A 57,671-nucleotide genomic window follows, 5' to 3' on the forward strand; every position below is an offset into this window, starting at 1 on the left:
TAGTAGTTGATCAAGACGAAAACATATACTTTGTTTCAGATTACAATTCTCCTTCAGACATGGACACAAATGACTGGCGAGTATTTAAAACAACACCGAGTGGTGTAACAACACTATATTCAAATGACTATGTAACTGCAAGCTATCTAGAAATTGATAACCAAGGCGTTTTATACGCCATGGAACCAAATTCACATTACGTCAGTAGAATTGATACTAGTGGCAACGTAACACGTTTAGGTTTTAATGGCTATGATGGCGACGGGTCATTATTCTTGTCAGATAATGAACATACTTTATATTCAATAGGTGGCCACAACACTATACATAAAACAGACACCAAAGGTAACACTACTAATCTAGTATCAGGGCTTTCAGTTGGTTTTGAAAATATAGCATTAGATAAGTATGGAAATGTTTATACAGTAGCACCAAGCACTCACATAGTATCAAAAACTTCCCCCGATGGAATCACAAGCCCTTTAGCAACGGTCAACTATTTAGGTGATAGTCGTCAACTTATGCGAGTCGATAATGCTGGCAACCTTATAACTTCTTTAACAGGAAATTATCTAGCAATGGTTACACCAGAAGGTGTAGTTACTCATAGCCCAATAGCTACACAAATATCAGAAGCATTAGAGCTTGATTCTTCAGGTAATGCTTATAGTATTGAATTGGACATGAGCATTTATAGCTATAAATTAGCAAAATATACTAGAAATGATATAGGAATAACATATAGCGATGGTGGCGTAAACCTTGGGTCAACGTCAAGTGATAATTCAATAAACATATTAGACCACCCTGCAAGTGCATTTATAACAACATGGTCTGTATCAGGCTCGAATTCAAATACGATTACTATTCCAACTACTGGTGGTGGCTATAACTACGATGTTGATTGGGGTGACGGTGTAACTACTGTTGGTGAAACGGGCGATGCTATACACGTATATTCAACATCTGGAACTTATAGTATTAGTATCTCAGGGTCATTTCCAAGAATCTATATTAATAATGCGAGTATGCGAGATGACATTTTAAGTGTTGAACAATGGGGTGAAGGCCAATGGTCTTCAATGGATAGTGCATTTTTGGGGGCTAGTAATTTAACAATACTGGCAAGCGATGCTCCTGATCTTTCAAGTACAACAGATTTATCGCACATGTTCGAAGAAGCTCCTTTGGCTAACCCTAAAGTAAGTAATTGGGATGTAAGTAATATCACTGACATGTCTTCAATGTTTTATGGCAGCACCGGCTTTAATAAATCTTTAGCAAATTGGGATGTTAGCAATGTTATCGATATGAATGATATGTTTGGTAGTTCGTCAGGAATGACTACTAGTAATTATGACAATACACTTATTGCTTGGGATTCACTCAATCTAGAGAACGGAATTACATTCGATGCTGGCAGTAGTACATACTGCGATGGTCTACTAGTGCGTGAAAATATCATCTCAAATGATGGTTGGACAATTAATGATGGTGGCGAAGATTGCACACCAGACGCTATAACAACAGATGGCGATGGTACTGTTGGTGATCCATATCAGATAACATCATGTTATGAGCTACAAGAAATGATTTTAGATACCGATGCGTCTTACATATTATCTCATGATATCGATTGCTCTTCATCAACGAATTGGAATTCTGGCTCAGGATTTCAACCTATTAATTTTGAAGGCGTATATTTTGATGGACAAAATCATATAATTTTAGGGTTAAATATCAATCGCACAGACACAGAAGTAGCGCTTTTTTCTAATATTTCACTCAATTCAATTATAAGAAATCTTTCCATAGAGGTTGCATCTATTACTAATAACTCTATTGATGTCTTACCAGGCAGAACAGGAATATTAGCAAGTACTAATGACGGTACAATTTCTAATGTTGATGTCAGCGGTTCTGTATCTCATAATGCTAGCGCAGGAGGCTACTCAGGAGGATTGGTCGGATTTAATACAGGAACAATAACAAAGAGTTCTTCTTCAGCTCTTGTGTATGTCCAATTTTCTGATAACAGTGAGAGCATTATTGGTGGACTGATTGGTTACTCTAATGGAATTGTAAACAACAGTTACTCATCTGGAAATCTGACAGATTCCTCTACTCCGCCGGTTCAAACTACATGTGGTGGACTTATAGGAGTTTTAGATTACAACAGTCTTCCGACCTCAGCTACTTACGCTACTGGAAATATAGAATGTGATTTTCCATCTACTAATTCAGGTGGCTTAATTGGAAAAGTTATTAACTCTGCCTCAGTTGCAGATAGTTTTGCTACTGGTCACGTAAATGGTACAGGGGCATCTATTGGTGGATTAGTTGGTTCCTTAAACGGAACAATACTGAATTCATCATATGATGTTTTCGGCACTAATCAAACTGAATGTAATTCTTCGATACCAACTGGTTGTTCAAAAGTTAATTTTGGAAACCTAACCCCAAACATTTTTAAAAATAATATAAATACTGTTCCTTTAAATAGTTGGGATTTCGAAAATACTTGGTCGCAAAATGCAAGCTATCCACTTTTACAAGTGGGTATAACTTCCCCAGGATCTCCACAAAATCTTGTTGCCACACCAGACTATTCATCGGCATTGCTTTCGTGGAATACTCCAAGTAGTGATGGTGGTTCTCAAATTACTGACTATATACCATATTGGAAATAATCTACATCAAATATTTGGTTACCGTATTACTATAAGCTACCAGCTGGTCAAAGATCTGTACTTATTACGAATTTAACTCCAGGATTAACATATGATTTCCGATTACAGGCAAAGAATGATATTGGTTATGGAACATTTGCATACGATACAAAAACTATAGTTTTAGATGCAAGTATACTTTTTGATGGTGATGGAACGCCTGATGATCCATATCAAATCTCAACTTGTGAAAATCTACAGGATATAAAATATGTGCCTGCAAATTCATTTGCATTAACAAATGATATCGACTGCTCAACTACAAATCCTAATAACCCAGACTTTGACGTCAATGGGATATGGGGCGACAGTAAAGGATTTGATCCTATAGGTATTTTCACTGGAGAATATCTAGATGGATATAATTTTACAATTAATAATATATATATAAATAGATCAAATATTTTTGTCGGTGGATTAATACAAATGGTAAATTACAACTCTACAATAAAGAATTTCTCACTAAAAGGTGGTGAAATGAATTTTAATAAGGACAATACTACGACATTGGGTGGAGTAGGTACTATAGCCGGTGGTTTCTTAGGCACCTTAGACAATGTCCACTCTAGTGTAAATATATATACAAATAATATCGATGGTGTCGGTGGACTAGTTTCATCTATTGGCGATCCAGCGCTTATAAACCAAAGTTCATATAGTGGAAATATTTTTGCTAGCGGCGAGATACTTACTTATGTTGGAGGTCTAGTTGGATCTATGTCTTATGGTAATATTGCTAACTCATATTCAATTGGTGATATAACAATTGATCCATCAATATCGTCTCAGTATTTTTGTGGTGGATTTACTGGTGTTGCATATTTTGAACAAATTTCAAAATCATATTCTGCTGGCAACATTTCTTGTCCACAAGGATACGCTACTGGTGGTTTCGCAGGTTTTTCATCAAATGGAAATATATCCGATAGTTTTTCCGCTACTGCTTTAATTGATACACCATCAATATATAAATCTAGTTTTATAGGTTCATCAAATGTAGACACTTTAAATTCTGACTATTTCGATGCAAGTCTATCTCAAAGTGAAGATTGCTCATATTCTCAACCTGATATTTGTATAGGTGTAAATAGATATCTTTCTCAACCTACATATTTCAAAAATAATATAGTTAGCGCGCCACTAAGTAGTTGGAATTTTACAAATATATGGATAAGAGATATATCATATCCAAAACTAAAATTCTCTCCTACGGCTCCAGGAGCACCTTCGAACCTAAGAGGTACAAACTCTCCAGGTTCAATTGACTTAACATGGGATTCACCAACTATCGATGGTGGGTCTGGTATAACCGATTATGAAATTCAATTTAAGCAAAGTGCCAGTGACGTGTGGAATACATTCGATGATGGAATTAGACCTGAAACTGGTGCAACAGTGACCGGATTAGATACTGGAGAAAGTTACGAACTTAGAGTGCGTGCCTTAAACATTATAGGTAATGGTTTATGGTCTCCAACACAACTTCAATTGCCCATAGTTGCGACAATAGAAGAACCTAATACAACACAATTTGATGTTGATCAAAGCATAAACTATAAAGTCATTGTCGACAATCAATCATCTGAATCAATAGATAACTTCGATACAGAATTTGTTGCTAATGGTTTTGTTGTTGATGATATTACAGTTGAGGTTCCAGAAACCGGTACAGCACCAAGCAACTTAGGTTATTTAACCAACAATGAAGAATGGTCAGGATTACTTGAACCGAATCAGAAAGTTGTATTCTCTGTTCAAGGCACCGTTGACGGTTCACCAGGAGAACAGGGTGGTTTATCCTTTGTTGCTTCAAGTTTTTCAAACCAAGGTAATGATGTTTCTTTAAGGGATGGTTCGAAAAATATTAGAACAGCCTCACCAAGATTTGAAATATTAAATAGCCAAACTGACTTTAGCCTTGTTACTACAATGTCAGAACAAGGTATTATAAGTACAGGCGATATTGTACATTTAAAATACACTATCTCAAATTTAGGACCTAAGACTGGTTTCTTTAATAATTCAGCAGCCTATATATTCTTCCCGCCTCAATTAAATATTTTATCAATCGAAAATGATTTACTTTTTTGTTCTGCTCCTGTCAGTATCACTAATAACACTAACGCTGGTATTTATTCTAATTTGAGTGGCGATAGTGTTTCATTATGCTCAGCTGGAAATTCGGCTCTATTACAAAACGGCGATTCATTCGATATTGATGTTGTGGCTACAGCATCTACTAATTTTATAAAAAATGACATCATCTCTAAAGGTATTTTAATTGCTGAACAAGACATAGATAATGTAGCATTAAATGCTGCACTTAGTGCACAAGAATCTAATTCAAATTCGATCTTTGAATCATCAATCAATAATATTTCAATATTAAAATATACTGCTAGCAATAATACGACACAACCGGTTACAACAATTCCACAAATCCCGACAACTAGAGTGTCTGAAACTCCAAGTAGTAATGAAAAAACAACAGGATCTAAAGCATCATCAACTACACCGAAGACAAAAATTGTAAATAAAGGACAAATAGTAGGTGTAAATAAAGCAAAAAATAGCACTATTTCAGATTCTGGTTCTTATGAAGGCTTACATGATGTTAAAGCTTTAATGAAAAGTTTGGGTGATATAGATAAAGAAAATAGAAAAGCTTTAGCACTTAGCGACTTTAAGACTAAAGAAGATAGTTCATTTTCATTATTATGGCTGATGATATTGGTAACTGTCATATTAATAGCTATTACCATCCGTCAAGCACAACAAAATTCTAAAAGTAAAAAAATGTTGTCACCTGAAAGTTCCAATTTTAAAGATTATAATATTTAAGTGTCCAAATCTAAGAAAAATAAGAATGTTGAAAATTTCGGTGAAGAACCTTTTTCAGAAACATTAAACAAATGGCTAAAAAGCGAACATGTAAATAATGTTGCAAGTCTTAACGATGTATTTGGTGAGAAAACATTTGCTATAACTTTTCTTCTACTTATGTCATTTCCAGCACTACCAATTCCGACGGGTGGACTTTCACATGTATTTGAAGTAATAGTGATGTTGCTTTCACTTCAACTTATAATTGGCCGGAAAGTTCTATGGCTTCCAAATAAATGGAAGAATAAGCATCTAGGTAAGAACATGGAAGAAAAAGCTATACCAATATTAATTAAATATATTACAAAACTTGAAAAAATTAGTAAACCTAGAATGTCTATATTCCTCGACGGCAAAGTTGGTACAAGCCTTTTTGGAATCATAATATTTTCTTTTACATTAGTAGCACTTCTAGCCCCACCATTTTCTGGCTTAGACACACTGCCCTCAATCGGAGTAATTGTGATAGCGCTAGGAATAATTTTAGGAGATATTCTTTTTGTTATAGTTGGGATGATTATTGGAACATCTGGTGTAGCTGTAACCTATTTCATTGGAGAAATAGTAATCAATTTTATCAAAGGACTATTTTGATGGAGATGAATAAAAAATATTTAGAATTGTTAAGCCGGCCAGTAAGGTCAGTCGTACACTTTAACGATGTATTTTTTGAACATGATGTAGATCTTGATGCTGAATTAACTGTAATGTTTCGCAATTTAACTAACTTTTCTAATCTAATGTTTCCTATTGGCAATAATCCAAAAATTGCAGATTATGGAATTGTATTACTTGATGATCTTATAGACGAGGAAAGGAGAATAATTGAGAAAATTAGAGGATTTGGTACCGAAGCAGCAAAAGATATATTTGCAAGTCGTCTAAAAAAACAAGTTTTATCAATTGTTAATTGTGCTCCTCGTAATGACGAAACAACACAGAATGGTATGAACGGCGAAGATTTCCATTTAGCAATTACAGATAACGGCTTAGAAATCTATGTTGTTCCTATAGAGAGATTACGTGGATTAGAAACTAGAAATCGCATACTAGCTTTATATAAAATACCAAATGAAGCTTTGCTTTCGACAGATGGACGTCGAGAACAATTTAGATCATCAATAATCACAACATCAAGATACTTTCCAAAAACGTTGGAGAAAATTTTCGAATATGAAAATGTAGATGAACTATTTTCTGCCAAAGAAAATGGTACCCACCCAGATATTATACCCACCCAAGTACAACTTGCGGAACTGGCTTTTATTGATAAGTTTGGTAACGTAAGAATATCTGTAAAAAATAAAACGGAATTTTTAAGCCAAATTCATAATACAAAAATAGGGGATAAAATAAAACTGAGTATTGGAAATAGTAAAAAGATTGCTATAAATTATGTTTCGAGTCTTAGGGAAATTCCTACAAGTGAACTAGGTATTTATCAGAATATAGCCGACCTAACAAATCCTTGGTCTAATGCTGGCTATTTTGAAATCGTTAAAAAAAGTATTAATCCAAATAAAGATGAAAGCTCCGCATCAAAAATATTAGAGGAACTTAATAAAGACTTTATGCATGAAGAATATTTTATTTCCGAATAGTTAGAACTTTTATCTATAGTATTTCTTCACCCATATTCCACAATATTTTGAAAATTTGTTTTTCTTGATCTGCTAATTCTTGATTATATATTTCAACAGCAAAAGGTTCATCTCTGTTATATCCACAATAGGCTATAACGTTATTATAGATATATGTCTCTACTCGGATTTTGAAGATAGATTCATCTATGTAACATGCTTTTTGCATTCTTCCGTTTAGGCCTAACGGCGAAATCACTTTTTGCCATTTTTCATTATTTGTTAGATCAAAACATATTAGTTGTTTCTCGCAATAAAGTTTCCGCATCCGGTCAGCAAAGCTCTGTGGAATTGTTTCATGTTCGTCTAGATGCGCTAATTCGTAAACGTAAAATTCTTTGTCTGCTTTTGTTAAATTAAAATTAACTTGCTTTAGACCCGCTAATCCCCTATATTCGATAACTTTCGAGTCACTTTTATTTATATCGCTAAGTGATAGGAGTTGTTCAGTTGCATCAAATAGACCATCTCTTAATTTCTTGGTTTCTGTTTCTTTCTTAGTTACTAAATATTCAAGAGATTGTAAACTTAAAGCCTCGTAGGTTGTACCATAATGTTTTTGGTCTACCTTGACAAGCTCTAGATCAACAAGTGATTCCAGTATTGGATAAAGCCTTGTCCTTCCACTACCTTGAGCTTTAGATAGCGATAAGACACTTGAGCTACCTATTTGCAATAAATAGAGATATGTAGTGATTTGGTCATCATTTAATCCCAATTCGGACAGGAATAATTTAGTGTTGTCATTAATTTGTGACGATATTGAAATACTCCCTTTTACCATGACTACATTATATTATAAAGTAATAGAATTGTAAATGTCTGATATATCAGACATCATTTTGAAAATAAATATTTTTGATGCTTTAATAGTTCTATGAATGTTTTATTTGCCGTACTTTCAGCTCTGATAGTTATAATTGCTTCTATACCATACATAATTGACATTTTCACAGGCAGAGCACAACCAGCCAGATCTACAAGAATAATGTATATGCTCCTTGTAATATTAGGGTTATTACAATCCAAAGAACTAGGTTCTGGGTGGTCATTAGCACTTATATATGGCGAGATAGCTCAAGGTTCAGCAGTATTCTTCATGTCACTGAAATATGGGTTGGGTGGATTCTCAAGATTGGATAAAATTTGCTATATTTTTTTAACTTTAGATTTAAGCGTATGGCTATTAACCAAAAATCCTCTTATTGGCATATTACTAACTCTATTTGCAGACCTAATAGCTACTCTACCTACTATTGTAAAGACTATTAAAATACCAGAAAGCGAGACGCCAATTTATTGGTTTCTTGGCTCAATTGCAGCTATTTTTGCGATTTTTAGTGAAACAAATTATTCATTAATTAAAATAATATTTCCAATTTACATATTCGTCATAAACGCCTTTGTATTTTCACTAACACTGAAGAGGAGTAAAAGAAACATCTTATCTCATTAGATAACAAACAAGACCTAATAATATGTGGTATTAAACATAATATATCGTAGATTTGGAAATAATATAGAGATTTTGATCATTCAATGTTAATTCTACTTACAAGCTCAAATATACTAGTTGAGTGTTAAATTACTATGAAATAGTTGAGGATAAACTTAATAGTCTCAAGGAATCTGGTAATTATCGCATATTCTTAGATGTTGAGAAAAATACACAAACATTTCCACATTTTCAATTTACATTAGATGAAAAACGTTATAAAGCAACCAATTGGTGTTCAAATGATTATTTGGGTATGAGCACAAACCCTGATGTTATAGAGACTGCTAAAGATGTCATCAGTATTAGTGGTTCTGGTAGTGGTGGTACTAGAAATATTTCTGGAACTACAACACATCATAAAAATTTAGAAAATTCATTGGCCGAGCTACACAATAAAGATTCAGCACTTATTTTCGGTGGTGCTTATCTTGCAAATCTGACTACATTGACTACTCTTGGAAAAATTTATGATGATTTAATATATTTTTCAGACGAACAAAATCATGCATCACTCATAGAAGGTATGCGAGCATCGCGTTGTGAAAAGAAAATATTTGATCATAACGATTTAGTTCAATTAGAAGAATTACTAAAAGAACAAGATATAGATCGACCGAAGATAATTGTTTTTGAATCTGTCTACTCAATGACCGGTACTACAGCAAACATCAAAGAGATCGTAGCTTTGGCAAAAAAATACAATGCTTTAACCTATATAGATGAGGTACATGGTGTTGGGCTTTATAATCATGATGGTGCAGGCTTAGCAGCACAACTTGGTATTTCTGATGAAATAGATATAATCAATGGTACATTAGCAAAAGCATTCGGTGTCATTGGTGGATATATTGCTAGTTCAAGAAATATGGTTGACGCAATAAGAAGCTTTGGAAGTGGTTTTATTTTCACTACTTCCCTACCACCATCAGTTTGTGCAAGTGCAAATAAGAGTATCGAGATAGTTAGCGAAGAAAACTCGATGAGAATAGATTTGCATAATAACGTACAAATGCTCCGGTCGATACTTCGTGAATATAATATAGAGTTTGAAGATAACGATTCACATATTACGCCTATACCCGTCTGTGATTCGTTCCTTTGTAAAAAATATGGTGACGAGCTTCTATTTGAACACGGCATATATATTCAACCCGTAAATTACCCAACAGTGCCTAGAGGCTTTGAAAGATTAAGGGTGGTAGTTACGCCTAAACACTCAGTAAACGATATGATTTCATTAGCAGCAAGTCTTTCTAAAGTTATGTCGAATTCAAAAAATAGTCAGCTGGACATTAGCAGTATTGAAAATGATGAAAAAGAAGATCAGTTAATAAAGTAAGCAGCAATCAGTCCGTTATTACTTACTAGTGGTTCACCAAATTTATCTTTAAGACTCTTTTCAAATACAACACCATTATCAGAATAGCCACTTCGGTATACTTCAATTACAGAAAATTTATTTGACTTTAATTTTGAAATATCGTTATCGTTCAAAACAGTTCTAGTCGATAAAGACTTCTGTAATTGATCGTCTCTACCTACCATCGCACCAAAGCTAAAATTTAAGTTGGTATCACAAAGTATTTGCATTGCTTGGTCATAATGTTTTAGATCAAATAAGTCTTCGCCTTCAGGATAAGCAATATATGGAAATTGGAAAACATTTGGTGTTTTTGGTTTTTTCTCATCAATCATTTTTATTATGTCGCAATCATTTTTTATTTTAAGTGCATTCCCTTTAGTATAAAATAAATCTGCATTCGATGTTAGATCTAAGAACCCTAATAACAAGACTATGAGTACACCAGTTGTGTATATATATTTTATTACATCGCTTGATATTCTATTTCTAAATTTATCGATATAGTAACCAAAACACAATAATCCTATAAATGCAATTATTACAACAACCCTATTCCAAGAACGAATTTGTGTGAAACCTAAAATTCCAACTATTAATGTTGGACCACTAGAAACAGTAAACAACATGATCGCGGTTACATAGAGTGCAAAGAATTTAGATTCCGATGGAAGAGGTTTAGATTGAATCACAGATTTTATAGTAAATAGTAATAAGAATATTATTCCAAGCGAAGCAATCATACCAATACTTTGGCCAGCTTCTGAAGATATTCCCGTCGAATATATAGTTTTTGCGATACGTGCAAAAAATGGAATCCTATGATCTGTTCTTGGGGTAAACATATCTGTGATTTGAAGACCATAAGATTCCGCATCAGCAATACTTCTTACTGCAGCTTTTGAATTGCTTCCATTTTTTAGAACAAATATGATAGTGGGGATTTGGTTAAAGATAAATACACCAGTAGATATGAAAATAAAGAAGAGTTGTTGTTTTAACATAGCTTTATTTTTGTTTAATAAATTAATAACAAAGGCGAATCCTACAAGCATTAAAGTAAATATAAAATAGTAAGCGCCTGTTGAAGCCACAACAGCTGCGAATAGCCCAATAAGCCATCTATTGTACCTTGAATTTACTGTGCATGTTTTGTATGCAAAAACCACAGCAATAGGTATAACAAAGTACATACTTAAAAGTAAATGGTTTTCTCCTCGATAAAAATGATATGGCAGGAATGCATATAAAATTGAGATAAAATAAGAGGATAATCTCGATAACCCATACCAACGAGCTGATCCATAAGCTGCAATTGACACAATCGCAAAACTCAAAACGAAATATAAATTCACAGTTACCACAGCTGAAGCAAAATATGAGATTGCTTTCATCATCAACCAATGGAGATTATCTCCTCCCTGTGGAACATCATATATTCTTGATGTCTTTGGAGATCCAAGTTGTGGATTTTCAAAAATCCAACCAGTTTTTTGAATGGTGCGAACCATAATAAAATGAAAGTCTGCATCTCCACCTTTGGTAAAAGGAGCACTCCAAGTTTCACCATATAACCGGAGTTGTAAAATTAGAAATACAATACTTGAGACACCTACTGATAAGTATTCGATCGGTTTTTTTAATAATTTATATGTAGTTTCCACGAATTTATAGTTTAACCTTTTTCATCGAGTATCCCCCTGTGGAAAAGATGCTTTCTAAGGGCCTTCTGTCAAGGTTTAGCCATTAAACTTGTGGATAAGTCAGTTGAAAATACTAAGCCCTAACAAGACTTAACAAACACGGATTAAACAAGCTTTGCTAATCGGTCTACTCCTAAAACATCTGTAATTTCTACTTTGATAACATCACCTTTAGAAACTTCTATGTTTTCAACATAAATGACACCATCAATTTCAGGAGCAGAGTCGAAACCACGGACAGTAGCCTTAGCATCAGGAGATATCTCATCTACCAATACGCTTCTGATTTCTCCAACACTTTCTAATAATATTCCTTGCGTTATAGAATCTTGAATTCGATTCAATTCGCGGACTCGCTCTAGCGCTAATTCATGTTCGATCTGATCAGTATAGGTAAATGCTGTAGTGTCTTCCTCATGTGAATAAGGGAAAAAACCTGTCCACAATAAATTAGCATCTTTTATAAATTCAACCAATGTATCATGATGTTCTTCAGTTTCTCCAGGAAAACCAACAATAAAGTTTGACCTAAATACAGACTCCGGTTTTGCTTGACTTATTGTCTTAATTAGTTTTAAGAATTTTTCTGAACTACCAGGACGTTTCATATGACGAAGTAGCACAGGATGTGCATGCTGCAATGATAAATCAAAATAAGGAATTGATGTATCAAGTGTTAACATAGTCTCTAGTAGATCACCTTTTAATTCACTTGGATAAATATATACGAGCCTTTGTGTAACTAGACCATGTGATTTAAGTGAATCTATTTTGCGCATGATATCACTCAAAGTTTTATTTTCTTGTATATCTCTTCCATACCAAGCTATGTCTTGGGCTACTAATATTATTTCTTTAACACCATTTTCAACTAACATTTTTGCTTCATCGAAAATTGAGTCCATAGATCGAGAACGTTGCTTACCCCTAAATGTTGGTATTGCGCAAAATGCGCAGTTACGGTTGCAACCTTCAGCAACTTTTAGATATGCCCATGGCGAGTTAGGCTTTGGTCTAGGCATATCAAGTAAGTCGCGAATTCCAACAGGTTTCTTTTTAAAACTGACTGGCATAAAATTAGTGTCGGCAATATCAAGTTGGGTAATAATGTTGCCTTCGTTTTCAAAACCAATTATTGCGTCAACTTCAGGTAATGCAGCAGTTAATTCGTTTTCATAACGTTGCGCCATGCAACCTGTTACAACAAGTTTTGCATCAGTTTTTTTTGCCTCACCCAAAGCTAGGGTTGTGTTGATTGATTCTTCGCGAGCTTGGTCGATAAATGCACATGTATTTACCACGACTACGTCAGCTAAAGTTGGATCCGTGGTTTGTACAAGCCCATCTTCGATCATGCCTGCTATAGCTTTTTCTGAATCTACAGCATTTTTTGCACATCCTAAAGTTTCTATATAGAAGGTTTTTTGTTTATCTTGTATTACATTTTTCATAATTTACAATTCTATTGAGATCAGTTCTAGCGAAAGTCTAGAATCACTATCTAGACCAAAATAATTATAGGCAGGTTGCGCTTGCCTAGATAGTGTCCTAAACAAAGAATAACGAAATTTTTCTAGTCCTTTAGCTTTAGTTCTCACTACAACACGTTCTTTTGCAGCATGAATTATCCATTTAGCAGGATTGTCATCAGCGGAGAGTGCTTTGATACCGGCTAATTCTTTGATCATTCTCTCTGCATTTACATCTTGCATAAAACCAAAATTCGCTTGTATAGATAGGAGTGAACGATTATTTTTATGATCGTTATCAAATTCAATAATATCATATTTATTTTCTGGCTCCACATACGCAGTTCCACGTTTTTGACGAACAGTTAGAAACACTAAATGACGTGGCAAATGTGAATATCGATCCTTAAATAATGTGGCTATAGCTGGAGTCTTATCATCAAGATTAGCTGGATGGTCTGCAACAAGCATAATCATTGTTCGTGGGAAATATTCCGTTTCGTTATTTTTATACAATAATAGTTCTCCAATTGAAATATTTTCATGCTTGGAACTTGTAGCTCTAATCTGATTACGCCCCCAACGCCACGTAAACATTACCATTGCAAGTGTAAGCCCTAATATAACAGGGACATACCCACCCTTGACGAATTTTATACTATTAGAGAAAAGAAATAATGCATCGATAAAAAGAAAAAGAAAAAACAAGGGCAATTTTATAATATTATTAAAACTACGAATTCGGGTATTTAGAAATATTAATGCAATTGAAGTATTAAGCATTACGGCACTTACGGCTAAACCATACGCTGCTGCCAAATTACCACTACTCCTAAAAGTAATTACTAAAAAGATTGTACCTATATATAAAGACCAATTTACAAATGGGATATAAAGCTGGCCCTCGTGCTCTTGGTTTGTATTTACAATTCGCATTTTAGGTACCAAGTTTAAAGCCATTCCTTGATGTGCTAATGAAAATGCACCTGTTATTAAGGCTTGCGATGCTATTACCGTAGCGCATGTTGCCAATATTACGACAGGTATCAGAAACTGTTTAGGAACTGTTGAGAAAAATATATTATGCTCAATTATTTTTTTGCCAGAAAGCAAAAAAGCACCTTGACCAAGATAATTTAATACAAGCATTGGATAGACTATAAGAATCCAAGAAATTCGTATTGGCTTCTTCCCAAAGTGACCTAAGTCAGCATATAGTGCCTCACCGCCAGTTATGACAAGTATCACTGAACCCAATAATAATAGTAAATGTGCAATATTGGAATTCTCAAAAATGTATTTGATATAGACCGGATTTAATGCACCTAATATTTCTGGATTTCTTGATATTTGAATGATTCCAATTGTCCCTATGACTACAAACCAAAGAAGCGTAATTGGACCAAATAGCTTTCCAACTTTATGTGTACCACTTTGTTGTATAAAAAATAGTCCGGTTAAAATTATTAATGTTATTGGAATAACCAAATGCGTAAAAGAGGATGAAACAACTTCTAGTCCTTCTACTGAAGCAAGCACAGAAATAGCAGGAGTAATAATACCTTCACCTAATAGAAACCCCGCAGAGAATACTAATAGGGTCATAATTATCGCGCTTGATTTTGTTTTATACTTTCTAATCAATGAATAAAGTGAAAATACTCCACCCTCGCCTTGTTGGTCTTGTTTTAATACAAATATTATATATTTAATAGTGATAGTTAAAGTTAATACCCAGAAAATTAATGATATGCCACCATATGCCCCGTGATGATTTAATTTAAGTGCATGTGTTTTATCATATATCTCGTTTACGGAGTATAAAGGCGAAGTTCCAATATCCCCAAAAACTACGCCTAATGCCCCCAGGGCTAAGGGTATTGTTTTCTTTTTGCCTACAGACAGCATTCTTTCCTCAGTATTTATTAATTTAATAAAATGAATATTATTATGAACTGAAAGTTATAACCGACAATAAGCTAGAACTAGAGACTATCCACAAAAACACCTGTCTATATTGTACCTTTTATGGAGATTTTAAACAAATTAGGGATCTAAACAGTGCCTTCTTCTTGGGCATTTTCTAGTTCTTCAATGGTCATCATAACTACACGAGCTTTAGAACCTTCACTAGGACCTACGACACCTCGACGTTCGAGAATATCCATCAACCTACCTGCACGAGAAAAACCAATACGGAGTTTACGCTGCAACATCGAAGTTGAGCCTTGACCTGCTTTAACAACTAACTCTATTGCTTCGCTTAACAATTCATCATCATCGTCATCGTGATTAGATCCTGAACCGGAGCCACTTCCCTTGCCGGTTTCTTGAATGTCACCAATATAATCAAGTTCAGTAGTTTGGCGTCTCCAAAAAGCGGCAACTTTGCGTACACAATCTTCACTAACCCAAGAACCCTGAATACGCGAAGCCTTTGATGAACTAGCTGTAACTAACAACATATCGCCTTGTCCTACAAGTTTTTCTGCACCTGGTTGGTCAAGAATAACCCTTGAATCCTGCAAGGAAGAAACAGCGAAAGCTAAACGTGAAGGAACATTAGCTTTAATAACACCAGTAATAACATCAACACTAGGGCGCTGTGTAGCAATAATTAAATGTATACCAACTGCACGAGCCATTTGAGCAATACGAGTAACTGATGCTTCAACATCACGAGCCGCTACCATCATTAGATCATTTAACTCATCTACCACTACAACAATAAAAGGTAAACGATCATATCCTTTACCTGTTATAGGATCCGGATTATCTTTAGTAGGCAACATTCCTTGATCGAATGATTCGTTGTAACTAGTTATATCGCGTACACCTATTTCGGCACACATTTCATAACGCATTTCCATTTCACGAACAGCCCACTCAAGAGCATTCGCAGCTTTTTTTGGATTTGTGACAACTTGAGTTAACAAATGTGGAAGATCGTTATACATTCCTAACTCAACACGCTTAGGGTCAATAAGGATTAAACGAACTTGTTCTGGTGTTGTCCGCATCAATATAGAAGTAATTATTGAATTTATACAAGAAGATTTACCAGCACCAGTTGCACCTGCAATCAAAAGATGGGGCATCTTTGCAAGGTTAAGCATTAAAGATTTTCCAGAAATATCTCGACCCAATCCAACGGCTAAAGGATGTTTATCTTTTGTTGATTCAGGTGCTGCAAGTATATCTCCAAGGGTGACGAGTTGACGATCTTTATTCGGAACTTCAACACCAATTGCACTTCGTCCAGGAATTGGGGCAAGTATTCGCACATCAGCACTGGCCATTGCATATGCAATATCATGATTTAGAGAAGTAATTTTATTTACTTTTACCCCAGCGCCAAGCTCTATCTCATAACGCGTAACAGTCGGACCTGCGGTATAACCAATAACTCGAGCATCAACACCAAATTCATGAAGTGTAGATTCAAGAACTTTTCCACCGTGTTTAATAAGTTCTTTATCAATTGAATGAACAGAACTTCTTTCTAATAAAGTTTTGGGAGGTAACTTCCATGCACGAGGCTTAGGAGCTGTAGAAGCCTTAATCTCTATAATCCCGTCAGCGTCTTCCTCGTCAGCGTCTTCGACTTCTTCATCTTCTTCATCTTCTTCATCTTCTTCATCTTCAGCTTCTTCATCTTCTTCATCTTCAGCTTCTTCATCATCATCGTCTTGGTCATCGTCTTGGTCATCTTGGTCATCTTCGTTTAGGTTTTCGTCATCGTCTTGGACATCATCATCTTCTAAATCAGCCTCATCTGCATAGTCGTATTCATCATCCTCATCTGTTTCGGATTGATAATCATCCATCCCCATTCGACGAGAGCGTGAAACATTTACATCTTCTTGTTCTTCTTCATCAACAAGGTCCAGTAAATCGACTTTGCGTCCATTTTTTATTTCGTCAAGTTTCTGATAAGCAAATTCGCGCAATTGTGTTCCAATTGCAATAAAAATACCGAGAATACCTATAGCGAATAATACAATCGATGCACCAAGACTACGCAATCCGGCAACTAAAGGTTGCGCTAACATAGCCCCAATTAATCCACCAGCATCTTCTAATTCGGAAACAGATTTTCCTATTCGTGGATTTCCCGCTAAGACATGGATCATGCCCAATACACAGAGAAATATTAAAAAGGATCCGAATGCAACTCGCAGAGGTTCTACTTCACGATATTCAGCTTCCTCCACTTCCTCGTCATGATCTTCTTCATCTTTTGAATTACGAGAATTCCAAACAATCAAACCAGCAATTGTAAAAAAGGATATTGGAAATATTATGCGTGCTTGACCGAACATAAAAGCGGCAATATTTCTAAAGATTGAACCAATAACGCCAACTGAGTCTGTAAAAATAGCTAAGGTAGAAATAATACCAATCAAAAAACATAAAACTACAATTACATCATCAACATGACTAGCCATTTGATTGCTAAAAGCTTCTCTAGCTTGCCCACGTAGATTAGGTGCTTCGTGCACTTGCTTCGTATACTTACGAGACGTTGAATTAGTTGATTTTTTTCTGGTCTTCCCTGAACTTGCCATAGGTATATAGGTTAGCCCGAAAATACAGTAATTTGGTGTATATATTACAAGGTCCGTCCCTGCTAATAATTGGCAAAAGGTACAATTTCGACTGTCCTACCCTATCGGTAGTGTATAGGTTATGCCAGCTAAAAATATTGTAAAAAAATATTTCGAAAATCAGTATTACCATGTTTATAATAGAGGTGTTAATAAAGATTTAATATTTCGTGAAAACTCTGATAAAGATTTCTTATTAAAACTTTTCAATCAACGGCTTTCAAAACCAACCAATATTAACAAGACAAGAATTCTGTTAAACCCATTGGGCAAGTCAGAAATTCTGAGTTTCTGTTTATTGGACAATCACTATCATTTGCTTTTTTGGCTCAATAACGACACTAAATCAATAACAAAATTTATGCATAGTATTTTTACTTCATATACAATGTATTTTAATTTAAAATACGACAGAGTGGGGCCTCTATTTCAAAGTCGTTATAAGGCTTCTATAATAAATAATGATCCTTATCTTATCCATATCAGTCGCTATATTCATTTAAATCCAAGTGATTATGAAAATTATAAATATTCTAGCTACCAATCTTATTTAGGTGAAAATACTTATCCTTGGTTAAAAATAAGCAAAATACTAGATCTATTTAAAAATTCAGATTATGAAGAGTTTGTGAAGCTAGGAATAAAAGATCAAGATTTGTTTAAATTTGAATAAAACAAAAATGATTCATTTTGTCCGTTTTGCTAAGAGATTGCAGGGACGGACCTTGCTAAGCCTCAATGACGAGAGGTATGATGGTAGGTTTTCTACCCGTCGAATCGGAGGTTGCACTTCCAACAGCTTTACGTACAATAGCTTTTAGAGATTCAACATTACGCTCACCAGCATCAAGTGCTTTTGTGAGTTCTCTACGTACGATATCACTTGCTTTTGATAAATGTTGCGTTGAATCAGAACGTGGAACCCAGCCTCTCGTCACAACTTCAACTTCGCCCATGATTGAACCATCGCTAGAATCTACAGTAACAACACAAACAATAAGTCCATCTTCACCGAGTTGACGGCGATCACGCAAAAGAGCATTAGTAATACCACCTACATTACCATCAACATAAAGATACGCACCAGATGCACTTTCATGATCGACATGAACCTCATGTTCTTCAAAGATTACACTATCACCGTCATGGCATAATAAAACATGATCTTTATCCATTCCAGTTCGCAAAGCAATATCGCAGTGTGCTTTCATATGACGGTGCTCCCCGTGCACTGGTACAAAATATTCAGGTTGCACTAAAGATATCATTGTTGCTAGTTCATCAGCGCTAGCATGCCCCGAAACATGAATAGGTTCCATTCCATCATGTATTACAGTCGCTCCTCTTCTCATCATGCCGTTTATTATTCGGTTAACACTCATTTCGTTTCCAGGGATGGTATGAGAACTAAAAACAACACAATCAGTTTCACCAATGGTTATAAATCTTGATTGACCACTTGCTACTAGGGACAAAGCACTAAGAGGTTCTCCTTGTGAGCCAGTAGCGATTACGCATACTTTATCAGGAGTAAAATTATCAATTTCTTCTATATCAATAACATGCTTTTTTGCTATCTCATATAGTTTTAATTTTTTTGTAACTTCTAAATTAGTATGAAGAGATCTACCTAAGAATGCGACCTTTCTACCACTTGAAATCGCGCTCTCAACAATTTGGATAATACGGTGAATATGCGAAGCAAATGTAGAAACTATAATTCGTTTATCATGTTGTTCTAAAAATATTCTATCTATTGAAGTTTTTACACTGCTTTCTGAACCAGTGGTACCAGGCTTTTCCGCACCAGTCGAATCGCTAAGTAATAAGACAACATTCTTTGTTTTACCAATCTCTCCAAAACGAGCTAGATCTGTTCTTCTTCCATCGATAGGAGAATGGTCAATTTTAAAATCACCGGTATGAACAATAGTTCCAGCTTTAGTTGTATAACTAGCAGCAAAAGCATGAGGAACTGAATGTGTCACAGGTATGAATTCAACTTCAAATTTACCTATTTTTAAAACATCTCCATCATTAACTGGTTTGAGTTTTGACTTGCTCAACAAATTTGCTTCAAGTAATTTATTGCTTAATAATTCTAAAGAAAGCGGTGAAGAATATATTGGAGCATCAACTTCACGCAATAAAAATTGTAGACCGCCAGCATGGTCTTCATGAGCATGAGTAATTACTATTCCATCAATTTTATCTTTACGTTCGAATAAATAATTTAAATCAGGTAATACATAATCGATGCCCGGCATATCCGCTTCGGGAAACATTATTCCGCAATCGATTACAATGCACGATCCATCATATTCAAGAACCATGCAATTTCTACCAATGCGAGAGAGTCCGCCTAAAAATGTTACAGATAAACTTGTCAATTTATTTCCTTTATTTTCCGTACTTATATTCTGACGAATATTTATCAGCATAATTTATAGAATTTTCACCAGCTGGCATTAAATACGAAGGTTTTGTTGTTGTATACATATATATAGAATTAGGTTCAGGAACAACTCGACTTTTCGAATTTGGACCAAATTCATATGCTGGATATAATCCCTCAAAGCTTAATGTATCAACATTGCTTAAAGCTTTAGTAACACCTTCAGGCGATAGATCACCATTTGCTACAGCTTTTTCTAAAACTTGATCCATTGCCCAAGCCTGAACATAGCCTAAGATAAAATTTTGATTAGAAGTTTGATTAGGTTTAAAAATACCAATATCTTGCATCATCTTCTTCATGCCTGGTACATTTGTATCTCCCCAAGACGCACCAGAAGATACTACATAGAAATGTTCTAAAGCATACTGTCTAGTTGCTTGATCTAAAGTCAAATCAACCTCTGGAATCCAAGAAGGTGATAAACCAATAATATCAATTTTACTTGCTTTAGAGGCAAATACTTTCAATACGCTGTTAATATCATGGAACGAACCAGTAAATAAAACTGAATCACATTTTTCAGCCACCAATTTCTCAACCTTACTAGTGATATTTTCACCACTATTAAACTTTTGTTTCGAAGGATAATTAACATCATATTTCTTAACGACATAATCGATACCTGAATCTGCATCGTTCCCATATGAATCATTTAATGTCAATGAACAAACACGTATAATATTTGTATCTTTTTTAGACAAATAATAACCAACCCCATTTATAGCTTGAGTAGTATACGTATTAGCTACAGGTAGAACCAGAGGATTTCTAACCCAACTATTTGAAAAAGATGTAGGTACAATCAATTGCTTATTTTTCAATTGTTTGTTTTTTAAAGCTAATATTACATCGTCGCCCATAATCTGCTGAAAAGCAACGACCTCTTTTGATAATTCATCATATGCTGATATGGAAAGCTCCTTATCATAGCTAGATTCGTTAGCTGAGTCTTTTGAAATTAATTTGACTTTATATCTACCATCAACTCCGCCACTATAATTTTTCGCATCCCAATAGGTTTGGTTTCCTATTTTAATTACGTTACCCAAGTATCCTGAGTCACCAGACTGGGGTGTTATTACACCTAAAGAAATCATTTCCCCATCAAATCCAATTGTTTTTTTGGGATCTTTACCTTCGTTTGGTCCTAAAGTAGCACGTGTGACTTCATCGTATTTAAGAATTACCTTTTTTTTCTTTTCTTCTTTTGAACATCCCGCTAATACTAAAACACATAATATTAAGATTATTAATATATTACGCTTATACATCAACAATACCTTTCAAATAATTACTTCTTGGGGAGATTTTACTACTAATTGTTAAACAATAGGGGCGCTATTGTGAAAAGTACGTGTTTTTGATTTAAAACTTTTTCGATACTCATAATAACGCCCGGCATGAAACAAGATCTATCATTAGCATCATGTTCAATTCTTAATATTTCACCATGCGAAGATAACATAACTTGTTGATGAGCAACAGCACCAGATAGTCGCAAGGAATGTATTGGTATTTCTTTTGTTTCTATGCCAGCTTCCTCCCTTGCAACCTCTACCATGTTCGCTGTTGTAATTGCTGTACCAGATGGAGCATCTACTTTCCGTGTATGATGAGTCTCAACTATTTCTATTTCTTTAAAAAATGGTGCTGCTTTAGCACTAAACTCCATCATTAAAACTACACCTACTGAAAAATTTGGAGCAATGATTGCTTTTGCACTACTAGAATCAAAATCTTTCACTATTGTGTCTTTCTGACTTTGAGATATCCCTGTAGTACCTGACACAAATGAGATATTATTTTTAGCACAAAATATTGCTGCTTCAAAAGCTACTTGAGCTATCGTGAAATCAACAACTACATTTGGAGCTTCACAGTTAGTCAATAAAGTATCAAGATCTTTTGCAACTTCTAACTTTGAAGATTGTGCTTGTATTATTTGACCTTCGTGTGCTGGAGAAATTACTCCAGTAATTATAATTTGCTTATTGTCTTTTAAGAACGAGACTAGCTCAGTACCCATCTTACCAAAAGCACCATTGATCCAAATATTTATATTCTCTTTACTCATACTATAAGACTATTAAATAAGTAGACGTAAATTCTGTTTTTGGATAAGTTTTTCAAAATTAATCCAACAATCAGACTCTTGGATTATCAAACTTAGATATACCTGAGTTAGCTTTTTGCAATGCTTTAAATACATTTACTCTCGGCACTTTATAACCAGCAGCTTTGTCGTAAATATAGTCCCCACTTGTAACTAATATATTTTTTATTTGAGAAGAAGTTAGACCAGGATTAACTTCTTTTAATAATGCAATAGTTCCAGAGATTATAGGAGTAGCAAATGAAGTTCCATTTGCTGACGAAAAACTTCCAAATTCCGGTCTAACAATCATCAAATCGCTACCAGGAGCAACTACATCTAACTCTTTGGATGTTTGAGAAAAATCAGCTATAGTTTCATTTCCATTAGAGATTTTTGTTGCTCCAACAGAAATAACATTATCTAAACATGCAGGGAATAATATTTCATTTTTAGAAGATGAATTACCACTAGAAGCAACGATTGTAACGCCAAGTTTTACAATCGAATCAATAGTTGATTTAATTTCACTTTCAACATTACAATTCGAGAATTTACCATCACGAGGAAAACCAATTGATATATTAATTATATCTGGTGCATAAGATTTTCCATATTTTATATCAATAAGAAAGCCATTAAGTGCTTGTACTAATAACGACTGATCTAATTCACCAGCACGATTTAAGGTTACTCTTGAAAATGAAATACTGGCACCCGGCGCCACACCACCTGTAGTTATTTTCTTGCCACCAGAAATCGTTTCGCTATATCTATTTCCTGCAGCTAAATCTGTTACTGCATTCCCATGGAAACAGCCGACATCTAATTGACTACATTCAAGAAAAGCAGGTTCATTTGTATTGCACGGAGCGACTTGGGCGATTAGTCCGTAGCAGCGTTGCTCCACTACCCTACTATTTCCGTTTTGATCTAATAAAGTGTTCAAATGCGTATTGATTCCAGAGTCAATGACACCAATAACAACACCCTTCCCTGTCACAGGTTTTTTATTGGCGTTCAAAAACCTCAAACCGTTTATTGTTACTAAATGTTGTGGTTCTATTTTCGTATAATTGCCGCTTGATATCGGTTGGAATTTATTGCTACTAAGAATTGAGTAGTCTAGAGGTGAAAAGCTTGTTGCATTATTTGATTGCGGAACTTTTAGATATACTACATTTTCATTTTGATAATTTGTAGTAGCTACTTGATCAACTGTATTTGCTTTAACATTTTTTTCAGAACTCGCTAGTGTTAGTTTTGCTTTTGAATCTTTTATTGTAGTTTTTTGATTAACAGCAAAAGCTCCCATAGCATTTAAAGCACCAAAAATTAATCCGAGAAATAAGATTATATAAACAAACATTTTCTTAGAAAATGATGTAGAAAAATTTGCATGGGGAGAATGGGTCATTACGGCTATTATTAACCAGAATCACGCGAATAAACAGTCTTGACAATTAACAAAACGAAAGAGGTATCTTTTTTGTACTTATATTATAAGAATATTTAAGAAAAACGTTATATTCTAGATAATTTATTGAATTTTAATATCTCTTTTTGTGTTACATATATAATAAATTCCATATCCAAAAAAAAGAAATCCAGCTGTAATTGCAAGTGAATATTTAAGAACTCCTAAATATCCTCCAACTATATTTGGATCAAGAAAATCATACGGATACCAATTCACTATTGTTCCGCGAATTAAAGAGTACGCAACAAATACTATAGGGAATATAAGCCATAACAAGGTTTTTTTATATTCGAATTTCTTAACAGGTCTATCAATTGCAAAATCTATTATTAAAACCAAGGGCATAATACGGTGCAATATTAAATTTGAGTTGGAAATAGTCAAATATTGATATCCACCACCTCGCTCTATTAAAGCATAATAGACGATTCCTACAATAATTAAATAAGTTGTATTCATGCCACGCAAGTAGTCAATTCGTGAATTTATTTTATCATTATATTTATATGCGCTCAAAATTAGAACAGTACCAGCAAATAGATTGCTTAAAATTGTAAAGAGTGAAAAATAGTCTGTTATTCGAAATCCAAAAGCTCCAATAGAACTTGCCAATTGCCAAATAATTACAACTATGGGTAAAACACCAAAGGGAACTTTATAAAGTGAATTTAGTTTTAAAATATTTGACATAAGGATTTATATCTTATCCTAAATCTAAAATGCGTGGTAATCTAAATATTACGATTTAGGTTCATTCAAGATTGGAGCACAATAACTTCAAACGCTCCAACATCTAGAAAAGATGTTATATCTAGAGCAACAAGTTGCAGAGATGTTGTAGAAAATGCAGCCATGGAAAGAGAGTTTGATACTACTGCCTTTATGGATGATCATGAAGCATTAAAAATACCATCGTTAATATTTTTGAAGTGTTGTACTCTTGAGGTGAACATACGCAACCGCTCGCGGTGAGTACCGAAAGCGGAGCGAGTGTATAGTGATCTCTAGCGACGGTTATTGTTATTATTTCGTCGTTTATTATCGTTTCTAGGACGACGTGGTTCTTCTGGACCAAGATCTCCATATTTTTCTTTCATTTCTACATCTAGAAAATCTGAAAAACTAGCAAAGTCTCTGTCTTCATCATTCGAAGCTTTCGATCGAGAAGATTTAGGTTCGCTATCTGAATCACTTGAAGAATTACCGCGAGTACGTGTGCGTGTTTCTCTATTACCTGGAGCTTTAGACTCTGAATCGCGAGATTCACGTGGTTCACGTGGTTCGCGAGCAGCTTTTGGCTCACCGCTATCTCCTTCATCATTGTTTTCGAATCCGTCACCTACTGGTGTTAGCGAAACTTTACCACGGTCATCCATATCGTCAACGCGAACATCAAAAATATCTCCAACGTTCATCACGTCTTCAACATTATTGATACGTTGTCCATTACCCATTTTTGAAATGTGTACAAGACCATCACGACCAGGAAGTATGTTTACGAAAGCGCCGAACTTAGTTGTACCTACAACAGTACCTTCATAAACTTTTCCAATTTCAGGAATTGGTGGGTTAAGAGCAAGGTCGATCATTTCTTTAGCTTTATTGACCATCTCTGATTCAAGACCACCAATAGTTACGATACCTTTACCATCTTCTCCATCACCAACATTTATGTCACAGCCAGTTTCAGCTTGTACAAGTTGAATGTTCTTACCCTTAGGCCCAATAACTTCGCCGATCTGATCCCCTTCGATTTCAAAAGAAATAATCTTTGGAGCAGTAGTACCAACATCTTGTCGAGGAGCTGCAATAGTTGCATCCATTACATCGAGAATTGCTAAACGAGCAACTTTAGCTTGAGCGAGTGCGTTACCCAAAACTTCCGCAGGAATACCATCAATTTTAGTATCAAGTTGTAGAGCTGTAATACAATCTCGAGAACCTGCAACTTTAAAGTCCATATCGCCAAATGCATCTTCTGCACCAAGGATATCTGTAAGAGTTACATATTTCCCATCTTCGTATATTAGACCCATTGCAATACCAGCAATTGGAGCAGCAATCGGTACACCGGCATCCATTAGCGCGAGAGAAGAACCACAAACACTAGCTTGAGATGTTGAACCGTTTGATGCAAGAACATCAGAAACAACACGCATAGTGTAAGGCCATTCGATTTGATCTGGCAAAACACCAACAAGTGCACGTTCAGCCAAAGCACCATGACCAATTTCACGTCGTTTTGGAGAGCCAACTCGACCAACTTCACCAACAGATGATGGTGGGAAGTTATAGTGATGCATATAGCTCTTAGTTGTTGTTGTCGTAATAGCGTCAATCATCTGTTCCATACGAGGCATGCCCAAAGTAGCTACAGATAGTACTTGAGTTTCTCCACGTTGGAAAAGTCCTGATCCGTGTGCTTGGCCTAGAATTCCAACTTCTGCACTTATTGGACGAAGTTCGTCAAGTTTACGACCATCGATTCTAGTTTCGCTATCAACAATCGATTGGCGAACAATTTGTTTTTGTAATTTACTGAATGCGTTCTTAACAAATTTTGCATCATTAACAAACTCACCTGGAGCTTCAGTAGTTCCACAAAGTTTTTCGACAAGTTCAGCTTTGATTTCATCTAGACGCAAAGTACGATCATGCTTATCTGCAATAACCATTGCTTTATTAGTATCATCACCAACAGCAGCTTTTACTGCTTCCATTATTTCTGGCGTGTAATCAACATTTGGAGTATAAACAATAGCCGCGATTGGGCCATTTTCTGCTTCTACTGCTATTTTTAGATCACGTTGAATTTTTATAGCAGCACTAATCCATTTTTTAGATTCGTCAAGACCTTCTATAAGTACATCTTCAGAAATTTTTGGAGCTCCAGCAGCAATTTTTTTGAAAGCTCCAGGTGTAGCACCAGCTTCAACCATCATGATTGCAACATCGCCATTGTCTAGTTCACGACCGGCAACAACAAGTTCAAAAGTTGATTCAGCACCTTGTTGGTAGGTTGGGTTAGCAATCCATTTACCGTCGAGATGAGCTAAACGTGTAGCACCAATAGGACCTTCAAAAGGCATACCTGAAATATGTAATGCTGCTGATGCAGTATTAATTGAAATGATATCGTGTGGATTGACTAAGTCAACACCAAGAATTGTTGAAACAATTTGTACTTCATTTCTAAAATCTGCAGGAAATGCAGGACGTAAAGGTCGATCTGTTAAACGACATGTAAGAATTGCATCTTCACTTGGGCGACCTTCGCGACGGAAGAATGATCCAGGAATTTTACCTGCAGCATACATACGCTCTTCAACGTCAACTGTTAGTGGAAAGAAATCTGTTCCTTCGCGTGCAGGTGCTGTAGCAGCAGTTGAAAGAAGTTCTGTACCTTCTACTTTTGTGTGCACAGATGCAACTAGATTTGCGAAACGACCAGTTTCCATAGTCATTGTTAGACCGTCGGCGTTAATTACACCAGTGGCTGATATTGGTTTACTCATTTGTTATATCCCTTTCGATATAAAAATAAATGATCGAAACGAGATTTGATTTTCAGTGGTCAACCTAAGAATTTACACTAGGTGATATTTCTAGAGGAAATTTTTGAGATTCACAACTGACAACCGAGTATCTCGCATCGGATTTACTTTAACTCACCTCATGTGAGCTTTTTCTTTGTTTATTTACAAATACCATACTAACAGATCTACTGCCGTTTAACAGTTTTAACCAGTTGAAACAACAAAAAAGTATAGTTTTTGTGATAATACCTTTAGACTTGACATAGATAAAAGATTCAAATTACATTGATTTACAAAATGTAGGAGTTAATATTGTCCCTGGGATCATTTTCCTGTAAGAAATATTCGAAAAATATTATATTGAAATTAAAAAAGTAACATAATTAGGCATCAACCCAAGGTGGCTCAGCACCGATTTGTGAACATGTATGCGTTGCCAGAGAAATTCCAGCATCGAGCATATCTCTTAATTGTTCGAGTGTTAGTTCGCTAATTAGTTTAGTCGTTAAAAGTTCTTCATCCATTAGCCATTTCATTATGCCTGCGTTGAATGTATCTCCAGCGCCCACTGTGTCTGCCCCATCGTTTTTAATGGCAACTTGAGCAGGACGAAAAGCTACATGTTTTGAAGTGTAGGCATAAGCACCAATACTTCCATCGCTTATAGAAACAAGCTTTGCGCCACTATCTAAAAAACGTTTTGCAACTTGTTCGATTGTAGTTTCTGGGTATAACCAAATTATATCTTCTGTACTAGCACGAACAATACTTGACTGGCTTGCCCAACGCTCTATACGCTCAAGAGCTAGTTTTGTGTTATCTCCAATAGCATCAGCACGTACATTAGGATCAAAAACTATTAAATGATCTTCGGAAAATTTTTCAAACAATGCGTCAAATGCAGTAGCCATTGAATCCACGCCAAGAGAAAAAGACCCACAAGTTGAAATGATATCGTTAGGCAATATTCCTTTTACAATCATTTCTGGCGTCCATGTTCCTTGCGAACAACCCTCTATATAAAAACGGTAACGTGCATCACCCTGAGCATCAATAGTTGCCATTGCCAATGTCGATGGTTCTTGGACAACTTTTAATAGTGAAGTATCAACACCGGAAGATTCTAAATGTGCACGAGTTAAATTTCCAAAACCATCACTAGATATTGGAGTTAGACTCGCGACATTACAACCTTGTCGTCCTAAAGCTAGCGCTACAATTATTGAACTTCCGCCAGGAACAGGTCTGTACGATCCGTCCTTTTGAAGAATCATATCGATCGTTGCTTCACCTACTGTGATAACTCTCGGATACGATTTCGATATCATGCTTAACGGCGAAGACCGAGCTTCGCAATAATTTCACGGTAACGTGCAACGTCAACATCTTTTAGGTAATCAAGTAAACGACGACGACGACCAACCATCATAAGCAGACCACGACGAGAGTGGAAATCTTTTTTATGCGATTTAAGGTGACCAGTTAAATGCTCGATACGGCTTGATAAAAGTGCTATTTGTACTTCTGGTGATCCAGTATCAGTTTCATGTAGTTTGTGTTCGTTAACTACGTCTTGTGTTGGTTTTAATGCCATTATATTATTGCTCCTATATTCACCGGTGAGACTGTCTTTACCGAAAATAACGGCGTGTATCAGGCGGTGAAACCTGACAGGAAAATATTATAGTCTAAGAATTTATATTTTCACAATTTGGCGAGTTTTATCGCAATCTAGATCAATCTGGCTAATCAAATCAGTTATAGATGAAAATACTAGCTGGTCTCGCAATTTCTCTTGAAATATCACAGAAATAGTCTCAAAATAAATGTCTTGATTGAAATCTAAAATATGTGCTTCGATCACTCTCACATTATCATCATGGAAAGTAGGTCTCACTCCAACAGAAATAGCACTTTTATACAATTCCCCTTTTACAATAACGGAACCTGCGTAGACACCGTCACTAGGAATTGCAATATTGGAATCGACTTGCATATTTGCAGTTGGATAACCTAATTCTCTACCTTTATGATCTCCGTGAACAACGATTCCCGTTATTTCATGAGGTCGACCTAAATACTTTCTTGCTACAGACACGTCACCAACAGAAATATACTGTCTGATTAGAGTTGACGAAATACATTGTTGACCTACTGTATTTTCCGCTTCTACAAGATTTACTGGAATGACTTCATAGCCATATTGATCTGACATTTCCTCTAGAAGTTGTACATTGCCTTTACGATCGTGGCCAAATGAAAAATTTTCTCCTATACAGATAGCTTTTCCGTTTAATTGATCTACAAAAACATCCTTAATAAAATCATTAGCTTCTAGGTGGGCAACAGCAATATTAAAATCTATTAATAATATATTATCGATCAAGCCGGTTTCTTCTAATAATTCGAGCTTCTTTTTTGTAGAAGTTAACATTTTTGGTGCACGTTGAGGATTCAGAATACTCAATGGATGTTTATTAAATGTAACAACAGTAGTCTGCAAGCCTTTTTCTTTAGCAATATTATTAACAGTTTTTAATAGCGCTCGATGACCAAGATGCACACCATCAAATACACCTAGAGTGATTGCACTATCCGATGTTAATTTTGTCTGATCATATATTATTTCCATTTAATCAATTATAGGTCTAAGAAAATGACACAACGAGACTTAAGTAGCTGAGTTTTATAATCGAATGGTTTGGTTTCTGGAGGTGGTGCGTCTGCGATCTCTTGTTCGACATCATCATTATAAGGATTATCATACATTGCGATTAATTTTCTTGGAAGTTCGCCTAATCCTACAAAGTATTGATCTGATTCGGCTTGAAGTTCATTCGCCTGAGCTTCGTTTAGTCTCAATAATTGACCTTTATAAATATGATCAACTTGATTTTCATCAAAAATTAATGTTTTATAATGAGATAACGCTTTTGCTGGATCACACATAAACTGAAAAGGATCATCAGCTGATGCTAATTCTTCGAGTGTGATCAAATTTTCTTGAGCAATGGTGCCGCTCTTTATTCTTCTAAGGTTCGATAAGTGTGCAACTCCCCCAGCTTCAACAGCAATATCTTCTGCAAGCGTCCTGATATAAGTACCAACAGAACAAATAATTTCAAGTGTTGCATGAGATGAGGCCTCACCCAAGGGATCAGTACTCGGACCGCTTAAAATTTTTATTGAATATATTTCAACCGAACGAACTTTACGCTCGACTTCTTTTCCAGCTCGCGCATATTTATATAAAGCTTTACCATCAACCTTTACAGCACTCGTCATTGGTGGAATTTGATTTATAATGCCAACGAACTCTCTGCATGCTTTTTCCAATACTTCTAAATTTAGTCCAGACATGTCAACTGTTTCGATGATATCGCCTTCAACATCACCAGTAGTAGTTTTTTCACCAAATTTTATCTCTGCAATATATGTTTTTATGCCAGATTGAACGTAATCTAATAGACGAGTTGAAGTACCCACACCCATTGCCAAAACGCCAGTAGCCATAGGGTCAAGCGTACCGGCATGACCTATTTTTTTAGTATTGAGAATTTTACGCATTTTTGATACAACATCATGACTTGTTATCCCATAATCTTTGTCGATAAAAAAGAATCCAGAAGGTAACAGTTTTTCAGTCACAACAACCTTTTATTTACTTCGTGCTAAGACAATTAAATTCTTTAGCTTGATTAAAATGTCATCGATACTGTTGGTTGATGAAAAACCTGCGGCATATCTATGACCGCCACCTCCAAAGCTAGAAGCAATATCACAAACATCAATTTTGCCAATCGATCTCATAGATACTCTATAATCGCCGGGTTCAAATTCTTTTATCATGCATGCTACATCAGCTTCGCGACTACGTCTCACTAATTCTATTAACCCTTCAACTTCATCGTATGAACATCCAAATTCTTCACGCATTTTTACAGTAACAAACGAATAGGCAAAATTAGTATCATTATCGTATTGCATTACATCAAGCACACGTCCCGCTAGTTTCATTAGCGAATATGAATCTTCTTCTGTAAGTGTGCGTGATAGAAAAGCTATATCAACATCAAATTCACTCAATATTTTTGCCTGTTCAAAAACTACTGGTGTTGTACTCGAGAATTGAAATCGTCCTGTGTCGGTAAGTAATGCAATATACAAGCAAGTTGCAATATCATCATTCAACGAGATACTACAAAAATCTAATATTTCTTGAACAACAGAACCAGAACTTGCAGCATTGACATCAATAATATTGACATCACCAAAATTTTCATTTGAGAGATGGTGATCAACATTGATAAATGTTTTAGCACGAGATATTAAATCTTCGAGCCCGTTCAAACGAGATTTAGAACCGCAATCAAAAGTCATAACAATGTCAAAAGTTTTATTTGTATCAATAGTATTTGACGGCACTACCAACTTCTCTAAACCAGGAATTGTTGCATTTAGGGAATAGGACAAAACGAACGGGTCAGGAAAAGTAACAACTACTTTTTTACCGATTGAATTTAAAGCATGAGCCATAGCCATAGTCGAACCAAGCGCATCGCCGTCTGGGTGTATATGACATGTCAATAAAAAAGTATTTGAATTCTCTAAATGTTGTTTCACTTCTTCAAGCAATAAAGCATCTAGCATTACTTGGACTTTCTGATTGGTTGATCATCGGCATCTAAACCATCGTCGCGTACTGCAATCTTGTCAACATGAGAATGTACTTTTTTAATTAGTACCTCTATTTTTTGTCCTTCTTCTATTGAAGGGTCTACTTTGAAATGAATATCAGGCATATATTTTATGCGAATTTCTTGGCCCAATTTCTTCTTTATTTTTCCTTTATATTTATCTAATGCAATTAAAGCTAAATCAGTGCGAGTGTCATCTCCTAATACTGATATATAGATATCGCCATGTCGAAGATCTGGAGAAATACTCACCCCTGTAACCGTACACAGTTCAAGATCATCATCATCTAATTCTTCTAGTTCCTGAGCAATAACTTTATGTACTAATGAATTAACTCGTGACATTCTTGAAAATGGCTTATTTGACATATCTTAATTTTACTTTCCTATAAGTCGCGATTAGGAGTTCAAGTGTATCTCCTGCAATGATATAGTCATAAATTACTCTTGGCAGTTCACTATATTCATTTTTCACTTCAGCATCTGCTGCCTTATCAAATATTGCAAAATTATCTGAACTATATACAAAGAGCTATTTCTCTTCTATAGAATTTACTAATTCAGGCGCAAAATGCGACACCAAACCATCAGGCAAATGAATTACTCTTGTAGGCGCTAATTGCATAACAAAATCACTATCATGTGAAACTAAAATTATTGTTCCCTCATAAGACTGTAAAGCACCTAATAGTGCTTCTATAGAACCTGGATCAAGGTTATTCGTAGGCTCATCAAGTAATAATACGTTTGCATCACTTACCATTAATCGAGCTAATGCAAGTTTTGTTTTTTCTCCACCAGATAAAGTACCAGCAGGTTGATCAGCAATGTCTCCATATAAGCCAAAGTGTGCCAGTACAGAACGTAACTCTGCTGTAGGCATGCGAGGTGACGCTTCCACCATATGTGCTAAAACATTTTTTGTAGCGATAATATCTTCGTGTTCTTGCGCATAAAAACCTAGCTTAGCTTTTGTTCCAGGCTTAACGGTTCCACCTTCACGATCGTACATTCCCATAATCGATCTCAATAATGTAGTCTTACCAGCACCATTTTTACCGTAGATTAAAATGAAATCTCCACGTTCAACAATTAAAGAAACATTACCGAATATTTTCTTATTTTCGAAAGATTTAGAAACATCTTTTACTGTTAAAGCAATATCACCACATCTGATAGGTGAAGGAAAATTAAAGTTAATTGCACGAGGTTTAACTTTTGGAGCTTTATCCTTTAAAGCAGTTGCTAAATTATCGATACGACGTTGCAACATCTTTCGTTTTGCCGCATGTGATGCATTTCCTTTTGCAAACTTTGCTTTTGTATCGCTAAGCCTTCCTGCTTCTTTCATGATTACAGCACTTTGCCGTGCACGCATTTCTTCACGCTCTTCGCTTGATACTAAATACTGTGAATACGTTCCATTGTATTGCTCCATACGTCCATCAACTAGCGCTAAAACCCTTGTTAGTGAAGTATCCATTAATGCAATATCATGACTTACAACTAAAACTCCCGATTCTGTTGATGAAAGAAAATCCATAACAAACTTTTTTGCTTCAATATCTAAATGGTTTGTAGGCTCATCGAGTATTAAAACTTCTCCACCTTTTAATAAAAGCTTCGCAAGCTCAACCTTACGTCTTTGCCCTCCACTCAAATTCTCCAGATCATTAAGTAGCATTTCATCGTCAATGCCGACACCATGTGCCATTTTTTCAACATCAGAATTTATTTCGTATCCACCGTCATGTTGAAATTTCTCTTGCAAATCAGAATACTTATGTACGGCTTTCATTTGCTCATCTAGATCATCAACATTTGCATCGATCTCAAAATGAACTTTTTCTAACTCTAATTCCATAGGTATTAAAGGGTGACTTAAACGAATATAATCGTATACGCCTTTAGCATCTTGCGAACCCGCCCGCACTTCTTGACGCAACCATCCATAAGAAGTACCCAGGTCTATATTTCCACTAGTTTTATCAAATTCACCTGAAATAGTTTTTAAAATAGTTGTTTTGCCAGCACCATTTTTACCAATAAGCGCTACTTTATCGCCAGGACCAACTCTAAACGAGCCGTCACGTATAAGGGTTCTATCCCCAATTTCAATAGTTAGATCATCAACAATAAGCACCGAGAGAGTTTAGTGCTTAAAGTATATACTCGGCGAAAAGATATTATAAATAGATTATTAGTGACGGATCATCACATGCTTAAGTTCAGTGTAATGTTCAATTGCATAGATTGACATATCTTTACCATAGCCACTTTGCTTGAATCCACCATGGGGCATTTCTGAAACTATTGGTATGTGGTCATTAACCCAAACACAACCAAATTTTAGAGCTTTTGTCACTCTCATTGAACGACCAACATCACTTGTCCAAACAGAGGAAGCTAGGCCATAATCAACATCGTTTGCCATTTCAACACCTTGTGCTTCACCGCTAAATTTTTGTACTGAAATTACAGGACCAAATACTTCGCGTTGAACTATCTCGCTGTCTTGATTAGGGTTAGCAATAATAGTTGGTTCATAAAAATAGCCTGCGCCATCAATTTTCTTTCCACCAGCAATAACTTCTGCACCTTCGCTAACAGCACGATCAACCATAGATTCAACACGCTCTTGTTGTTCTTGTGAAATTAAAGGTCCAACGTTAGTATTCTCATCACTTGGATCACCAGTAACCAAAGCGGAAACCTTTTCCGATAATTTAGCAATCAGTTCGTCATAAATTTTTTCGTCAGCCAAAACACGACAAGGAGCAGTACAGTCTTGACCAGAATTATAATATCCCATATCTGTCAATGTTTGTGCAGCTAATTCAATGTCAGCATCTTCAAAAATAACAACTGGAGCTTTACCACCAAGTTCTAGATGAACACGTTTTAATGAATCTGCGGCATTTCGTGCAATTATCTTACCTGTATTTACATCGCCAGTAACAGAAACCATTGCAACATCAGTGTGTTTTACTAAAGCATCACCAAGAGTTTCACCTTGGCCAGTTATAACATTAAAAACTCCAGGAGCAAAAATGTCTTTTGATAATTCTGCCAACTTCAAAGCACTTAAGGGTGTTAGTTCGCTTGGTTTTAAGATAAAAGTATTACCAGCGGCCAAAGCTGGACCAAATTTCCAAGTAGCCATATTCAAAGGATAATTCCAAGGAGCTATACCAACGCATACACCTAAAGGCTCACGACGTAAATACGATGTGTGGTCTTCTAGATATTCACCAGATCCTTGTGTCGGCATTGTTCTACATGCTCCTGCAAAAAATTTTAGATTATCTACAGTAAGATCAAATTCAAATTCAATAATTGAGATAGGCTTACCAACATTTTGTGATTCAATTTCTTTTAATTCATCCAAATTAGCTTCAACAACTTGCGCAAGAGCATAAAGTGCCTCACTTCGCTCTCGTGGAGTCGTATTCCCCCATGTCTCAAAAGCAGCTTTGGCACAAGCAACTACATTATTTGCATCTTCTTTATTAGATGAAGGGACTTTTGCCAGGATTTGACCAGTTGCAGGATTGATAACATCATCAGTTTCACCACTAGTTGAATCAACAAATGCTCCGTTTATAAAGTTTTGATTTATCATCTTTTTGTCTCCAATGAATATTTTTTGTGTTTCTTGTGACTAGTCTAGAGCTATGACAAAACTTAGTGTAGGCATTCCAAAAGAAATAAAGAAAAACGAAGGACGCGTTGCCATTACGCCAGATGGAGTTTCAGAACTAATTAACAACGGTATAGAAGTATACGTTGAAAAATCAGCAGGCAAGGGTGCGAGTATCTATGACGATGCTTATATTGCTTCTGGGGCAAAGATGTGTGATGCATCTACTGCATGGTCGCAAGATTTAGTTGTAAAAGTAAAAGAACCCCAAGCTAGCGAATTTCAATATTTTCGTGACGACTTAGTCTTATTCACTTATTTACATTTAGCAGCATATCCAAATGTTGCGAAAGCACTTTGTGAAAAGAATGTTACTGCATTTGCTTATGAGACCGTAACTGTAAATAATGCTCTACCCCTCTTAGCTCCAATGTCTGAAATAGCAGGACGTCTTGCTGTACAAGTTGCATGCAGATTTCTAGAAAGTCCCCAAGGTGGCCGTGGCATATTAATTTCTGGTGCTCCTGGCGTATCTCCTGCAAAAATTGTGGTTTTAGGAGCAGGACATGTTGGTGTTAATGCAGCATTACTAGCAAGTGCACTTGGCGCCAATGTAGAAATATTTGACATAAATCTTGATAGGCTTCGCGAGATAGATTTAATGTTTCACGGGAAAATTACTACTCGCGCATCTTCACACGGATCAATATCTGCATCTATTAAAACTGCTGATTGTGTCATTGGCGCTGTACTTGTTCCTGGAGGACGCGCTCCAATAGTCGTTGATGAAGATATGGTCAAAACAATGATGCCAGGTTCAGTAATTGTTGATACAGCAATTGATCAAGGGGGATGCATATCTACAAGCCACGAAACTTCACATACAGAGCCAACTTATGTTTTACATGATGTTGTTCACTATGCTGTAGGAAATATGCCTGGTGCAGTTAGCCATACTTCTACTTATGCTTTGACTAATGCAACGCTTCCATTTATTGTTGCAATTGCAAGGTTGGGCATTGATGATTCAATCAAAAATAAGGTAGGACTACTTGAAGGTTTAAATACTAGAGATGGCCAAGTTGTTAACAAGATAGTTAAAGCAACTTTGTAGTTTCTCATTTTTTCTCAGACTGATTACTTCATATAGCTTTAACCTGTTAATCCAGAACGGATTTGATTTACCAGATAATCACGGTTAATTTCTATGCGGACAGAACCTAAAGGTATAACAGCAAGGATTCCAGGTGCAGAAATCGTTGCGATTTGAGCAGTCCAAATCACACCAGTAGAGACTTTGTACAAACCCTTAGTTCTGAAATTATAAACTGTAAAAGGATTTGAATAAGATGATTCTTCAATTATACCACTTGCATTCGGATGCAACATTGCTAAAGTTTTCAAATTTTTCTTAGGTGAAGTTAAGTTTATTTGAACACTTGATACTAATGCTGTTGTCTTAACAGTGAATCCGCTTGGCAAAACTATGTTTCTTTGTATTGCTTGTCCATCTGGAAATTGTGCCCAAAATTTTGATGGTATTCCAGTTACACCTGGTGAAGCAGGTGCTATGTACACTCCCGAATTGGATGATGAATCTATAAAATTTTGGTTAAAAACACTATTCCATATTTGAGCATAAGTTGGTGGAATTGAATACTTAGGTGCAGGTGAGCCTGGTGTTGTTGATTTACACCACATGATGTCACCAATTTCTTCACCTGTTGATCGAGAATACATTAGACCAGAGTGGATCAAACCTGGGGTTGTAGAAATTTCAGTTTTTGGGATAATGACAATTTCTCCATCTTGAATTCCATCCGCATAATTAAAAGTATTCGGATTACAAGATTCTCGTCCTTCGATAGTTTGGTTCTGCTCATTGACCATATCTACTTTTGCTTCAGCTACAACATAGATAAGTGGTGAAGCTTTAGATGGGTTTGTTGAATTGTTGCCCTTAATGTGTACTCCTGGCCCAATATTGATAGATGTTGAAATTGATACAGATTTACCGTCAGCACCAGGAGCAAAATGGCTTTCTATTTTTGGATCTATATCTGCAAAAGCAACACTAGAAAATGACAGTGAAAACAGGAGAACTATTAAAAGAAAAATCTGCTTCCCTGCACTCATATTTACTAATCTAGCAATCTTTTCAAAGATCATGCAAGATAAATTTACATCAAGAAGAACTCTAAAGCTAAAGGTCTACTAGAGGTTTAGAGTTCTCGAGCTACTTCTTTTTCATCATAAGTTTCAATGATATCGCCAGGTTTTAGATCAGTAAAGTTTTCTAGACCAATACCACATTCGAATCCATCTTTTACTTCTTTTACATCATCTTTACCACGACGAAGAGAGATTAATTGACCATTCCAGATGACTACCCCATCGCGCAAGAAACGTACTTTCGAACCACGAGAGACTTGACCAGATTGTACGTAACAACCAGCAATCTTTCCAAGTTTAGGTACGGAGAATATTTCACGAACTTCAGCTTCACCTGTTACAAATTCTTCAACAGTTGGAGTCAACATACCGCTAAGGGCCATAGTCATATCATCAAGCACTTTATAAATAATTTCATAAAGTCGCAAATCGATACCAGCTGACTCAGCCATCTCACGAGATTTACGATCAGGACGAACATTGAAACCAATAATTATCGCATTTGAAACTTGCGCTAAAGTAACATCACTTTCAGTGATACCACCGACAGCACGATGAACAAAAGAAATACGAACTTCTTCGTGATCTTTATCTAATTTCTTTAATGAATCAGTCAATGCTTCGAGAGAACCTTGTACATCAGCTTTCAAAATAATATTTAAAGTTGCAACTTCACCACGTGCAACAGATGTAAATACGTCTTCAAGACGCCCACCAGCAGCAAAGCTACCAGAACGCAAAGTATTTGCAATACGTCTACGTCGATCTCTTGCATCAGCAATAGTCCTTGCGACTCTATCATTTTGCGCAACACGCAATTGGTCGCCTGCCATTGGTACAGCTGATAATCCTAAGACTTCAACAGGCATAGATGGCGGTGCATCAATTACACTTTGGCCATCATCGGTAAACATGGCTCGAACTTTACCCCAACCAGAACCAGCAACAACCATATCTCCCACATGAAGAGTTCCACGCTCAACAATTATGGTAGAGACAGGACCACGACCTTGATCTAAATGTCCTTCAAGGACAATAGCGCGAGCGTTGCCTTCTGGATTTGCTTTTAATTCTTCAACATCAGAAACCAAAACTATAGCCTCGAGTAGATCTTCCATACCTTGGCCTGTTTTTGGAGAAACGTCAACAAACATTGTTTGTCCACCCCACTCTTCAGGAACTAATTCATATTCAGTCATCATCTGACGAACTCGGCCTGGATCTGCATCTTCAAGATCTATTTTTGTTACTGCAACAATAATAGGAACTTGTGCATCTTTTGCATGATGGATAGCTTCAATTGTTTGAGGTTTTACACCATCATTTGCAGCACAAACAAGTATTGCAACGTCAGTAGCATTGGCACCACGTGCTCGCATTTGGGTAAAAGCCTCATGACCTGGAGTATCGATAAATGTTATAGCTTTATTATTATGAGTAGTTTGATACGCACCTATATGCTGAGTAATACCACCACTCTCACCGCTCACAACATTAGTTTTTCGAATCGCATCTAAAAGCGAGGTCTTACCATGATCTACATGACCCATTACAGTAACAATTGGTGGACGAGGCACCATTTTTTCTTCATCGTTTTCACCAATATCATCAAGTAGCAAACTCATAAGTTCAAGTTCTGCTTCTTGACCAGCTTCAACAATGAGTATTTTTGCTCCCAATTCTTCAGCAATCAACTCGATCATTTCATCGGCCAAAGATTGTGTAGCTGTTAACATTTCACCAGCAGCGAACATCATTTTTACAAGATCCGCAGTTGTTCTATTTAACATTGGTGCAAACTCTTGAACAGTTACACCAGAAGTAACAATTATTTCGCCTTCAGGAATAGGAGCATTTTCAGGTGTTAAACGATCGGTAGGAGTAATATCATCCTGACCGCGACGACCTTTTTTCTTCTTTTTCTTTCCTCCGCCAGGACCACCACGATTAAAGCCACCAGGACCACCGCGATTAAAGCCACCAGAATTAGGACGACCTTTACCTCCACGAGGAGCACCACCAGATGGTGGGAAATTTTGATTAGGAGTAGGAAAAGATATTTGACCAGCTCCAGCTCCACCAGGACCACGAGATGTACCTGAATTATCTCTGTCTGTACGATTTCCAGGAGCACCTCTACCTTGTGGTGGGATAACCATCCTTCGACCAGGTGGTGGAGGTGGAATAGCAGGTCCTCGACGCATTGTTGGGTTCGCGCCCGGCATTGAAACACGAGCTACGGCCTTTGCGATTTCTTCTTCCTCTTTTAATGTTTCGTTAATTCGGTCTTTTGTTTCAGCATCATTTCCAATAGTAACAACACCAGCAGAACGAACAACATTTGAACGAACTGAACCAGTGTTCTTATCTGTGCTTTCTTCTTCTAGTGAAATTTCTTTTACCGGAACATCTTCTTTTTGTGCACGAATTTTTGCAATACGCGCTTTTTCGCTCGCTATTAGATCTTTGGCTTCTTGTTCTTTACTAGCTTTTGATTTAGTCTGCATAGCAGGATTTACAATTTTTTTCGTAGGTGAAGACACCGCTACTTTTTTAGCTACAGTTGTTTTTTTAGCGGGCGCATCATCTGTAATGGGGTCTTTTCGCATACCCTTGGAATCACATAGTCGTCTAACTCGATCAGCCGATGGCCCATCGATAGATGATGAATGACTCTTGACGCCGATTTTTAATTCACCAGCAAAGTCAATTATATCTGAGTTCTCTAAACCCAGCTCTCTAGCTAGTTCATATACTCTTACTTTTTTATTAGCCACGGATCCCCTTATCGGTGTGAGCATTTAGCCCACCGTGTTTGTCTCGGTTAATTTATTCAACCTCTGTTTTTAAATCTTCTTTTTGAGCTTCAATTTCTTCCATAGCTTCTTCAATTGTTTCCACAGGAGAAGTTTGTAAAGTTTCATCTTTGATAAATTCTGCTTTGTCAATCAATAGCGAAGGTGCCTCATCTTGAGTTTTGTTACTTGCAGTATTTCCTGATTCTGCTTGAATATCAATTCTCCAACCTGTTAACCTGGCTGCAAGACGTGCATTTTGGCCTTCTTTTCCTATTGCTAAAGAAAGTTGATCATCTGGAACAATAACTGTTGCTGTACCTGTATCAAAATCACAAATAACATTATTGATATTTTTTGCGGGTGATAAAGCAGCGCGAATATAAGCAACAGGATCTTCTGAGTAAGGGACAATATCTACTTTCTCGCCCTTTAGCTCTGTCATGATTTCTCTAACTCGAGCACCACCGGCTCCAACGCACGAACCAACAGGGTCAACATTATCGTCAGTAGACCAAACTGCGATTTTTGATCTTCTACCTGGTTCACGTGCAATGGCTCTAATTTCTACAATGCCGTTTTCTATTTCAGGAACTTCCAACATGAAAAGCCCGCCTACTAAACCTGGATGTGTACGGGACACGACAATCTGTGGTCCTTTTTGAGTATTGCGTACTTCAACTATATAAGCTTTTAGACGTTTCGAATGCTCGTAGCGTTCACCTTGACTCTGTTCACTTTGTGGCAATAATGCTTCAACACGACCTAAATCAATAAGTGTGTATCGTGAATCAGCTTGAGAAACAATACCAGTAACTATGTCCCCTTCACGTCCTGAATATTCAGCAAATTTATTATCTCGTTCTACTTCTCGAATTCGTTGTGAGATAACCGCTTTTGCAGTTTGTGCTGCAATACGTCCGAAGTTTTCTGGAGTATCATCCCATTCACGGATTACGTTATAGTCTTCGTCTAGTTCTTGCGCCATGACACGAATCTCGCCAGTGTCAGGATCGATAACAACTTCTGCTTCTTCTGCAGCTTCTGGAAAACGCTTATAGGCAGTTACCAACGCATCTGCTAACGCTTGAAGTAAAACCATTTCGTCTACACCGCGATCTTGTGCGACCACTTTTAATGCCTGCATCATTTCTGAATTCATTAGATGTTTTCACTTTCTTTTTCGGTAATACTTTTATTTTGATTTTTATCATTTTTCATTGCTTGTTCAAAATCAAATATTGTATGAGCTTTTGTAATTGTAGAAATTCTTATTGTTGTAATCTTTGGCAAAATTTCAACTTCAGTTTTTTCTTCAATTTTAGAAATCTTTTTAATCGATTGTGGTACTTCTTCAATGACTAATTCTTCATCATTTACATTTTTAAGAATTCCTCGAGATCTAGACAGTGTCTCATCGTCTCGAAAAGAAACAGAAATTAGCATCCCAATTGACCATTTATAATGCTCAGGTTTTGTTAAAGCTCTTTCTAAACCAGGACTCTCAACTTCTAAATGGTATTCATTTTCAAAAGAAGGATGCTCGTCTATTACTATTGCGATTTCTTTAGAGATTTCTGCCATCTCATCAAGATTGGCTCCACCATCTTTATCTAGCGTTATGGTTACAATAGAGCGTTTTGCAGCTTTTGTTATTCCTAAATTCCAGAGACGGTACTCAGATTGAGTTATTAAAGGGGTAATCATATCTGACAGTTCGTCGACTCGTGACATGTATACCTCCTTTATTAAAGATGTTAGGCCTCTACTTTCACATAAAAGCACCTCGCATTTTACCGACAAAATAAAAAACGCGAGGGCAAAACCCACGCGAAGCTTATTTTATTGGCTGCGGACTATAGATATTAGCACAAATTCAATTTTATTCAAAGTTGTAATAGAAACACAGATTTTATAGATAACTATCTCTAATTTGACTAATTAAGGGCAATATCAGTACTTGGCAGTACCGGTGGTTGTTCTAGCATCTTTATCCTTGACAAATCTGTACCAACTGGCTGACTATCGGACCATTGCTCAATAAGATCTTTAAAAATATTAGATAAATCGACTTCTGGATGAAAAAAAGTGACTTTATATCCAGGACGACGACCATTTCCACCCACATCACTCGATGTAGCTAGGATTAAACCTTCTTGGTCGATTAGACCAGCATTTTTTTTCATAAATGCTGATATTTCAGAAAATGTGAAAGTGAAAAACTTTTTTACATCATCATAATTTTCAAATCCAACAATAATTTTCCGTTTTGGGTCCGTAGTAAGAACAACCTTATTATCAATCAACAGCTACCATCCTATTTAAGTTTTTTGTATCTACCAACGATTCAAAGGTTGGTAGACAAATATCAATACCATTTCGTTCACATAAAGTATCGCACATTTCCATATAACGATCAAAAGCGTCTCGATTTAACTCCATCCACTTACTTCTCATTTTTTCAAAATCACCCGAAAACTCTAAACCTATAGAATCAATTATTTCTTTCCTGAGCTGTAAAACAGTTTCAGGAGCTAAAGTACCCTCTCGTGATAATGAGGCTTGTACTAGCGCACCATTTCCATATACTTGGCTACTATATCTTTCTAACAATAGTTCTCGTTCATCTAAATCGAGCACTACTTCTATACCGAAATTAAAACCAGGAACTTCTATACCATTTATATGGCTAACTGGGATATCCACTTTTGGCAATTGGCCAATTAGATTGACCATCTGCTGAACATCCCCAAGGTCTAAAAAGCTATCGTTTAATCTTCTAGTTACTTTATTCCTAAATTTAGCAGGATCGTTTTCGATTACTAATCCAGCTTGCCGTAGTTTTGTATCACTATTTTTTCGACCTCTTGCATTATCTGAGAGAGTAGCATTAACGATAAATCTAGCGGCTACACCTTCTACTTTTATTCCTATAGTTTTATGCCCTGCACCTGGTTCTCTATAATCGTCAATAAATATGGTTTCAGTTATTGGACGATAACCTTTTGGAAAAATAGGTTTACCTTTTAAATCTTTCGACAAATATTTTGCAAATAACTCTTTTTCTATTTTCGATTGTGCCGCCACCACTTTCCTAATATCAGTAAGTTTGTTCGAATCAAATGACATATTGTATTGTCGACATTTACTACGATAAATTTAGCCTCTTTTTAAAGCTTTTTTATACTACTTTTAAGCTAGACTTAGCCAAATGTCAAAATTGTTTTCATATTATCGCTTTAGGATTGCCCTAGTTTTGGGGAATTTCGCTAGCTACCTCTCAACAAAGTTTGCCAGAGGTAGCGGAGAACAGATAAAAGGACGAGTAATTAATGCAATAAGCAAAGATGCCCTTAAATACTGTGTGAAAGATAAAGAAATAGTAGTTATAAGTGCAACTAACGGGAAAACTTCAATGACTCGTCTAATAGCACAAGCGGTAAAGGAACAGTATGGTTCAGTTATATCTAACGCCTTGGGTGCTAATCAAAAAGCTGGTGTAATCGCTGCATTAACTTCTAAAGATAGCGTTAATGCAGAATATGCGATTTTAGAAATAGATGAGAGATCTTTGCCGGGAATGTTTGACGATCTATCCCCTGATGTTCTAGTACTTGGTAATTTATCACGTGATCAACTTGATAGATTTGGCGAAGTAAATTCAATTGCAACTTCGTGGAAAAAGATGTTGGTAAATTCTGATACTTATATAGTTGCGAATGCAAGTGACCCAAATATAGTTTATGCAGTAAATGAAGTGAACGAATCGAACATAGAATATGTAGATATTGAATCAAATTGGCATGATGATGCTAATACTTGCAACATTTGTGGTTCACTACTTTTATGGACAGAATCTAATTATAAATGTAGTAATTGTGATTTTAGAAAACCGGAAAATGTTGTTTATACAAAAGTATATGATTCAATTATAGAGTCAAATCTCGCACTACCAGGTACATGGAATGTGAGCAATGCAAAACTGGCATTATGTGCTTTAGTAAAAATTGGTGTAGATACAAATAGTATAAAAAAATCGTGGCCTAATGTTAAAGAAGTTGCTGGTCGTAATGCAATATTTAATATTGGTAAAAATAAAACTTTGCAACTATTTTTGGCTAAGAATCCTGCAGGATATAACGTGATGTTAAAGCATATTTCTAACGAAATATCAAAAACCGGTCTTGATGATAAATGTTCTACAATATTTGCTTTTAATTGCAATATAGCTGACGGTAAAGATCCTTCTTGGCTTTATGATGTGCGTTTTGAAGAATTCAGTATTGGCGATTGTTTTACTTTTGGTCAGCGTGCATTAGATATAACTTTGCGCTTAAAGATTGCAGATAAAAACGTAAAAAAAGTTGATAATTTAAAACAAGTATTTGAAATCGTTAGTGACACCGATAAATACTATTTGATAGCAAGCTACACACAATTTCATAGATTATCTAAATCATTAGCTAAACAATACAGTTATGCTGAGACAGAAAAGGATAATTAAAATGTCGATTTCTATAGCAATTATTTATCCAGAAATTTTAGGAACATATGGTGATCGCGGCAATGCTCTATCTCTGGCATACCGAGCAAAACAACGTGGCATCGATTGCGAAATCATAAATGTTATGGCCGATGATTCATTGCCCCAGAGTTGCGACATTTATATGTTGGGTGGTGGTGAAGACAATGCACAAACACTCGCAACGTCTTTGCTAGAAAAACAGAGGGTAACTTTAGATAATATCGTTGATAATTCAATTATTTTGGCGATTTGTGCTGGCTTTCAAATTTTGGGTAAACAATTTCCAACAACTGGTGGAAAACTCAACAACGGTTTAGATATTATTGATGTAACTACAAAAAGAGGAACACCTCGAATTATTGGTGAAGTCACATCACAATGTCAGATCCCTGGAATTGGAAGACTTAGCGGTTTTGAAAACCATGGTGGTCGAACAATATTGGGACCCAACGTAACTCCACTTGGAAAAGTGCACATTGGTAACGGAAACGGAATTGGATATAATCGCGATTCAAATACCAGCGAAATAACTTATGTTGACGGATATTTTTCTAAAAATATTATTGCGTCATATATGCATGGTCCATTATTAGCTAGAAATCCCAAATTATGCGATTATTTGATATCTAAGATTACTGGAATTGAGACTTTGAGCACAATTAATGATGATACTGCTGATTTTTTACATCGCGACCGTTTAAAAACAGTTAAATAGCCAACTATCACATAATCTAGATATTGTCGATTTGACCGTTTTAGGTGCAATATGCTACAATAGTTTACTATGCGTAATGGAGAAATAGATAATAAGCCAATTGGTGCCAATAAACCAAAACAACAATCATTGAGCGAAGATGATAAAAGAGTTTTACGTGATTATTTAGCAGCTAAAACCACGATAATTGATGCAGATATTGTATTTTTAGGAGATGAGTCTAATGTCGATTCTCATTTTAGTTTGGGTATTGGTGCAGATAAGATATTTGAAACGCCTCACCATCCTATTGCAGATCTACGAGCTACTCTGTTAATAAATGGAAAGTCACGTTTCAAATTAAAAAATCTAATAAGCCATGCAATTAAAAGTATAAAATCAGATAATGGCCATTACATATTTTCACAGCCAAGTCCACATACTGCAAAAGCAGGCATATTGATGGGTGAGTTTAATAATTATCTTGATGAACTTGGAAAAGCAAACTGGAATAACTTGAAACGTGAACCAGCATATGAATACTTAGCGTCATTATTGGAACCTTATGCCCTCCTTACAGTAAGAGGAAATAGACGAGAATTAGTCGATGAAGGTAGAATTTTTGTGTCTGACAAAAAATATACTCGAGAAGAAATAATTGTAAGGGATACTGCGAAAGACCCTAAAACTGCTTTTGCTAAAGATCTAGATTCAATAGTTCGAAAACAGTTAAAACATCTTCCTAAACATATTCTATTTCCAAAAACACGAAAAGTTATAGTTAATGCAACAGATACAGTTGAAGGTATCGCAACTGGTGTATATAACAATACTCCAGGATTATTAAGACCGGCAGTCGGTTTTCTTACAGGTGCAGTAATTGGTGCAGCTAGGGAAACCAGTGGCGCAGTTATGGGAAGATAGCCTAAGTATAAACAGCAATAATCTTTTGCTTCAAATCAAATAGTGCTTGTTCGCCCGTTTCTATAGCATTACGTATTGCTCTGATATATTGATGCATCCACGAGATATTATGCAGTGTACACAAATATCCTGCTGTCATTTCTTTTTGTGTGACTAAATGACGCAGATATGATCTTGAATAGGTTGAACAAACTTCACATTCACAATTATCATCGATTGGTTTATCGCTTAATTTATTTTCTTCGCGTTTTATATGAACTTTTCCTTGCCAAGTTAACAATACGCCATGTCTGGCTAAACGTGATGGCAATACACAATCGAACATGTCGATACCGCGCATTATTGATTCAATGATCCCGATAGGGTCACCAACACCCATCAAATATCTAGGTTGGTCTTTTGGTAAAGAATCATTCTCGGCCAACACATCTAACATGGCTATCATTGATTCACGTGACTCCCCCACACTTAAACCACCAATTGCATAACCGTCAAAATCTAATTCTCTGGTGCGTTTTGCTGATTCAATTCGAAGCGCTAAATTATCTCCACCTTGAACAATACCAAATAATGCTTGGTCATCTTTACGCTGATGTGCAGCCTTTGCACGTTTAGCCCAATTATGAGTTCTAATCATTGCATCATAAAGTTCATCGTAACTTGCAGGCAATGCGGAACATACGTCAAGCACCATCTGTATATCTGCACCTAATTTTTCTTGGACTTCCACTGCATTTTCGGGAGTAAAATTTATATTAGTTCCATCATATGTTGATTTAAATTTAACACCCTCATCTGTCAATTTTGGTTTCAAAGAAAAAACTTGAAAACCACCAGAGTCAGTAAGTGTTAGCCCATCCCATGAGGTAAATTTACCAAGACCGCCCATGGCTTCGACTACATCTGCGCCTGGACGAATCATTAAATGATAGGTATTGCCCAAAATTATTTCTGAACCCAATTTTTTATAATTGTGAGCTGCAATAGTTTTTACTGGCCCTCTTGTTCCGACAGGCATAAAAACAGGTGTTTGAAAAGTACCTCGTGAAGTTGTTACAGAACCTCTGCGAGCACCTAGTTGTTCATGTGTTTTATTAATATTTAATTTCATTAAAACGACCCTTTGATACGAGCATTGCATCACCAAAACTCAAGAAACGATATTTTGATTCTATTGCATGTTTGTAGAGATCTTTCCAGCGTGAACCAATGAATGAATCTAAAAGAACTAACAAGGATGATTCGCTTTGATGAAAATTTGTAAGCAATAGATCTACAATTTTGAAATCAAAATTTCCATAACAATAGATATCGGTACTTCCCTTTAAAACATTTGTTAGTGCAACGCTTTCTAATGTACGTAGCGATGTAGTTCCAACAGCAATAATTTTGTTCCCTTTTGCTTTTGATTCTTCAATCTTTTGCCATACAGTTTCAGATATTTCGTATATTTCACTATGCATATTATGATCTTCAATATTTTCAGTCATTATTGGCCTGAAGGTTCCAACTCCAACATGTAAAGTAATTTCAAGTATTTCGTTTCCACTATTGGCTAATTTTTCTTTTAGGGATTTAGTGAAATGTAAACCAGCGGTTGGAGCTGCAACACTTTTTTCCTCTAATGCAAACATTGTTTGATATCTATCTAATGTAATATCTACTTCACCTAAATATGGCGGCAGCGGGGTTTGGCCAACTTCGTGAATTATATCTAAATCAGATTTATTATTACTTAAATCAAATGTGACTATTCGATGGCCTTCACCATTGTTTTGACCAATAATCAATTTTATATCTTCATTTAAGACAGTTACTTCTTCATTTTCTTTTATCTTTGCACTCGGTTTTACAAGAGCTTCCCATATGCCAGAAGAAATACGGTTTAATAAGAAGATCTCACCAATGCCGCCAGAACCGCGAACTATTTGTATTCTTGCTGGCAAGACTTTGGTATTGTTAACAACTATTAAATCACCTTTCTCTATGTACGATGATAAATCATTAATATGAGAGTCGATAATTTCATTAGAGTTCCTACTTACCAACAGTCGTGCACTATCTCGAGGTTCGATAGGAGTTCGTGCAATCAGCCCATCTGGAAGTGGATAAGAAAATTGTGAAGTAAGCATTTCCATAATTCTAGACAATAAACTTTAATGCAGCATTACCCAGGACAGAGCTACTATAAGCATATTTAAATATATTAAGCAATAATAAAAATGACTCGTTAACAACCCAGATCGCGAAACGCATTAAATTCGATGTAGCAACTCTTGGAGAGATATTGATTATCATAGATATTCGTTACTGAACCTAGAACTTTTTCTGTATTGTCCGAATCAAAATCAATAGTTGCTGTAACCCAGGATTAAATTTCATAACAATATTTAGACCGGGCGCAAATATCGTTATGCTATCTGTGCCTATACCATCGACGGAATCAGAAAGTATAAAGTTTCGTTGCGTAGTTCGATATTCATAGACCTTGTCATAACAGTCATTATATTTTGCTCTCTAAAAATTTAACAAACAATAGTGTTTAATCAAAACTATTTATTCTATATAGAAACCTTGCATCAGAACTCGAGAACCCATCCCAAGCTTTTTGAAAAAGTTCACGTTCAACATATAAATTTGTTTGTTGAGGTAAGCCTGGATCATTTAGATATAATCCCTTATCATCACAACCACGTATCACGACGAAATGGCCTATGTAGCCTTCTTTACCATATATAATTTCTGAGTTTATTGAACACATTACAGGATACTTTTCAAGAGAATTGAGAATATCGACATATTGAGGATTACGATATTCAATTTTTGCACTAGGTAATAAATTAGCTATTTTTTCCATATCGGATTTAAGATCATTATTTTCATCTTGCCATTGTGCAATCTCATCGCCATATTCTTTGCGAATATATTCAACACCATCTTTCGCAAATTCTTCATAACTAAAAGGTGTAATAAGTGTTGTATCAATCCCAATAGCTCTAAGATATTCTAGGCCCTGTAATGGCCAAGTGCCTTTACCTGGATCATGATCTGTTACTAAATCTAACTCATCTAGAGTAGGTTTAAATTCTGGTTTAAAAAACTGAATGATCATTGAAAGGCAAGCTTGATAACAATGTGTATCAGTTTCAGAATCTGGAACAAAAGGAACATCATAATTAATAACTGTCATATTAACCTTCAATAAGATCGTGTATTTTATCGATTTTATCAGATGATTTGTTGGCATCAACACCTTGAATTTGAATGAGTTCATCGCGCGCTTGTTCTGCTTCTTTTGCTGCATTTACATCGGCTTTCGCAATTCGTGCTTCAATTCCTTCTTCCATAATAGCTTGGGCTTCATCAATTAAGGCTTGAACCATTTCAGATTCCGGGACAACTCTAACAACAGTTCCTTTTACGAATAGATGTCCTTTACCTCGGCCTGCTGCAATACCAAGATCAGCCTCACGAGCTTCACCCGGACCATTAACAACACATCCCATAATTGCTATTTGCAGAGGAATATTTTTTCCTTCAAGAGCCTTTTGTGCTTTAGCAGCAACATCGATAACATCTATTTCTGTGCGTCCACAAGAAGGGCAAGCTATAAGATCTAATCCAGTACGTTCGCGCAATTCTAAAGCTTCAAGTAATACACGAGCAGCTTTTGCTTCCTCAACAGGATCTGCAGTTAAAGAAAAACGGATAGTATCTCCAATACCCTCATTTAATAAAGTCGCAATTCCTGCAACAGATTTAATTAGACCATTGGGCATAGGGCCAGCTTCTGTAACACCAAGATGTAAAGGATAATCAACTGTCTCACTTAACAAACGATAGCTCTCAACCATAAGACGAATATTTGAAGCCTTTACAGAAATTTTCACATCATCAAAACCAACATCCTCAAAATAATGCAATTCTTTTAAGGCAGACTCAACAAGAGCTTCGGGGGTTGCACCACCATATTTTTCATAAAGTGCAGGATCAAGAGAACCAGCATTAACACCAATACGAATTGGAATACCACGATCTCGCGCTTCACTGGCAACAATTTTGATCTGCTCAGGTTTACGAATATTTCCAGGATTCAAACGCAATGCATGTACGCCAGCTTCCATTGCAGCCAAAGCTAATTTATATTGAAAATGAATATCGGCAACAATAGGCAAAGGCGAACGTGGAATAATTTGTGCTAAACCTTCAGCAGCCTCAACTTCATTACACGTACAGCGAACAATATCGCAACCAGCTCCACGTAGCGCATAGATTTGTTGAAGTGTAGCTTCAACATCGGAAGTTTTCGTTGTAGTCATTGATTGGATAGATACTTGTGCATCTCCACCAACAGCAACTTTACCGACCTTAACTTGACGAGTTTTTTTACGTTTGATCACATGACTATTCTAGCATTAGATCTTTTGCCATTGTGAGCGCAGTGAAGAAACACCTGCACAATTTCTGCACATTTCGAGGATTCGTGTTTTCTTGAATGCTCTGGAGCGCTATCTTCTTCTTGAGGATTCCATTGTCATAAAACGAACAATCGCAGCTTTAGAACCAAAGCGAGAAGTGAGGACGCAGAGTGGAAGTATGGTGGGTCTGAAGACTAAGAAGTCGCCTGTAATATATCCAACCAAATTGAACTCAAAGCCAATACTGCAAAAGCACCTATTACTATTGTTGCTATTGGGATTAGTTTTTTGAAATTGGCAACAACTGGTCGTCCTTTTATTTTTGAACCAATACCTTCATATATTGCTACTGCTGCATGACCGCCATCTAGAGGTAGCAAAGGCAACACATTAAATAGAGCCAAAAATATGTTTACAATCGACATTATATAAACGAGATACCAAATATCTTGATTTACCAAACTACCGCCAGTATCAACAATTCCGACAATAGAACTTGGTCTATCTTGTTGTTCGTAATCTCCTTTTACTACAGTATTAGAATATTTTTTTAATCCAGAAAAACTAAAAGTTTTGCCAAGTGCACCAATAGAAGTATCTGTAACTCTATACATAGATTTGCCCGATTGAGAAAGTGCACTAATTGGATTTACTTTTTTATAACTTGAAGCTTGTGAAATTCCTAAAATTGCTCTTTGCGTCTTTTTGCCATTTATATCAAGTGCAGCTTCTAATGTCACGTTCTTCGAAATAGTTTTTGAATCTCTTAAAACTATAAGAGATACTTTGTCGCCAATCTTTTTTGTATCTAAATATTTTACAAGGTCTCCAAAAGTGGCTATTTTCTTGTTATCTATTTTAATAATCTGATCATCTGGCTTTATGCCAGCTTTATCTGCTGGTGAATTCGGTGAAGCTAGCTCAATTTTAACTTTAGAATCTATTGCACTCTCTGGCACTCCCCTAAAAACTAAAGATGAAAATATTAACACGTATGCCAGAATTAGGTTAACTGTTACACCTGCCATAATCACTATCAGTTTTTTCCAAGTATGGCTTGCGCGATAAGTACGATGTTCATCTTCCTCGTCTATTTCATCGATGCTTGTCATACCAATAATTTTTACATAACCACCAAGAGGTATAGCTTTAATACCATATTCAGTTTCACCTTTTTTAAAAGACCAAATACGCGGTCCAAAACCTATAAAAAATTCCGTAGCTTTCATTTTTGTTTTTTTAGCTGCTATAAAGTGGCCAAATTCATGCATCATTATTGTAAACATTAAGGCAATAGCCATTAGCGCATAACCTCGCGAAGTTGGCATGATAACTAGAAATATCAAAAACAAAGTAATTGCCGAAATAGTTATTCTGGAACGAATTTTAGACCAGTGTGTTTTTTCTTCTAAATGATCTCCAGAAAATGTCATTTTTGTCTCTCTCTTATCATTTCACTTGCACGCATTCTAGCTTTAGTATCAGCAGCATATAACTCATCTTCTGTATCGACATTCCCAGTACCAAACTGTAAAACTTCGTTTACTATTGAATATATATCAACCCATTTAATTTGTCCATCCAAAAAGGCAGCTACTGCGATTTCATTAGCTGCGCTTAATATAGCAGGCGCATCCCCTCCAGATTTACCAGCTTCATAAGCCAATTTTAGGCTAGGAAACACATCAAAACGAGGTTTTTCAAAATCAAGTTGAATTTTCTCAGTAAAATCTATTTTTCCAAACGATTTATTTAATCGGTATGGCGCACCTAAAGCTAGCGAGATAGGAAGTCGCATATCTGGGTTAGAAAGTTGAGCAATAGTTGCACCATCAACATAGGTTACCATTGAGTGAATAATTGATTGAGGGTGAATAACAACTTTTATTTGATCGTAAGCTATATCAAAAAGCTCATGTGCTTCAATAACTTCTAATCCTTTATTCATTAATGTAGAAGAATCAATTGTAATTTTATCGCCCATAGACCATGTTGGATGATTTAGGGCATCAGTAATTGTTGCATTTTCTAATTCTTCAGTAGTTTTATTTCGAAACGGTCCTCCGCTTGCAGTAAGTACAATTTCATCAACTTCATTTCTATTACCTGATTTCAAACATTGCCATATTGCACTATGTTCAGAATCAACAGGAATAATTTCGCCAGAAAAATTTGGATTAGATGTTATCTTTCTAACTAGAGGTCCTCCAGCAATCAGGCTTTCTTTATTTGCTAATGCCAAAGTTTTATTAGCTTTTAAGCTGGCCAAGGTTGCTTTAAAACCTGCGAAACCTACAACACCATTAACGACAATATCTACATTTGAACTACTAGCAATCTCCATTAAAGTATCTTCATCATCAAAGACAGAACGTGCTGTATCTGTAGTTAAATTCCACTCTTTTCGTTGTTTTTCAATGAGCTCAGTATTTTTTCCACCAGCAATATAAGTTACCTCAAATAAATCTTTAAAATTAGACAATACATCTAAAGTCTGTGTACCTATCGAACCTGTTGATCCAAGTACCGCTACTTTTTTACGTGTTTGCATAACTATATTCTAGTTAATTTGAATATTAAATACAGTTTGCAGAAATCCATGATTATATAGGCTAATTATAGAGAAATTTTAACTTAGTGCTACTGCTAAAAAATACACAATCGGCATTGCAAATAATAACCCATCGAATCTATCCATCAAACCGCCGTGTCCTGGCATGATAGTTCCAAAATCTTTTATTTTACAATCGCGTTTTAGCATTGATTCAACTAGGTCTCCAATAAAAGCAAAAGCTGCGGCTACAAAACCCAATAGTACAGCACTTGGCACACCTTGAAAAAGATCGTTTAGTCCAGAAACTATGAACACACTCACTAATAGTGCAGCAACAATCCCAGCTGTTGTTCCTTCCATAGTTTTATTTGGAGATATTTTAGGGGCTATAGGCGTACGACCAAAATATTTACCTGCTAAATATGCTGTTGTATCATTTGCAGCAACGAGCAAGATAACTGAAAATAATACTGAAACTCCGATAGATTTACCTGTACTATCTTTTAAAGCCAATATCATTCCTGCAAAAGAACCAAGTATACCTACATAGACAAATACTAAGGATGATATAGCCATACCAATAACCGGCCTTGCTTTTTGTACTCCTAAAAGATACCAAGCACCAGCAAACATAATAAATACTGTTGAGGAGATTGCTATGGCAGAATCACCTACTAAATATCCAGCAATAACACTAAACATTGACATTACGGCAACCAGAATAACTGCTGGCTTTGAGCCAATTGCTCTGAACGCATTTGATAATTCAACACTCATATAACCGATTAAGAGTGTTACTAATATTAATGTTGGAATTCTCCCAAGATACATACAGATACCTGCAAGAAATGCAAGTGCAAGCGCAGAAATTGTTCTTTGTATTAGAGCTGAAATTTCTGACTTGATCTCATCTTTTGTTTCTTCATCATTTTTAATTGCTTTTTTTTCACCTTTATAATCACTACGAGATTTTCTTGGTGAACGAGCTTTTCTTTCAGTAACTATTTCTTTTTTCTCTAGTTCGAGTTCCGGTTCAGGTGAACGATCAATACTTGTTTCATTCTGAACTTTTGCCATGTCTGGTACTGTAGATATTTTTTTCACAACAGGTGTAGATCCGATATCCATAATTGATCCAGTTGGCATTGCCCTTTTTTGAGCAACATTTTTATTAAATTCATCATCTGATTCATTAAAAGAAATATGGTCGTTACCCAATGCGCCTACATTTAGGGAATCATCATTCAATGATAAACCTGGCTCATAATCGCTTTCTTTCCAATGAGCTGAATCTACTCTTATACGTGGTTGCGAACCTGTTAGCGCTTCCCAACCATCTTTATAATCTTTATCGTTATCATTATTGGATCTAGTATCTTTAACAATTTGTACTTCACCAGTAGGTGCTTCACTCCAATGTGGAAGTTCTATATTTCCAGATTTAGTGCTAGGCATCACAACAGATTTTGTATCATGATCGTTTGTTGAATCATCAGTAGCGCTTTTCGCCCCGATTATACGCACACCTTCTATCTCTGTTGAGTCTTGCGCCATTTTTTCCCCCGAATGATCTTTATCTGACATTTAACAATAATTTCTTACACTATAGACTTTCCTTGAATTAAGGCTTACCCAATAGCCTAATCTAGACACTATACTTCCATCAATTCTGCTTCTTTATTAGCAAGTAAGTTGTCCACTTCAGCTACACAATCATTGGTTATTTTATCTAAATCTTTTTCTACTCTTTCAACATCATCTTCTGATATTTCGCCATCTTTCTCAAGTCTTTCTATGTCTTGACGTGCTTGTCTACGGGCGTTTCTAGCTGATATTTTTGCATCTTCCGCTTTTGTTTTGGCTACCTTGACTAAGTCTCTTCTTCTCTCTTCGGTCAGAGGTGGGAAGTTTAACCTTATGTTATTCCCATCATTACTTGGATTAACTCCCAGGTCAGATGTTTGAATAGCTTTTTCAATAGCACTCAAAGATCCTTTGTCAAAAGGTACTATTAATAGTTGTCTAGCTTCTGGTACAGAAAAACTTGCTAATTGTTGTAAGGGCATTTCACTTCCATAATATTCGACCAAAAGTTTGTCGACCATAGCTGGATTGGCTCTTCCTGAACGTATTGAATTGAAATCATCTCGTAAATGTGATATCGCTTTAGCAACTTTTTGGTTTATATCTTTTGTTACGTCTTCTATCATTGTTTTCCTTATTATATTTCGTGTTGCTATTGTAATGTACGAAAAGCAGTGGTTACAACTACCAACAAAACTAAATGTTATTAAAATTATTCGAGCTCAACTGTTGTACCTATTTTATCACCCATTACAACTTTTTCTATATTACCTGGTGTCTCAACATCAAAAACAACTATTGGTAAATGGTTATCCATACAAAATGTTAATGCTGTTGAATCCATAACTTTTAGACCTTTATTAATAACGTCTAAATACGTAGTTTGATCAATCTTCGTTGCTGTTTTATCTTTTCGTGGATCTGCAGTATATATTCCATCCACACCGCTATGAGTCCCTTTGAGGACTGCTTCCGCACCAATTTCTGCGGCACGCAATGCTGCTCCTGTATCAGTTGTTATAAATGGCATACCTGTACCAGCCGTAAAAATAACCACACGACCTTTTTCCATATGTCTAATTGCACGAAGTGGGATATAGCTTTCTGCAACTTGTGCCATTGTGATCGCTGATTGAACACGAGACTCTTGGCCGATTGCTTCGAAAGCATCTTGTAGTGCGAGGCCATTTATAACTGTGGCTAACATACCCATATAATCTGCTCGTGCACGATCCATTCCTCTTGAAGCACCTGCCATACCTCTGAATATATTTCCTCCACCAACAACAATAGCGATTTGTACGTTCGTATCGCTAAGAACTTTTGATATTTCTTGAGCAGTTTTAGCAACCTTTTCAGCATCAATGCCGTAACCAGTGTCATTCGGGGCGAAAGCTTCACCTGAAAGTTTCAATAAAATACGTGAATACTTTGGTTTCGACATAAAAGATTGCCCACTTTCAACTAGTTATAACTAGATATATTAATTAATTCGTATCTATAATCTAGAGCTTTTCTTAATAGAATTTCATATTATCGATTTTAATTTTGGATAACTATGCTTTTGAGGACAGACATCCTTTAAATAAAAAAACCTTTCTTACGAAAGGTTTTTTTATTCTTACTTTTGAGATCGTATTATTGATTTACGAAACATCTGCAGGGAGCGATGAGACCTAAGACTCATCGTGTCCGCTTAGGTGGCGCGAAGCCGTGTAGCAATCAACAAAACGATCGACCTATTCTTCACCAATTTTAATTCTTGTAAAGTTAGCAATAGTTGCTTTTTCTCCAAGAGATTCCACTAATTGTTTTATAGTCATCTTGTTATCTTTAACAAAAGCTTGCTCTAACAAACAGCTTTCTTTAAAATAGCCAGTTAAACGACCTTCAACAATTTTATCCCATGCTGCTTCTGGCTTACCTTCATTTTTTGTAAGTTCTAGAAATACTTCACGTTCACGTTCTATAGCTTCAGTCGGAACCTCATCACGTGATATATAACGAGGCGCGCCAGATGCAGCGTGTAATGCTATATCATGAGCTACTTCACGAGATCTCTCGTTGTCCTCTACACCTTCAAGTTGAACCAAAACACCAATTGTTCCACGTCCAGATTGCATATGCTTATATGCATCAACAACACCTGTTGTAGTTTCAAAGCGAGAAATTCTTCCCATTGAAACATTTTCGCCAACTAATGCACCAAGATT

General features: G+C 36.0%; 46 protein-coding genes (1 of these 46 running past the window's edge). 11 read left to right on the plus strand and 35 right to left on the minus strand.

From position 1 onward, the window contains the following. The 4 genes from KBF89_02880 to KBF89_02895 form a co-directional block, all read left to right on the plus strand. The coding region (locus KBF89_02880; protein ID MBP9115266.1) for a BspA family leucine-rich repeat surface protein at positions 1-2,690 on the plus strand (2,690 nt) is incomplete at its 5' end. Positions 2,691-2,942: 252 nt separating this feature from the next. Further along, positions 2,943-5,570, plus strand: a complete 2,628-nt coding sequence (locus tag KBF89_02885; GenBank protein ID MBP9115267.1) for a fibronectin type III domain-containing protein — start codon at positions 2,943-2,945, stop codon at positions 5,568-5,570. Continuing rightward, complete coding sequence (locus KBF89_02890) at positions 5,571-6,206, plus strand: exopolysaccharide biosynthesis protein (GenBank protein ID MBP9115268.1); 636 nt, start codon at positions 5,571-5,573, stop codon at positions 6,204-6,206. Then, positions 6,206-7,213 carry a hypothetical protein gene (locus KBF89_02895; protein ID MBP9115269.1) on the plus strand — a complete coding sequence of 336 codons (1,008 nt, stop codon included), beginning with the start codon at positions 6,206-6,208 and terminating at the stop codon, positions 7,211-7,213. Before KBF89_02890 ends, KBF89_02895 begins: the two co-directional genes overlap by 1 nt. A gap of 13 nt (positions 7,214-7,226) precedes the next feature. On the opposite strand, the gene KBF89_02900 is transcribed toward KBF89_02895, so the two are convergent. After that, positions 7,227-8,036 (minus strand): hypothetical protein, encoded by an 810-nt coding sequence (locus KBF89_02900; protein MBP9115270.1) that lies wholly within the window; start codon positions 8,034-8,036, stop codon positions 7,227-7,229. A gap of 93 nt (positions 8,037-8,129) precedes the next feature. Here KBF89_02900 and KBF89_02905 point away from each other — a divergent pair, with 93 nt between their 5' ends. After that, positions 8,130-8,708 carry a hypothetical protein gene (locus tag KBF89_02905; protein MBP9115271.1) on the plus strand — a complete coding sequence of 193 codons (579 nt, stop codon included), beginning with the start codon at positions 8,130-8,132 and terminating at the stop codon, positions 8,706-8,708. A gap of 139 nt (positions 8,709-8,847) precedes the next feature. Continuing rightward, a complete protein-coding gene (gene hemA, locus KBF89_02910; protein MBP9115272.1) occupies positions 8,848-10,089 on the plus strand; it encodes a 5-aminolevulinate synthase in 1,242 nt (413 codons plus the stop codon). Here hemA and KBF89_02915 read toward each other — a convergent pair. The 4 genes from KBF89_02915 to KBF89_02930 form a co-directional block, all read right to left on the minus strand. Further along, positions 10,074-11,774 carry a hypothetical protein gene (locus KBF89_02915; GenBank protein ID MBP9115273.1) on the minus strand — a complete coding sequence of 567 codons (1,701 nt, stop codon included), beginning with the start codon at positions 11,772-11,774 and terminating at the stop codon, positions 10,074-10,076. The two genes, hemA and KBF89_02915, sit on opposite strands and share 16 nt — an antisense overlap. A gap of 143 nt (positions 11,775-11,917) precedes the next feature. Next, positions 11,918-13,264 (minus strand): 30S ribosomal protein S12 methylthiotransferase RimO, encoded by a 1,347-nt coding sequence (gene rimO / locus KBF89_02920; protein MBP9115274.1) that lies wholly within the window; start codon positions 13,262-13,264, stop codon positions 11,918-11,920. A 3-nt stretch (positions 13,265-13,267) separates the two neighbouring features. Next, entirely contained in the window at positions 13,268-15,190 is a 1,923-nt protein-coding gene (locus tag KBF89_02925; GenBank protein MBP9115275.1) for a KUP/HAK/KT family potassium transporter, read from the minus strand. Between the two features lie 146 nt (positions 15,191-15,336). Beyond that, the gene (locus KBF89_02930) at positions 15,337-17,334 is read right to left on the minus strand and encodes a DNA translocase FtsK (GenBank protein ID MBP9115276.1); all 1,998 of its coding nucleotides are present in this window, start codon (positions 17,332-17,334) and stop codon (positions 15,337-15,339) included. A gap of 637 nt (positions 17,335-17,971) precedes the next feature. Between KBF89_02930 and KBF89_02935 the strand changes: the two genes are divergently transcribed. Next, entirely contained in the window at positions 17,972-18,562 is a 591-nt protein-coding gene (locus tag KBF89_02935) for a transposase (GenBank protein MBP9115277.1), read from the plus strand. 55 nt (positions 18,563-18,617) lie between these two features. On the opposite strand, the gene KBF89_02940 is transcribed toward KBF89_02935, so the two are convergent. The 14 genes from KBF89_02940 to KBF89_03005 all read right to left on the minus strand — a co-directional run bounded on the left by KBF89_02940 (position 18,618) and on the right by KBF89_03005 (position 35,774). Further along, entirely contained in the window at positions 18,618-20,279 is a 1,662-nt protein-coding gene (locus KBF89_02940) for a ribonuclease J (protein MBP9115278.1), read from the minus strand. A gap of 10 nt (positions 20,280-20,289) precedes the next feature. Then, positions 20,290-21,618, minus strand: coding sequence for an ABC transporter substrate-binding protein (locus tag KBF89_02945; GenBank protein MBP9115279.1), 1,329 nt, complete (start codon positions 21,616-21,618; stop codon positions 20,290-20,292). Positions 21,619-21,662: 44 nt separating this feature from the next. Further along, positions 21,663-22,421 (minus strand): 4-hydroxy-tetrahydrodipicolinate reductase, encoded by a 759-nt coding sequence (gene dapB, locus KBF89_02950; GenBank protein MBP9115280.1) that lies wholly within the window; start codon positions 22,419-22,421, stop codon positions 21,663-21,665. 70 nt (positions 22,422-22,491) lie between these two features. Further along, positions 22,492-23,856 (minus strand): S8/S53 family peptidase, encoded by a 1,365-nt coding sequence (locus KBF89_02955; GenBank protein MBP9115281.1) that lies wholly within the window; start codon positions 23,854-23,856, stop codon positions 22,492-22,494. Positions 23,857-23,979: 123 nt separating this feature from the next. Then, positions 23,980-24,609, minus strand: coding sequence for a Pr6Pr family membrane protein (locus tag KBF89_02960; GenBank protein ID MBP9115282.1), 630 nt, complete (start codon positions 24,607-24,609; stop codon positions 23,980-23,982). A 314-nt stretch (positions 24,610-24,923) separates the two neighbouring features. Next, entirely contained in the window at positions 24,924-27,434 is a 2,511-nt protein-coding gene (locus KBF89_02965) for a polyribonucleotide nucleotidyltransferase (GenBank protein MBP9115283.1), read from the minus strand. Positions 27,435-27,838: 404 nt separating this feature from the next. Beyond that, the gene (locus KBF89_02970; protein MBP9115284.1) at positions 27,839-28,783 is read right to left on the minus strand and encodes a hypothetical protein; all 945 of its coding nucleotides are present in this window, start codon (positions 28,781-28,783) and stop codon (positions 27,839-27,841) included. A gap of 2 nt (positions 28,784-28,785) precedes the next feature. After that, the gene (gene rpsO, locus KBF89_02975; protein ID MBP9115285.1) at positions 28,786-29,049 is read right to left on the minus strand and encodes a 30S ribosomal protein S15; all 264 of its coding nucleotides are present in this window, start codon (positions 29,047-29,049) and stop codon (positions 28,786-28,788) included. A 102-nt stretch (positions 29,050-29,151) separates the two neighbouring features. Next, entirely contained in the window at positions 29,152-30,087 is a 936-nt protein-coding gene (locus KBF89_02980) for a bifunctional riboflavin kinase/FAD synthetase (GenBank protein MBP9115286.1), read from the minus strand. An 8-nt stretch (positions 30,088-30,095) separates the two neighbouring features. Further along, positions 30,096-31,103: a tRNA pseudouridine(55) synthase TruB gene (truB, locus tag KBF89_02985; GenBank protein ID MBP9115287.1), complete on the minus strand. Its 1,008-nt coding sequence runs from the start codon at positions 31,101-31,103 to the stop codon at positions 30,096-30,098. A gap of 9 nt (positions 31,104-31,112) precedes the next feature. Then, complete coding sequence (locus KBF89_02990) at positions 31,113-32,105, minus strand: bifunctional oligoribonuclease/PAP phosphatase NrnA (GenBank protein MBP9115288.1); 993 nt, start codon at positions 32,103-32,105, stop codon at positions 31,113-31,115. Further along, positions 32,105-32,521 (minus strand): 30S ribosome-binding factor RbfA, encoded by a 417-nt coding sequence (gene rbfA / locus KBF89_02995; protein ID MBP9115289.1) that lies wholly within the window; start codon positions 32,519-32,521, stop codon positions 32,105-32,107. Before rbfA ends, KBF89_02990 begins: the two co-directional genes overlap by 1 nt. Before the next feature lie 163 nt (positions 32,522-32,684). After that, positions 32,685-34,295: an ABC-F family ATP-binding cassette domain-containing protein gene (locus tag KBF89_03000; protein MBP9115290.1), complete on the minus strand. Its 1,611-nt coding sequence runs from the start codon at positions 34,293-34,295 to the stop codon at positions 32,685-32,687. A gap of 57 nt (positions 34,296-34,352) precedes the next feature. Continuing rightward, positions 34,353-35,774 (minus strand): gamma-aminobutyraldehyde dehydrogenase, encoded by a 1,422-nt coding sequence (locus KBF89_03005; protein ID MBP9115291.1) that lies wholly within the window; start codon positions 35,772-35,774, stop codon positions 34,353-34,355. Positions 35,775-35,826: 52 nt separating this feature from the next. On the opposite strand from KBF89_03005, the gene ald reads away from it, so the two are divergent. Next, the gene (ald, locus tag KBF89_03010) at positions 35,827-36,906 is read left to right on the plus strand and encodes an alanine dehydrogenase (GenBank protein ID MBP9115292.1); all 1,080 of its coding nucleotides are present in this window, start codon (positions 35,827-35,829) and stop codon (positions 36,904-36,906) included. A gap of 38 nt (positions 36,907-36,944) precedes the next feature. On the opposite strand, the gene KBF89_03015 is transcribed toward ald, so the two are convergent. The 6 genes from KBF89_03015 to KBF89_03040 form a co-directional block, all read right to left on the minus strand. Next, positions 36,945-37,961 carry a hypothetical protein gene (locus tag KBF89_03015; GenBank protein ID MBP9115293.1) on the minus strand — a complete coding sequence of 339 codons (1,017 nt, stop codon included), beginning with the start codon at positions 37,959-37,961 and terminating at the stop codon, positions 36,945-36,947. A 53-nt stretch (positions 37,962-38,014) separates the two neighbouring features. Then, positions 38,015-40,765 carry a translation initiation factor IF-2 gene (gene infB, locus KBF89_03020; protein ID MBP9115294.1) on the minus strand — a complete coding sequence of 917 codons (2,751 nt, stop codon included), beginning with the start codon at positions 40,763-40,765 and terminating at the stop codon, positions 38,015-38,017. A 28-nt stretch (positions 40,766-40,793) separates the two neighbouring features. Next, a complete protein-coding gene (nusA, locus tag KBF89_03025) occupies positions 40,794-41,921 on the minus strand; it encodes a transcription termination/antitermination protein NusA (protein MBP9115295.1) in 1,128 nt (375 codons plus the stop codon). Next, entirely contained in the window at positions 41,921-42,493 is a 573-nt protein-coding gene (locus tag KBF89_03030) for a hypothetical protein (GenBank protein ID MBP9115296.1), read from the minus strand. The genes nusA and KBF89_03030 overlap by 1 nt, the downstream gene beginning before the upstream one ends. A gap of 203 nt (positions 42,494-42,696) precedes the next feature. Further along, the gene (locus KBF89_03035; GenBank protein ID MBP9115297.1) at positions 42,697-43,065 is read right to left on the minus strand and encodes a hypothetical protein; all 369 of its coding nucleotides are present in this window, start codon (positions 43,063-43,065) and stop codon (positions 42,697-42,699) included. Continuing rightward, complete coding sequence (locus tag KBF89_03040; protein MBP9115298.1) at positions 43,058-43,888, minus strand: hypothetical protein; 831 nt, start codon at positions 43,886-43,888, stop codon at positions 43,058-43,060. The genes KBF89_03035 and KBF89_03040 overlap by 8 nt, the downstream gene beginning before the upstream one ends. 82 nt (positions 43,889-43,970) lie before the next feature. Between KBF89_03040 and KBF89_03045 the strand changes: the two genes are divergently transcribed. The 3 genes from KBF89_03045 to KBF89_03055 all read left to right on the plus strand — a co-directional run bounded on the left by KBF89_03045 (position 43,971) and on the right by KBF89_03055 (position 46,902). Beyond that, positions 43,971-45,263 carry a DUF1727 domain-containing protein gene (locus KBF89_03045; GenBank protein ID MBP9115299.1) on the plus strand — a complete coding sequence of 431 codons (1,293 nt, stop codon included), beginning with the start codon at positions 43,971-43,973 and terminating at the stop codon, positions 45,261-45,263. Between the two features lies 1 nt (position 45,264). Beyond that, entirely contained in the window at positions 45,265-45,999 is a 735-nt protein-coding gene (locus KBF89_03050; protein MBP9115300.1) for a glutamine amidotransferase, read from the plus strand. A gap of 69 nt (positions 46,000-46,068) precedes the next feature. Continuing rightward, positions 46,069-46,902: a hypothetical protein gene (locus tag KBF89_03055; GenBank protein ID MBP9115301.1), complete on the plus strand. Its 834-nt coding sequence runs from the start codon at positions 46,069-46,071 to the stop codon at positions 46,900-46,902. Between the two features lies 1 nt (position 46,903). Here KBF89_03055 and tgt read toward each other — a convergent pair whose 3' ends face one another. The 10 genes from tgt to KBF89_03105 form a co-directional block, all read right to left on the minus strand. After that, positions 46,904-48,013, minus strand: a complete 1,110-nt coding sequence (gene tgt / locus KBF89_03060) for a tRNA guanosine(34) transglycosylase Tgt (GenBank protein ID MBP9115302.1) — start codon at positions 48,011-48,013, stop codon at positions 46,904-46,906. Further along, a complete protein-coding gene (gene queA, locus KBF89_03065; GenBank protein ID MBP9115303.1) occupies positions 47,997-49,034 on the minus strand; it encodes a tRNA preQ1(34) S-adenosylmethionine ribosyltransferase-isomerase QueA in 1,038 nt (345 codons plus the stop codon). The genes tgt and queA overlap by 17 nt, the downstream gene beginning before the upstream one ends. A gap of 410 nt (positions 49,035-49,444) precedes the next feature. Further along, positions 49,445-50,092: a hypothetical protein gene (locus KBF89_03070; protein MBP9115304.1), complete on the minus strand. Its 648-nt coding sequence runs from the start codon at positions 50,090-50,092 to the stop codon at positions 49,445-49,447. A gap of 1 nt (position 50,093) precedes the next feature. After that, positions 50,094-51,302 (minus strand): flavodoxin-dependent (E)-4-hydroxy-3-methylbut-2-enyl-diphosphate synthase, encoded by a 1,209-nt coding sequence (gene ispG / locus KBF89_03075; protein MBP9115305.1) that lies wholly within the window; start codon positions 51,300-51,302, stop codon positions 50,094-50,096. Positions 51,303-51,514: 212 nt separating this feature from the next. Next, positions 51,515-52,753, minus strand: a complete 1,239-nt coding sequence (locus tag KBF89_03080; GenBank protein ID MBP9115306.1) for a site-2 protease family protein — start codon at positions 52,751-52,753, stop codon at positions 51,515-51,517. Then, positions 52,750-53,871 (minus strand): 1-deoxy-D-xylulose-5-phosphate reductoisomerase, encoded by a 1,122-nt coding sequence (locus tag KBF89_03085; protein MBP9115307.1) that lies wholly within the window; start codon positions 53,869-53,871, stop codon positions 52,750-52,752. The genes KBF89_03080 and KBF89_03085 overlap by 4 nt, the downstream gene beginning before the upstream one ends. Before the next feature lie 78 nt (positions 53,872-53,949). Then, positions 53,950-55,458: a phosphatidate cytidylyltransferase gene (locus KBF89_03090; GenBank protein ID MBP9115308.1), complete on the minus strand. Its 1,509-nt coding sequence runs from the start codon at positions 55,456-55,458 to the stop codon at positions 53,950-53,952. Between the two features lie 68 nt (positions 55,459-55,526). Beyond that, positions 55,527-56,081, minus strand: a complete 555-nt coding sequence (gene frr, locus KBF89_03095) for a ribosome recycling factor (GenBank protein ID MBP9115309.1) — start codon at positions 56,079-56,081, stop codon at positions 55,527-55,529. A gap of 89 nt (positions 56,082-56,170) precedes the next feature. Continuing rightward, positions 56,171-56,902: a UMP kinase gene (locus KBF89_03100; GenBank protein ID MBP9115310.1), complete on the minus strand. Its 732-nt coding sequence runs from the start codon at positions 56,900-56,902 to the stop codon at positions 56,171-56,173. Between the two features lie 295 nt (positions 56,903-57,197). Next, positions 57,198-57,671 carry the 3' portion of an elongation factor Ts gene (locus tag KBF89_03105; GenBank protein ID MBP9115311.1) on the minus strand. Its footprint extends 366 nt past the window's final position, so the window shows 474 of its 840 coding nt (coding positions 367-840); its start codon lies off the right edge, out of view; its stop codon occupies positions 57,198-57,200.

The organism is Acidimicrobiia bacterium, from assembly GCA_018057765.1.
In the GTDB taxonomy this organism is placed as follows: domain Bacteria; phylum Actinomycetota; class Acidimicrobiia; order IMCC26256; family JAGPDB01; genus JAGPDB01.

Bases quoted from the DNA above. Each gene is read 5' to 3' on its own strand.
- KBF89_02895 (MBP9115269.1), top strand. From the start codon at position 6,206: ATGGAGATGAATAAAAAATATTTAGAATTGTTAAGCCGGCCAGTAAGG.
- KBF89_02900 (MBP9115270.1), bottom strand. From the start codon at position 8,036: ATGGTAAAAGGGAGTATTTCAATATCGTCACAAATTAATGACAACACT.
- KBF89_02905 (MBP9115271.1), top strand. From the start codon at position 8,130: ATGAATGTTTTATTTGCCGTACTTTCAGCTCTGATAGTTATAATTGCT.
- rimO (MBP9115274.1), bottom strand. From the start codon at position 13,264: ATGAAAAATGTAATACAAGATAAACAAAAAACCTTCTATATAGAAACT.
- KBF89_02925 (MBP9115275.1), bottom strand. From the start codon at position 15,190: ATGCTGTCTGTAGGCAAAAAGAAAACAATACCCTTAGCCCTGGGGGCA.
- KBF89_02930 (MBP9115276.1), bottom strand. From the start codon at position 17,334: ATGTTAGCGCAACCTTTAGTTGCCGGATTGCGTAGTCTTGGTGCATCG.
- KBF89_02935 (MBP9115277.1), top strand. From the start codon at position 17,972: ATGCCAGCTAAAAATATTGTAAAAAAATATTTCGAAAATCAGTATTAC.
- KBF89_02945 (MBP9115279.1), bottom strand. From the start codon at position 21,618: ATGTATAAGCGTAATATATTAATAATCTTAATATTATGTGTTTTAGTA.
- dapB (MBP9115280.1), bottom strand. From the start codon at position 22,421: ATGAGTAAAGAGAATATAAATATTTGGATCAATGGTGCTTTTGGTAAG.
- KBF89_02955 (MBP9115281.1), bottom strand. From the start codon at position 23,856: ATGACCCATTCTCCCCATGCAAATTTTTCTACATCATTTTCTAAGAAA.
- KBF89_02960 (MBP9115282.1), bottom strand. From the start codon at position 24,609: ATGTCAAATATTTTAAAACTAAATTCACTTTATAAAGTTCCCTTTGGT.
- KBF89_02965 (MBP9115283.1), bottom strand. From the start codon at position 27,434: ATGAGTAAACCAATATCAGCCACTGGTGTAATTAACGCCGACGGTCTA.
- KBF89_02970 (MBP9115284.1), bottom strand. From the start codon at position 28,783: ATGATATCGAAATCGTATCCGAGAGTTATCACAGTAGGTGAAGCAACG.
- rpsO (MBP9115285.1), bottom strand. From the start codon at position 29,049: ATGGCATTAAAACCAACACAAGACGTAGTTAACGAACACAAACTACAT.
- KBF89_02980 (MBP9115286.1), bottom strand. From the start codon at position 30,087: ATGGAAATAATATATGATCAGACAAAATTAACATCGGATAGTGCAATC.
- KBF89_02990 (MBP9115288.1), bottom strand. From the start codon at position 32,105: ATGCTAGATGCTTTATTGCTTGAAGAAGTGAAACAACATTTAGAGAAT.
- rbfA (MBP9115289.1), bottom strand. From the start codon at position 32,521: ATGTCAAATAAGCCATTTTCAAGAATGTCACGAGTTAATTCATTAGTA.
- KBF89_03005 (MBP9115291.1), bottom strand. From the start codon at position 35,774: ATGATAAATCAAAACTTTATAAACGGAGCATTTGTTGATTCAACTAGT.
- ald (MBP9115292.1), top strand. From the start codon at position 35,827: ATGACAAAACTTAGTGTAGGCATTCCAAAAGAAATAAAGAAAAACGAA.
- KBF89_03015 (MBP9115293.1), bottom strand. From the start codon at position 37,961: ATGATCTTTGAAAAGATTGCTAGATTAGTAAATATGAGTGCAGGGAAG.
- infB (MBP9115294.1), bottom strand. From the start codon at position 40,765: ATGCTCACACCGATAAGGGGATCCGTGGCTAATAAAAAAGTAAGAGTA.
- nusA (MBP9115295.1), bottom strand. From the start codon at position 41,921: ATGAATTCAGAAATGATGCAGGCATTAAAAGTGGTCGCACAAGATCGC.
- KBF89_03030 (MBP9115296.1), bottom strand. From the start codon at position 42,493: ATGTCACGAGTCGACGAACTGTCAGATATGATTACCCCTTTAATAACT.
- KBF89_03040 (MBP9115298.1), bottom strand. From the start codon at position 43,888: ATGTCATTTGATTCGAACAAACTTACTGATATTAGGAAAGTGGTGGCG.
- KBF89_03045 (MBP9115299.1), top strand. From the start codon at position 43,971: ATGTCAAAATTGTTTTCATATTATCGCTTTAGGATTGCCCTAGTTTTG.
- KBF89_03050 (MBP9115300.1), top strand. From the start codon at position 45,265: ATGTCGATTTCTATAGCAATTATTTATCCAGAAATTTTAGGAACATAT.
- KBF89_03055 (MBP9115301.1), top strand. From the start codon at position 46,069: ATGCGTAATGGAGAAATAGATAATAAGCCAATTGGTGCCAATAAACCA.
- tgt (MBP9115302.1), bottom strand. From the start codon at position 48,013: ATGAAATTAAATATTAATAAAACACATGAACAACTAGGTGCTCGCAGA.
- queA (MBP9115303.1), bottom strand. From the start codon at position 49,034: ATGCTTACTTCACAATTTTCTTATCCACTTCCAGATGGGCTGATTGCA.
- KBF89_03070 (MBP9115304.1), bottom strand. From the start codon at position 50,092: ATGACAGTTATTAATTATGATGTTCCTTTTGTTCCAGATTCTGAAACT.
- KBF89_03080 (MBP9115306.1), bottom strand. From the start codon at position 52,753: ATGACATTTTCTGGAGATCATTTAGAAGAAAAAACACACTGGTCTAAA.
- KBF89_03085 (MBP9115307.1), bottom strand. From the start codon at position 53,871: ATGCAAACACGTAAAAAAGTAGCGGTACTTGGATCAACAGGTTCGATA.
- KBF89_03090 (MBP9115308.1), bottom strand. From the start codon at position 55,458: ATGTCAGATAAAGATCATTCGGGGGAAAAAATGGCGCAAGACTCAACA.
- KBF89_03100 (MBP9115310.1), bottom strand. From the start codon at position 56,902: ATGTCGAAACCAAAGTATTCACGTATTTTATTGAAACTTTCAGGTGAA.